The sequence below is a fragment of the Paenibacillus sp. AGC31 genome (assembly GCF_057334655.1).
On the sequence record NZ_JBHFJH010000005.1, the window covers coordinates 87,169 to 144,839 of the forward strand.

Below are 57,671 nucleotides of genomic sequence, written 5' to 3' on the forward strand. Positions count from 1 at the left end.
CCCTAGGCGTATTACGCCTTGGGCATGCTCCTTTTTCGTTATCTTCCAAAAGTATCTAAAACAGCACAGATCTAATGCTTATCCATTCGCAGATGTACTCACAAGGGAGTGTATAACCATGGACAACGTATGATCATAGAGGGTTTTGGCAGCTTCTTCACTCTCAATATGGCCTCCCAAATACAGATGAATAACACCGTGTAATGGAGCCCAGATCATCCGAACCGCAAGCAGGGGATCTTGCACCTGAAGCATTCCCTGTTCAATCGCTATCTCCACCAAAGCAGACACTTGCTTCAGTGCAGTCGCTGTTCCCTGTAAGGTCTCTCCATCTGGTTTGAATTCGGAAAAAGATCCTCCAAACATCAGCTGATAGAAGCTGGATTGAGAAATGCCGAAGTCCCAGTAGACGTAGGCCAGATCACGGAAATATTGTTCGAACGATTCCTGCCGGGGTATAGTTTCAAATCGCTGGGCCATAAGGGAACATCCCTCTAAATATAAATGCTTGGCCAACCCTTCTTTTTTGCCAAAAAGATTATATATGATTTTGGTGGAGCACTCCATGCGTTCAGCTACACGGCGTACCGTGACGGCTTCTGGTCCATGCTCTTGCAGTAAAGCAGCAGCAGCATGCACAATATTTTGCCGCAGATTATCCGAGTGCTGGAGTCTGGCTTCCTGAAAGGTTGTTACCGTATGTGCAGATTCTGTGGAACCCGAATTAAGATCCTTCATTGATTTCATCCTCGTAACCGTATTGTTGTTGAACAGAAACTACGTTTCCTTTTCTTAAGGTCATTCTACTGTTTTACGCCGGATGACGTCAATTTAATCCGAATTTAGTAAGTAAGCACCACGTTCTAGATTCAAATTTAACAAATGTATTTGACAGCGTCATGGATTTTGGTTACTATGGTTCTATAAAGAAACAGTGTTTCCTAGTGAAAACGAGTGTTTAAATTATGCATAGAGGATGGATGAGAGATGATAAAGGAACAGCATCAATGGGTACTTATTACAGGTGCATCTTCAGGTATTGGGGAAGTTTTTGCACTCGAAATGGCTTCCAAGGGTAAAAATATTGTGCTGGTGGCCAGAACAGAATCCAAACTGAATCAATTGGCAGAACGTATAGAACGTACATATCGAGTAAGGGCTGAGGTGATCGTATCGGATTTGTCTCAAGTCGATGCACCTCAGAGGGTATATGAGGAATGCCAGAATCGGGGAATACACATCGATATGCTGATCAACAATGCGGGATTTGCTACCCATGGATTATTTGAACAGGTGGATGGTTCCCGGCAACAGGAGGAAATTATGTTGAACGTGCTCGCCTTGACAAACATGACACATCTTTTCTTGCCAGGCATGTTACAGAAGAAAAATGGTGCTGTCATTAATGTGTCTTCGACGGCTGCCTTTCAACCTGATCCGTATATGGCTGTGTATGGAGCAACGAAGGCATTTGTACTTTCTTTTACAGAGGCATTATACGAAGAAAACAGGAAGCGTGGCGTTCAGTTTTTGGCACTATGCCCAGGCTCAACCGAGACTTCGTTCTTTGATGTAGTGGGTGCTGATGAAGCCTCGGTGGGTAAACGTGATACCCCTGAGCATGTCGTGGCGGTGGCCATGAGTGCACTCGAGTCAGGCAAACCTTATGCTGTGCCGGGGGCCGGCAATTACTGGACAGCGCAGTTCACCCGCCTCGTGCCACGCAAGTTGATGTTGCGAATTGTAGGAAGTATGCTCCGTCCACGTTCCAAGGATGGTAAAGCAGAAAAAGTACAAGCCTGATTAGTGGTATAGGGTAAAAGCTTTAGGCCAAAATGCCTTTGGCCCGAGCTTCCTTTATCCAGCCTGGAAATTCAGTGAGGAGACGATCGTACAATTCTTCATCGCTGATCTTGGAGATGTCGTCCAAAGCAAAAAAGTCAGCATTATCGATGAAACGTCCAGTCATGTCATCGAGTTTCTCCAGAATACCGTAATTGGCTTGTCCCAGGCCAACAAATTGCCAGAACAGGTTTTTGGTTGAGCTTTCGGTAATAAGCCGCATGATCTTCCCTTTTTGACTAACTCCGCCATCGCTAAAAAAGATAATATACGTTGGAATCTTCACATCGGGTTCCTCGATCGTATATTTGCGAATGACATCCTGCATCACAGGAGGTTCGTTATTGGTACCGCCTTTGCTCCCCAGTGTATATGTGCGTTCAATATAATTCTCGAAATCCCTGGCGGTGACGCTAGGTGCACGCAAGAAGTCTTTGGCGAAGAACCAGACGTCCAACTCTCCGTTATCATCAAAAGCGGATGCAATTGCCAGGATACGCTCGAAGGCTTCTTGCACGATGCCTTTGCGATACAGATGGTACATGGAGCCTGATGCATCAAATACGACAGCAACACGTGCCTGTATAGGTTCGATCTTTTTCTTTTGCAGAGAGAGGGTTACTTTACGCTTGAGGAGATCGATCTTGGTCAGGTTAAGCGGTGCATGATTCGTGTTTGGTGCAGCACCAGGTACCAAGACTTCTGGAGAGGCGGCTGCCACTTCAGCTTGTGCCGTGAGAAGAACCTGTTTGGCTTCAGAAGTGTCGTTACTCTCAATTTCAACACCGAATGACTCTGCCAGCGGCTGCAATCCACCAAAGAAACCTCGTCCAATCGCACGAACTTTGAACCCGTCACGATACTTATAGATTTCAATAAAAATAAGAGCTGTTTCCGCAGTGACCTGCGTGATCTCATAGGTGATCTGCTGGGAACCCGCTTGTACAATCGCCTGACATGCCTGAACATCGGCGAATGTGCCTCCCGCATCGAGAGTAGCCGTAAACACACACTTTTCCACAGGGGCCTGCCGTAATTGATTCGTATCCAGTACAAAAGAGGATTTCAGTTCCTCTGCCTGTTGCAGAAGTACACTTTGATGGGGATCGGCCTTCTGATTATAAAATACAAAATAGTCGTCAGATGGGACCTTTCCCTCTTCGTTCACCATAAAGCAGCTAACATCCAAGGGAGAAGGAGATGATGTACATTGAATGGTTACCTGAAGTTGAGCACATTCGTTGATACTGATATTCTGGCCTGTGTTTAAGTGAATGAACGAATCTGTCATAATCGGATGCCTCTCTTCTCCAATATAATGGTTGAAAATGTACAGTAACAAGATCGATTCTGAGACAAATGTTTCCATAAGTCAATCGTTTACCCGATGTTCTTACGTCTGCTCAGACTCGTACTTTTCCCGATGCTCCTTCTTCATCTTCACATAGTCTGGATCCGTCTTCGCAATCTCCCATTGTGCTTTGAATATAGCTGCGGCTTCTGCCTTCACCTTATCATTCTGATAGGAAGATAGAGCCATCCTCCTTCGAGTATTTGCGTCCTCCTTTGTGATTTGTATACCGTCTGGCCCGTGTATAACCCATCTGGAGAAATTTACGAGCCATATCCATACCCACGAAATCCCCCTTTTTCTTATACTCCAAAAATAGCTCATAGATTTTCTCCGATGACTCTGTCGCAATCTCTGGTGTTTTGAATCGCCAGTGTGGCAGAATCTCGCCCTTGTATGGCTCAACCATGAGAACACCCTGCTCACCCCGGCCTACGGTGTACAGCTCAGGATGTTTGCGCAGATCCAACTCATCATAATTGAGACTGTAATCAAATTTTTTCATGTTTACACCCTCCTTGATAGGGATTACCCCGATTCTGAACCAACAAGCACGGTTAATGGGGAACAATAGAAGGAATTACACAGGAGGGGTAGCGGTATGGGAATGTCCGGCAGATATCTTGTGGTAACAAAGGAGATAGTTGAATCCATTAAGTCAGGTGAGATCAGTGTGCATGATTGTGCAGTTGATCTGGATATTGATAAAACGTGGCAGATGCTTCAATTCACGCTGAACGGTAACTTGGTAGAAGGGGAGCCGCCCCTGGGATATGTGGTGCCTCTCGCAGGTGAGCAATACGTGGGAAACTATTCGGACATGGATCTGTTTTTGCTTAGTAACGAACAGGTGCTGGAAGCCTACATGGCATTGGAGCAGCTCACACCGGAAGAATTAAAGGAGCGGTATAGTCTGGACCAAATGATCGCTGAAGGCGTCTATCCTGTCATGGAAGATTGGGACGCGGAAGAGACATTTCAGGAGATCGTTCAGACTGTGGATGATGTCCAGGCCTTGTTTCAGGCCACGGCTGCAAGTGGGAATGTGATCATCTTTTATGTTTTCTAAGTGAGCATTGAAATTATGATGGAAAATGTCATGCCGATATTGAGGCAGGTTTGAACTACGCCTATTCGGGTTATTGATAGACACAAGGCTCAGGCCTTGATGACATGACAATCCGGTAGAAGAGAGGGAATGCGATATGACACAGGATCAGAACGAAGAGAACAAAGCGATTCAAGAGGACGAGCCGGATCAATTCGAGACTCCCGCAACTGCGGAAGATGAAGAAACGGATGAGAAGCTCGCAGAAGATCAGGAGCAAGAATAACTCCCAGTATTGCATAATGAAGCAGGATGTTTTATCGAATCTTACGATATGCTGAAATATAGATAGACCAGAGGTCGGACATGTTCCGGCCTTTTGGTTTATTTTTTTGCGTATCCGTTTACAAGAATTACCTATACCTTCATAATGGAAATGAACCATATTTTTCTAAGGAGGAGTTCATATTAAGAATCGGAAGTTAGTCCAATGGATGGCAGTGCCACTTGTATTATTAATGGTTGTTCTTACAGGATGTCAGGCTGTGGGTGGAGTAGACGTTGGCAAAGCAATGGCCAATGGCGCGAGTATCAAGTCCGGTGAATCCAGACAATCCATGAATATAAACATAGAACCGGCTAAGGAATTTGCTACAGAGAAAGACCTTGAAATGATCGAACTTATTAACTCCATATCCCTGGATATTGATCAAGCCAAAATGAAAGATGCGAAGACAGCATCGATCAAAGGTACACTGAGCATGGAGGGAGCGAAGTTACCTTTCCACCTGTCCATGAATGAGTCCCAATTGGTGATTGATCTGGACGGAGCCCAGAAACCGCTGTACATATCTCTGGATACGTTCCAGGATGCACAAGCGCTTCCAATGGTGGATACGAAGGCTCTGGAGAAACAACTCGAGGAACTTTCCCCGAAACTGTTCTCTTTTGTTCTGAAACATCTGTCCAATCCGAAGAACATCTCCGTAACACCGGTACAGGAATCCGTGAATGGCGAAGCGCTTAGCCTCTCCAAGCTGCATCTGGAAGTTAGTGGTGAAGAGATGCTTGCCATGGTTAAACCGTTCCTGACGAGTATTTCTAAAGATGAGCAAGGACTGAAAGACCTGATTGGCGATCTGTATGATGTGTTCTACCCTGTACTTGAAGCTGTGAATGAGGTTGAAGGCGGGGGAGATGAAACGCTGAATTCGATCGTTCCTGAATCGAAAGATGAAGCTGTTGCGTCACTATATGCCATCATCAAAGTAGGACTGGACAGTATGCTGGTCAATTACGATCAGGAGCTGAACAACCTGTTGAATGAGACCCCTGAATTTAAAACGGTCTTTGGCACAGATACCAAACTGAAATTGGATTTTTATCTCGACAGCAAGCTTGATGTTCGCAAGCAAAACTTTGAACTGAAAGTAGCGCTGCCTGCTTCTGAGGATCTGCCGGTGAACTCTGTAACCGTAAGTGGAGACAGTGAACAGTGGAATATCGGTGGCACAGTTGCAGTTGATGAAGTGGATGTATCGGGCGGCGTTATGGATCTGATGAAGGATGATATTACGCCTGGACAGATGCTGCGCAATTTTGATTCCAATTCACTGGCATACCAATTGCTGAAAGATGAAGCTGGAATCACGAGTAAAAGTGTAGTGCTCTTCCCGGATGATGAATACGCTGGAGCGATCACCGTTAAGAATACAACATTTGTTCCGCTTCGCTACGTGTCTGAGGAATTGGATGCGGAAGTGAAATGGACCAAAGGCTCAAACCAAATCGTTGTCATTGATGACATCACTGGTGATGAGATTGTCCTGACCGTAGGTTCCAAGAAGGCAACCGTTGCTGGTAAAGAAGTAACCATGGTGGAATCCGCCTATGTAGGCAAGGACGGCAAGACGTATGTGCCGCTGCGCTTTGTGGCTGAATCCCTTGGAGCTACTGTAGATAAGGAACAAGAAACAGGCTGGATTTACATTGACCGTCCTTAATTGCTTGAAGTAACAAGTAAAGTACAAAGACCCGACATAGATATATCAAAGAACGCCCTTTTCTGGCCATTTTGCCGGGGGCGTTCTTTTTCATGTAATCGAGATAACATATCATCCGCAGTTTAGGTGTGCTGTAGAATCTGCGGCTTTTTGCTGAATCCGGTACTCCCGGCTGTAAAGCCCATCTGACGATAGAATTCATGTGCAGCTTCACGTTCAGGGCGATTACCACTGTTCAGAGACAGGGAGTCCACGTCATGCGTGGCGGCCCATTGTTCGGCTTCCAGAATGAGCTGACGGCCGATGCCTGAGCCCCTGAACTGGTCGTGAACAACCAATGCCATGATACGGCAGTGTCTTCCGTTCTTTTCATACAGATAAGACGTCTGTAATCCGATCAGTCCAACTACACGTCCGCGTGCTTCAGCAACCAGTGTGGTGAAGTTAGCATCTGCAGCAATGTGGGTATAGCGCTCCTCCATCTCGGCGTACGTGGTGGGATAACCAAGTTGGTCCATCAGAATGACCATATCTTGCAGATCTGTAGTGGAGCTATGTCTAATCGTCACATCCAGGCTCATAATGTTATATCCTCCTTGGGTCTTTCCTTCAATGAAAGTTCAATAATGGTATCCAGCAACTCTGCAAAAGAAATGCCTGCAGCGGCTGCACTTTTGGGCAGCAGACTGTTACGGGTAAGACCCGGCAGCGTGTTTACTTCAAGCACATAAGGCAAACCTTCGCGAATCATCATATCCACGCGCGCGTAGACGCTGCATTTCAGCACCTGATAACAGGCAAGTGCCGCGGCTTCCACACGATGGTGAAGATCCGCAGGCAATTGCACAACCTGCTCATCTGCTCCGTGGTCATCGTATTTGGAAGAATAATCGAAAAACTCGGCGTTCGAACGAATGGAGATCACCGGCAGCATCTTACCATCCAGAATGGCACAGGTAATCTCCTCACCTTCGATATACTGTTCAATCATGACTGTATCATCCCAGGCGAGGGCAGCCTCCACAGCAGCGGGCAGGGCGGCAGCCTCTTTCACTACTTGGGTACCGATGCTGGAACCGCCTGAATTGGGTTTGACCACCACGGGGTACGTTAATTGTTGAACAGCAGTTGAGGACAGTTCCTCGATATGACTCACTCGTAGCCACTCTCCGGTAAGCACACCTGCATGCTGCATAAGTTGTTTGGACATGTCTTTATCCATGCATACACTGCTCGCCAGCACACCACAACCTGTGTAGGGAATACCCAGAGATTCCAATGTGCCTTGGACCGTACCGTCTTCGCCGTATTTGCCATGCAGGGCAAGCAGTGCCACATCGATCCCCGCTGACTTGTCGATTAGATCGCGCTTGGTATTCAGCTCAATGGGTACAACCTCGTATTTGTCTCTATTCAGGTTTGCAATCATCTCCTGTCCGGTCAGCAGGGAAATATCCCGCTCTGAAGATGTACCGCCCATAATCACTCCAACTTTCATGTGAAATCCTCCTTATCTCATTTGAGCTGCTGTCTCGCCAATGATGCGAATGCCTTTACGTATATTTTCATCGCTGACTCTGGAGAAACCCAGGCGCATCGTGTTTACACCCTGACCGGGTTCCAGATAAAAGGTATCCCCTGGTGTGAACGTCACACCTTTCACTTTACAGGCCGCCAGCAGTTCACGGGTTCTGTATTCGGACGGGAACTGCACGAACAGATGCAGACCACCCGCACCGGAGATCCGGCACATTGGCAGATGCTGCTTCAGGCAACGCACAACCAATTCATATTTTCGCTTATACTCCGTCCGAGCTCTCTTCAAATATTTCTCGAAATTACCGTTGCTCAGATATTGATACAATAACGATTGGTCCAGCGTGGAGGTATGGATGCTGCGTGCCCGTTTCATACTCTCCAGATAATCAATCAGCGCCGCATCCGCAATAATCCAACCTACCCGCAGGCCTGGGAACAGGACTTTGGAGAAGCTGCCCAGATACACCAGTCCATTGCCTTTGCCCATGCTGGCGATCAGGGGAGATACGTGGGAACCGGAATAGCGCAACTCTTCGTTGAATCCATCCTCAATGATGGGTACTTGATACTTGTTCATCAACCGGATGATCTCTACCCGTTTTGCAGGGGACGTCACAATCCCGGTTGGATTGTGATAGGATGGCACGAGATACGCCAGATCATATGGACTTGCCTCAAGTTCATGTTCCAGTTGCTTCAAGTCCAAGCCATCTGGCTCCATGTTCACACCGGTCAGGTGAAACTGGTGCAGCTTCAGATTTTTGATCGCCGTGTGGTGCGTTGGATTCTCGCAGAGCGCTTTTCCGCTTTTTTTGCGCAACGCTCCAAGCACCAGATCGAAACCTTCCGTGAATCCGTTGGTGATCAGAATGTCCTTGCCACGGAGGTCAACACCTTTGTTCTCCATATATCGTAGTAAATAGTTCATCAGCGGTCTGTATCCCTGCGCATATCCGTAATTCAGCAGTACTTCGCCTTCAAGTGACATGCGATCCAGAAAAGCCCGTTTCACGTTGTGCAGATCAAACAGCTTTTCATCCGGTGCTATGCTGGTAAACGATATCTCGCCGCGCTCTGCTCCGGAGCCATGCTTCATCAGATCGTACTGCTCTGCCTGAATTGCATATTCACTTACCTCTGTCTTCCAGTCCAGTTCCCAGCTCGCTGCTGCCTCAGGTGTTTCGATGGAGGCACTGACGTAATTGCCCTTGCCTTTGACTGCGTAGATCAAGCCTTCATCTTCAAGCTCGGCATAAGCGAGCAGGACTGTGCTGCGGCTAACCTTCATGAGTGTACTGAGTTCACGGGTCGAGGGCAGTTTTTGTTTGGCTTGCAGGCCGCCTTTGAGCATCAATCGCTTCATATAATCTTTGACTTGTATATATACAGGGCGGTCCTCCGTCAGTTGCAGATCGGAATACATCCCATCACTCCCTCTACTGGTATCTTGCCATATTATAAACCCAGCAGAAAGAACCACGATACCTCTGTTTCCCTGAGCGTGTGGTTGGTTGTTCGCACAAACGCAAAAAAGCCCTGGCAGTATGCCGGGCCTGGTGGTGAAACTTGATCCATTTTCTATAGTACTGCTGCTATAATTTCTACAGTTGTATTGCATGACTAGTCTCTCTAGGATCGATAGCTATCTGACCTTCTACGTGTGTCTATTAACTTCAGTACGACTATAATTGCAGGCTTTCTAGGTGATACTAAAAATCTACAGTGAATCATGAATCTAGGTCTTCCTAGGTTTGCTTGCTGCAAGGGGTCGATTAGATGATGAATCTACAATCTATAAACTAGGGTTCTTGCTAACTGTACTCTTGTCGTGATCACATAACAGAATTCAGCATGAAAAAGATATTCAATCATAGGGTACAATAGACGGAGGTAGATATAAAGACGTATGTCTCAGTGCCCAATTTCTTCCTCATACCCCTATAGTACCACTTTGAATCAGGGAAGTTAACCTTTTTTTTGAAATATTTGTCGTAATAGCGAAAATTGCGTGAATTGTACTTCATATAGAATGAAATGGTGTCCCTTTATAATATGTGATAAGATCTAAACCTATAGATAATGAGGAAGTGAGCCTATTGATTAATATTACTGTGCCAACACCGGATGTAACCATCACAAAGCAGGTTGATCCACAGCTTAGTCACATTTATGGATTTACTGATTTTCACCTGATTACCCGGGAACTAGGCGGGATTTTCATGTTTTACAATGCCGCTGGAGAGTTGTTATTTGTCGGTAAAGCACGAAAATTAAGACCCCGCATCAAAAAGCATTTTGAAGACACCGTATCACCAATCAAGAATCACCGCGAGGAAGTAACGAAGATTGAAGTATGCCTGGTTGAAGATCCGGTAGATCGTGAAATTTACGAGACGTATATCATCAACACGATGCGTGCGAAATACAATGTAGATAAAGTGTTGTACAAATAAGACGCTTAAAAAGCACATGAACATGCAATGTCTGGGACATATGTCCTAAGTGTTGCGCCAGGGGGTAAGGATGTAATCGAAGGATTGCATCCGATTCCTTCTGGTGCCATTCCGATCTTTTCGAGGGAGTAGCTTGTAGAATTTGAAACGTAGTAAGCCCAAGCCTAGTATCACAGATATACCAAATACATATGAAGAGGTGATTGTGTTGATCGGTCGTAGCGGTAACCCTACACTTAAAGACAGCACGTTTGAAAACAGAGGATATGGAGAAGATCGGTATCAGAATTACATGACGATCAACGGCACGGTGAACAAAGCGTTTATTACGCTGGTGATCCTGCTGGGCAGTGCATTTGCAACCTGGATGATGTTCTTTAACGGACAACAAGTGATGCCGCTTGCTTATGGCGGATTAATCGTTGGTTTTATCCTGGCGCTTGTGATTTCGTTCAAACCTGTAGCGGCACCTTATCTCGTACCTGTCTATGCCGTGGCAGAAGGCCTGTTCCTTGGAGCACTCTCCGCAACCTATGAGTCCCTGTATAACGGAATTACCTTGCAGGCGGCTCTGTTGACCATGGCTGTATTCATCGCTCTGCTGGTGGCATACAAAACCAGATTGATCAAAGCTACGGAGAACTTCAAGCTTGGGGTCGTGGCTGCAACTGGCGGTATCATGATCATGTATCTGCTGAGCTTTGTACTGGGTTTCTTCGGAATTACAATCCCTTATCTGCATGATAACAGCTTGATCGGCATCGGTATTTCGGTCGTTATCGTCATTGTGGCTGCCCTCAATCTGGTCCTTGATTTCGACTTCATTGAAGGTGGTGCTGAACGTGGTGCACCCAAGTACATGGAGTGGTACGGTGCATTTGGATTGATGGTTACACTGGTATGGCTGTACATTGAGATCATCCGATTGCTTGGCAAATTGCGGAGCCGGGACTAGTCCTATTCAATACGTCAGATAGAAGTTAAACTGAGTGTGGATTTAAAGCTAAAAAGCTAACGCGTGATACTCACGTCGTTAGCTTTTTTGATTAACCTTAACAGGATATTATTAATGGCGGCCTCTTACATAACTCAACTGATTCCAACTCGTTGAAGGCCCAACCAGCCACACACTAAACCAAATCCGTATATAGATCCTCCAAGGTTACGATTTCCGGCTTGCTCGGCAGCTCTTCCCCGGCTGAACAGGCTGCGAGCATATGCTGGTTATCGAGTCGCTGACTGAGAAAGAGATATGTCCCGGCCTGTTTGCAATGCCAATCTTCCCGCTCATCAGGTAGGATGGCGAAGGAGTCCAGTGGTATGGACAACCCCATACCCACTGCCTTGATATAACTTTCCTTCAGCGTCCATAGACGGTAGAAGGTTTCCAGCCGACGATCGTCAGGCTTGGCAGCCAAGAACTGGCTCTCCTTAGGAGAGAAGAAACGCTCTGCAATCTGCATGTCAATTGGAGCTATTTTTTCCACATCCACGCCCAGTTCATCTGTACCGCCGGAGATCAGAGCAATCCAATCACCAGAATGGGAGACGTTGAATGGTACATCCGAATGGTGACTGAGCGAAGGTTTGCCGTAGGAATTACGGGTAAAAGAAAGATCAGCAGGTCTCAGTCCAGTTAACTTGCTCAAAGTCACACGAGTCAATATCTCTCCCAGCACGGAGCGATACGCGTCAGCCTGACGCACAAAACGCGAAGCCTGAGCACGTCGCTCGGCAGAAACTTGCGACAAAAAGTGGTTCCAGCACGCCTCGGGCAATACTTCTGGAACTTGGAGCACACGAATAGTTATCATCATTTATCACCTGAATACGTATTCGGCGTGGATCAATAACTTTCCTTTATATGGAATGGACCCTCAACTCTTCCTCCTAATCATCATGCTTCTTGCGCTTGTTTCCATTCCATATGTGCAGCCTGCACTCGCTCCCACATATCCTGGCATTCCAGTTCGCTGTAATTCACCAAGGGTTCATGGAATATTTCAGTTAATACGTTACGCCACTCGGTATAATTCCGGATCTCCGTTTTCTGAATTCCTTTCATATCATGTGTTCGGAGCATACATCCACGTAGTTCATGACTGCGGTTCTCATCCCGCTGACGAAGTAAAAATACGTTATGCCAAGGTGATTCTGCCGCCTGACTGTAGAATTCATGTTTGGGAATGAACTCCCCCAGATCGTGGACTACCTCGGGAGCATAGTCAACTCCTTCACTCGGACCATTCGGCTCGTACTCAAGCCGCCATCCCTCAGCAGCAACAGATGATGGCATTAACTGATACGTAAACGGAGCTGAACCATAGGTTCCATAACGAAGTGGTAGAGGTTCAAAGGGCATTCCGCCCAGACCTACATCTACAATCCAGCGCTCAACTGTCGGGTCAGCATCCGGCAGAAGCACAGACAGACCGAGATGGAATGAGTTCACACGGGGTTGTTGCTCATGAGGCTGTACTCCCCCGCGATGCCAATTAACCGTATAACCCAGCGAGCGGAGAAGAACACTAAATGCACCATTTAGATGAAAGCAGTAGCCGCTGCGTCCCTGTAATATAAGTTGAATCGATTCTTGAAGACTGATTCCCGTAGGACGACCTGCAAAAATATCGACCGTTTGCCAGGATAAATATTGTACATGTGCTCGCTGGAGTTCAAATAAGAACTCCAGTGTAGGTTCCTTTATATCATCCATGCCAATCCGTTTCAGATAGGCTTGTATTTCAGCTGTATTCAATAGTTCAATCATCCAGATCACCTCACGTCATATAGTGGGCTGCAGGCGATGATTATAAAACGTCTGCTGCCCTGAGTTCATTGTAAAAGTCAACGGGTGAAAACAACATAATCAGTTGAGCAGATTGTAACGGTACAATTATTGAACAAAGCCTTGAAATTCATCTCAAGAGATGGACATGGTTCTGATGTCATTGAAATAAAATATATGGATGGGCTATTTCTTTTTCCGGGGTATGCTAACCCTTTGGAGTGGATATAGGTTAGAATATAGATAGATAGCAGGATTAGGAGATGGAAAAATGGCTAATGATGAAGTGATTTTGACACAGGAAGGCTTGGAAAAGCTGGAGGACGAACTGAAGGATTTGAAGACGGTGAAGCGTAAGGAACTGGCAGCTCGTCTTAAACTCGCGATCAGTTACGGTGACCTGAAGGAAAATAGTGAGTATCATTCAGCCAAAGATGATCAGGCCTTTATGGAGACACGGATTTTGATTCTGGAGAAGATGTTGACAAAAGCAAGAGTCATCTCTTCAGACAATATAGACTCCAACAAAGTGAGCATTGGATCAACGGTGTTACTTAATGACATTGAGTTCGCCGAGAAGATTGAATATAAAGTGGTTGGTCCTGCCGAGGCCGATGTTGCGGATAATAAAATTTCGTACGAGAGCCCACTGGGCAAGGAATTGATGGGCAAAGAAGTGGGCAGCGTCATTCATGTCAATGCTCCGATGGGCGTTATCAAGTACGAGTTACTTCAAATTAAAGTGTAATTCAAAAAGAGAGGTGTTCCGCAGTCATCCAATTGGCTGAAGGGACATCTCTTTTTGATTCTATTGGGCTTTGAACGGTTGGGAATACGGATTTGTTGAAATTTCATACGGTTGGACTTACGGACTTTATCACATACTGTGTTTAAGGAACTTATGAGCTGAAGATTTCCGTGTGTTTTATATGTAAAAAAATAACATTTCGACAAATTTCGAATTTCGAATGACCTGACAAGGTGAGTAGTATATAATTACGGGAAAACTTTAAAGTGATGGAGTAGATACGATGAATTTTAGTAAGCCTAATCTCGATCAAGACAACACTGGCAAAGGTGAGCGCTTCTCTCGCGCCGGATTCATTCTGGCAGCCATTGGTAGTTCGGTTGGTCTGGGTAACATGTGGAAATTCCCGTACATTACGGGGGAGAACGGAGGAGCTGCGTTTTTCCTGCTCTTCATCGTTTGTTTGCTGCTGATTGGTCTGCCGGTACTGCTCGCAGAACTTGCGATTGGTCGTAGCGGCAGAGGAAGTGCTGCAACTGCTTTTATCAAAGCAGGCGGACATAAAGGCTGGCTCGCAGCCGGTTTGCTGCAAGTACTGACACCTTTTATCATCCTTTCTTTTTATGTCATTATTGCAGGCTGGACCTTGCAATATGCGATTACGTCCTTCAGTGGAACATTGTTTAACAATCCGGATTATGCGGGACAATTCAATTCCTTTGTAGGCGGTTATATGCCAATCGTGTGGCAACTGGTCTCGGTACTTATCGTAGGCTGGATTGTAGCCAAAGGGGTATCCAACGGGATTGAGAAGTTTAACAAAGTGTTAATTCCCGCCATGCTGGTGTTGCTCATTGTTTTGATGATCCGGGCCGTAACGTTACCTGGTGCAGGAGCAGGGGTTTCCTTTTTCCTGAATCCTGATTTCTCACAACTTACAACGGAGTCAGCATTGGTGGCGCTCGGACATGCCTTCTTCTCGCTGTCACTCGGTATGGGTATTCTAATAACCTATGGTTCGTATGTGGACAAAAATCAATCACTCGGAGCGGCCACCATCGCTGTTGGGGCGGGGGACCTGCTCTATGCATTCATTGCCGGCCTGATCATCTTCCCAACGACATTCTCGTTTGGTATTGCACCGGACCAAGGACCGTCACTCATCTTTATAGCACTTCCGGCAGCCTTCTCGGCGATGCCGCTTGGCTTCCTGTTTGGCGGACTCTTCTTCATCCTGCTCGCTATTGCCGCATTAACTTCGGGAGTATCCTTGCTGGAAGTTCCGGTGAAATATTTCATGGAACGTCTGTCCTGGAGCCGCAGTCGTGCAGTATGGGTGATATCACTCGCAGTCTTCATCGTGGGACTTCCTTCAGTATTGTCGCTCGGCTTGCTGCCTGAATGGACCATTGGATCGAAGAGTGTGTTCGACTGGATGGACTTTGTAGCATCCAACATCCTGCTGCCTGTGGGTGGATTGCTTGTGACGATTTTTGCCGGATACTTCTGGAAAACGGCTGCGGAAGCTTCAGGACTGCGTTCCGGATGGTTCCGGGTATGGTTGTTCATGCTTCGTTACGTGGCACCGATCCTGGTTCTGCTGGTTCTACTGCACACTTCCGGTATCATTCACTTCTAAACTGAAGACCAGATAGGTATAAATGTTGTCTGTTGTGCAGATTTGCCATAGATAAAACCTCTTGGAAGAAATGCTAAAGCCCTTGTTTTCCCGCTTCAATTTTGGGACAATACGGAGTAGAGGTTTTTTGGGTAGGACCGATAAGCCATAGCTTTTTAGCGAAAAGAGGATTATACAATGAACAAGTCATCCATATATGGATTAACATTAGAGCAATTACGTTCCTGGCTGCCGGAGCATGGGCAGAAGAAATCCCGTGCATCCCGGATCTGGGAATGGTTATATCAAGAGCGTGTACATGATTTTCCTGCGATGTCTGATGTCCGTCAGGAATGTCTGGATGTACTCTCCGAGCATTTCACAATGAACTCTCTGAGCGAACATGTGAAGCAGGAATCAGCAGATGGTACCGTGAAATTTCTGCTTCGGATGCAGGATGGCAACCTGATTGAGACGGTATTGATGCGGCAAAAATACGGGCTTACCGTTTGTGTGACCACACAAGTGGGCTGTAATATTGGTTGTAGCTTCTGTGCGAGCGGTCTGATCAAGAAGAGCCGAGACCTGACCGCTGGAGAGATTGTGGAACAGATTATGCATGTGCAGCGACATCTGGATGCAGCGGGTCAAGACGAACGGGTAACCAACGTGGTTGTGATGGGTATTGGTGAACCATTTGATAACTTCCAGCACATGAGTGATTTCATCGAGGTCATTAAAGATCGCAAAGGACTGGCACTTGCCGCCAAACGGATTACTGTATCCACGAGTGGCCTTCCGGACAAAATCAAGGAATTTGCGGACAGCAGTCTGCAGGTTAATCTGGCGATCTCTCTGCATGCACCGAATAATGAACTGCGCACACACATCATGAAGATCAACCGGGCTTTCCCGATTGAGCAATTGATGGATGCGGTGGATTATTATTTGGCTACAACGAACAAACGTATCATGTTTGAGTACATCCTGCTGCGTGATGTTAACGATCAACGTGAGCATGCCGCGGAGTTGGCTGAACTGTTGTCCAGTCGCAGAAGTATGGTCAGTGTGAATCTGATCCCATACAACCCGGTGGATGAGCACAGTCAGTATCAACGGAGTACAGAAGAATCGATTCTGGGCTTCTATGATACACTCAAAAAGAACAACATCAACTCGACTGTACGTATGGAACACGGTACCGATATCGATGCCGCCTGCGGACAGTTGCGTAGTAAACAAATGAAGAACAACGCTGCCGAATCCGAGCCAGACCGTCTGGCAATGGGGTAAGGCACAGCACGGAGCTGGCAAGTAAGTAGAATGCATGGTTATTATAATCAGTGCCTATACTTTGTACGTGCCATTTACCGTTGTTGAGTCACTCATGAATGCGTTGCTTGAATGCAAAACGCCTCTGAATATCACTGAGAAGTGATAACGGAGGCGTTTTTTGGAATGTCATTATTTCAGTTTTTTGGTCATGAGCAGATGGGGAATGCCGTCTTCCATAAATACTTCCGACGCGGGTGCATATCCAAGACGTTCGTAGAACCCGGAAGCTTGTACCTGTGCGTGCAGCTTGGCTTTCTCAAGACCTTCAGCAACAGCCATCTGCTCCAGCTTGTCGATCAGCACACGGCCCAGGCCGTGTTTACGGTAATCGAGCATGACACAGATCCGTTCCAATTTGGCGACCTGTTCCACAATGCGCAGTCTGGAGGAAGCAGCAGGTACTCCGTCTACGTAGAGCAGAATGTGGCGCGCCTCCGCGTCTAATGTATCATAAGCATCGAATTCATCCGCTGCGGGTACGCCTTGTTCTTCAACAAAAATAGCGGTGCGAATGGCGAAGCAGGCATCGAGCAATTCCTGATTATTAACTTCAACAATCGTTGTATTCATGAATGTTTCTCCTTTGGGTGATCGTAATGTTATCCTGACGTGATAAACTGGTACATAACAGGAATGTGGAACGAATCTCGTTCTTTTCAACAGTAGTTATACCATCAATTATGTTGCGATTGCAACAATTTTATAGGGGCGTGAGTGTGTTGACTGAGAAAAAAGAAGTGCTGCGTGAAATTGGTATGATTGCCCGCTGTCTGGATTCAATCAGTAACGTCGAGTTTCAGCATCTGAACCTGTCCCGTGGACAATATCTATATCTGTATCGAATCTGTGAGAATCCGGGCATTATTCCGAATCAGCTTGCTGAACTGATCAAAGTGGATCGCACGACGGCGGCCAGAGCTATTAGCAAACTCGAATCCGATGGATTCATTATTAAACAGCCAGCAATGGGTAATAAGAAGAATAAAGTGTTATATCCCACTGAAGCTGGGCTTGAAGCATGGGAATTCATTCGTAAAGAGGGCTTGCATTCGGATCAGGTGACTCTGGATGGTCTGACGGAGGAAGAGATCGAGACAGCGGTCATGCTTCTCCGTCGAATGCGCCATAATATCGAGGTGGACTGGAAATTTGTCAAAAAGGGTGGACGACGATCCTACATGGATATTTTGGAATGAACAGAGGAACGATCCTTGACCCCTCCATCCCAGACTCTAGCCGAACCTATCTAAAGGAGAAGAGCCATTATGACAGAGCAGCATCAGTACAGGAGGGAGTCATGAAACGGCTATACCGGAAAAGGCTAACGTGGTGGATCATATTGGCAGTCAGTATCACGGCAGCATTAATTATTTTTGTGAAGGAGCGGTTCGTGATGAATGAATCATCCCCTACGGTATCCTTTGTTCAAGATCATATGACTAATCCCAATGGTACAATTGCGACTTATTTGCAAGATGCTACCTCAGAGAGAGCGGACATCGTAGCAGGCAGAGAGGCTTTATCTGAATCACTTGGTCTTTGGATGCAATATGCTGTAGCCAAGAATGATCAGGTGTTATTCGAGGAAAGCTATGACCTGCTGACCACCTATTTCCTCATGCCGCAAAAATATATAGCTTGGAAGCTGGATGCCGAAGGTGAATCTCAAGTGACTACCAACGCGCTTGGCGATGATTTTCGAATTGTCGGTGCTTTATTAAAGGCAGCAGATCAATGGAAACAAGGAAGAGAAGCCAAGCTGGAAACGGCTTCGGAAATATCCCGTACACTTTCGCAATCGGTTCGGAATAAAGGATATTATGTGGATTTTCACGATTTTGCGAGTGGTCACTCCACAGATACATTAAGCCTGGTTTATGTTGATCTCCCGTCTCTTCAATTGATGGAAAAACATCAGATGGTGGAACCGGGAACCTATGCCAAGTACGAAGCTTTGCTGAAGAAGATGCCTGACGATGGATTGTTCTATCCGAAGACCTTCGATGTGGTCCATAAAAAATATACGTATGATGATACGGTGAATCTGATCGACCAGTTGATTGTGGCGAATCATCTAACCGTGACCGACCGCAAACCGGACAAGCTCATTTCTTTTTTGAAAAAGGAGTTCAACACCCGGCATCAGCTACCCGGACAGTATAAGCGAGAATCACGCACACCTGCCGTCTCTTATGAATCTTCCTCGGTATATGGCCTCGCCATCTTACTCGCTGTTCGTTCAGGTGATCCAAAATGGGCCAAACAGTTGTATAACCATATGACTACGTTGCGTGGTAAGGACACTCGTTATCCAGGTGGATATGTATTTGACGGTAACACACATCTGTTTGATAATCTTTTTCCTTTATTGGGAGAAGTCAATTTACAGAAAAATATTAAAAAGTAAGGATTTTGTCATTTAATGAATTCTGCAATGTGTTAGCATATCTTTGTCTAAACATGTCATAAATTGTTGCAATATATAAAGAAATGAGTTTGAACAAGAGTTCTATAAATTCAACGGAGAGAAGGAACTATGAGAAATAAAGCACCTACCCGCCGTATTGCGTGGGGATATGCCCTTTTAATTGGACTAGCCCTCATGCAGCAACTGATGATTTATCTTAAAGTGTACATGGATCAGAGCTACACTACAGGGGATATGATTTTTAGTATCGTGTCGCTGGGTGCTTTGGTTTTCGGTCTTTTTCTGCCTGTTGGTGTATCCGTCGTGGCGGGGTTTGTATATCTGGTTTCTTATTTTGTGTGGCTTGTTACTTATGCTGATGCAAATGTGCTTGTATTCTCCTGGTGGTTGCTCATCCCTGCCAACGTTGCCGTGGCTGCGTTCATCAAGGTAAGTCTGCTGCGCAGTGCGCGTGTAGTGGAACGTCTTCAGGATATGCAGGATCGTAACCCGGAAATCGATCTGGATACCACGCTTGGTAATAAGGGAGCTCTGGCAGATACGTTAATTAAACACAGTAACCTTGCTCGTCGGTACTCCGAAAAGTATGGATTCAGCATTGCCATGTTCAAGATTGAATTCTTGCCACTGGTGATGGAATCCCTTGGTTCAGTCCGGTATGCACAATTCCTGCTTGAAATCTCGGGTACGATCCAGAAGCAGATTCGGTATGAGGATTATAAATTTTTCGTGGATCGTGGGCGTTTTGTCATCTTATGTCCAATGGTGAATGTGGAATACCTTCCACTTCTTACACAGCGGATCAAAAAAGCCATCATGGATCTTCATATTATTGATAAAAAGGGAAATGAACTGCAGACGGTGATACGCTCTGGTGCTCTGGTATTCCAAAAGGAGCAATTCAGCAAGTACGAGGACATTGACGCGGTTATTGCTGCCCTTGAACGAAACACAGAGACCGATCTCATCGGAGAATATATATAACGGGAAGGAGAGAGGCGCTGTGGACTATATGTCCTGGTTCATCCCGATCTGTATCGCCGTCAGTTCTTTATTTGCGGTATTCACGATTTGGTTAACAATTGCAACCCTTCGCTTTCGGTCGAAAGTTATTCGCAAGTATGATCGGAGGAAAGTAAGTGGCTGATTTTATATTAATATTATCCATATTTAGTATCTGGATTGCCGTATTCGAGTCGATTGTTATTATGGCAGGTGCGATTCGTTTTATTAATAAACAGGACAAAAAAGGGATTCAAATCCCTGAAGATATGGATCATTATCCAACAGTCACGGTCATGGTACCTGCGCATAACGAGGGTCTGGTCATTGTTGCGACGGTAGAGCACATCCTGCGCCTGAATTATCCGGAGGATAAAGTTCAGGTCATTGTGATCGCGGATAACTGTACAGATGATACCGCAGAGAAGTTGAGATCATTCCTCAGTCAGACCAGCTATATGCATCGTAATGTGACGGTAATGGAGCGAAAAGGAACCGGTGGCAAGTCCGGGGCATTAAATGACGGACTGGACATAGCCACGGGCGATTGGATCTGTATCTTCGATGCAGATGCCGCACCTGAACGTAATTCATTAATGTTTTTGACCCAAAAATCGCTTGAGAACCCTGAACAATATGGTGTGGTTTTTGGCAGAAACAAAGCACGCAACAGAGGACAGAATTTCCTCTCCAAATGCATCAACCTGGAGATTATTACTTCGCAACGTGTGTATCACACAGGGCTATGGGAATTGTTCCAGCTTGGTTCCATCCCGGGAACGAATTACATTATCAAAACGGAGTTGATCCGGGAGATTGGCGGCTGGGATGTGACAGCCATTACAGAAGATACGGCGCTATCATTCGAGATTTTGAATCGCGGACAGTTTGTGGCTCTTGCGCCGCAAGCGGAAGCCTATCAGCAGGAACCGGAACAGCTGAGTGTATACATGAAGCAGCGCGAACGCTGGGCCAAGGGGAACTACCAGGTGGTACTGGATAATATCCATAACCTGTTTAATCGTTCCAGTTGGCGTAATAAGTTGCTGGTTATCTATTATGCCGTCAGTTATTTCTGGTTTATGCTTGCGATCATTGTATCGGATATTATATTTCTCGTGAATCTGGTTTATCGGGTCATTGCCATATTTAAACCAGAGGTAAGTTCACCGTTCCAGTTTGCCGGCGATGCGTATGTGTTCCTGGTCATTGGTTGGGCACTTATGTACTTTATTTACGTGTTACAGATCAATCTGGCACTAGCCGCAGATATTGGACAGAGCAATACTCGTAATTTCATCTATGCCTGCGTATCCTATTTCACGTATGCACAGCTGTTCATCCTGATCTCGATCAAGGCTTTCTACTCCTTGATCATGGACAAGATTCGGAAACGCGAAAGCAAATGGTACAAAACAGAACGTTTTGGCTAGGCGGCGAAAATTGTAGAAGTGTAAGGCAGAAAGGCTGTTACTGGACAACTCCAGACAACAGCCTTTTTTTGTTATAGTCAGACACATCCATATTCTGTATACTCTTACAGGCTGTAAATAGGAAGCATGCTTATCCGAAATGGAGGGTCACAGAATGAAGGGCAGAGGATCGGATTTTTACGATAATGAGGCGAACTTCGAAAAGTACATGGAACGTCGCAAGTGGCAGGAGAACGCCAATGATACATTGGAGAAGCCGGTGATGCTGGAGTTGATCGGAGACGTTGCTGGCAAGAATATTCTGGACCTTGGTTGTGGAGATGCAAGGTTCGCGGCAGAATTGCTGAGTATGGAGAGTGAAGATACAATATATACGGGAATTGAAGGTTCTGTGAATATGATTCAGGCAGCTAATGCATCAGTAAAAGGATTGAATGCGCGGATTGAGCAAGCGTTCATGGAAGACTGGACCTATCCGGACGGAGTGTACGATCTGGTTATATCGAGACTGGCTGTTCACTATATTGAAGATGTGGAGAGCCTGTTCCGCAACATATACAATACGTTGAAAGAGAACGGGACATTTGTATTCTCGGTAGAACATCCTGTGATCACGTCTACACTGCAACCCTCCGGGACACGAACGGATTGGGTGGTTGATCAGTATTTTGTGGAAGGATATCGGGAGCAGCAGTGGCTGGGCGGTTCTGTGAAAAAGATGCATCGTTCCATTGAATCATACTATATGGCGTTGCAGCGGGCAGGATTCCGTGTAGAACATTTGCGCGAGTCAGCACCACAACGTGCCTATTTTGTAAACGAGGAAACCTATCTACGCAGGCAGCGTATTCCATTGTTTCTGTTTCTAGGTGCCCGGAAATAGGATAGTGGTAAAACGTATAGATAAATAGATGAACCGTAAAGTTATACTCATAAATTAGAAAGTTCTACACAGAAAACGGTGGATAACACTAGATATAGGAGTAAAAGGCCCAAAATCTATCCACATGTGGATAAGATATTGGGCTTTTTACTGTTATGTTTCTACACCTATGTTACGTTTGCTGTGTATAACCCCGTTATTATGAATCCGCCGCAGCTCTGACATAGACACGTTCACCATGTCGATCCACTTCCACAGGTGCCTCGAAGAAGTTGCTCAGCACTTCTGTGTTCATCAGATCGCCAGTTAATCCGCTACTGACAACTTCACCTCGGCGCAGCAAAAGGCTGTGACTAAAGACGGACAATATTTCCTCCGTGTGATGGGTGACATAGATGAGCGAAGGGGTATCGGGTCGCTGGGACAATTCACGAATACTCTCCAGCAGTCGTTCTCTTGAGAACAGATCCAGTCCATTGCAAGGCTCGTCCAGAATAAGTACGCGTGGATTGGCCATAAGTGCTCGGGCAATGAGAAGTTTCTGTTTCTCCCCTTGAGAACAGGTACGATATTCGCGATCCCACAGGTGCTGACAGCCCAGCGTTTGCATCAATTCCTGTGCCTGTTCCAGATCATCATCTGACAGCTTGTCATACAAGCCAATGGTGGCGTGTTTACCGCTGATCACCACATACTGCGTGCGGTCTGTACCGTGCAATTTCTCTTGCAGAGATGAACTGACCCAGCCGATGGATTTGCGAAGTTGTCGCAGATCCACATCACCATATTCATGGCCTAGCACGGATATCTTGCCTTCAGTCGGCCAGAGATATCCGGTGATCATGTTCAGGAGTGTTGTTTTGCCGGAGCCATTCAGGCCAAGCAATGCCCAGTGCTCACCGTCATTCACCTGCCAGCTCACATCGTTCAGCAGGGTAAGGGGTCCCCTTTTCCAAGTGACATGCTGTACATCAATAATCATGCGTTATTCCTTCCTTCTGTTATCCTCGAGTGTCCTAGGTGTATTGTAGTCACAAAATCAGTGAGGTTTCAACGGTTATCACACTGTTCTTGGTTGGTCCTTGCGCAGAAATACAGCACACACACCAAGCAGTGGCAAAAACGAACATAACTTGATAACAAACGAAATGCTGGTCACGTCAATTAAGGAACCTAACACAACCGAGCCAAGTCCAGCCATGCCAAACGACAGGCCAAAAAATAAACCGGATACCGTTCCAATATGACGAGGAAGCAATTCCTGTGCATAAACAATGATAACGCTGAAGCCGGACATCAGGATGAGTCCAATCATTCCGCACAAGACCATGGATAAGACGGGTCCTGCATAAGGTAGCAAGAGTGAGAACGGTGCAGTGCCTGCTATGGAGAACCAGATCATCGGTTTGCGTCCATAGCGATCAGCGAGCGGGCCACCGAGCAAGGTTCCGACCATGCCTGCAAATTGCAGAACAAATAGACAGATCTGTGCCTGGGAGAGCGGCAAGTCATATGCATCGGCATAATAGAAGGCGTAGTACCCGGTCATGCCTGCAATATATACGAATTTGGAGAACAGCAGCAGGATGAGAATTCCCATTGTAAAAGCGATGAATCCCCTGCTCACAGGTCGAGCTGCTGGCTCTACGCCACTTGATTTTAGAGGGCGTTGCTGACGAATGCGAGTCTCGGCAAGCTTGTCTCTGTACCAACGACTGACCATAGACTGAATGAAGATGCCGATCAGGGCAAAGCCCATCAGCCATAGAAAACTTCGCTGTCCATGTGGCAGCAGGATGAAGGCGACCAGTAATGGAGCAATAGCCTGTCCTGTGTTGCCTCCCACCTGGAAGATCGACTGCGCCATTCCGCGTCCTCGTCCGGCTGCCATATGGGCCACACGTGAGGATTCGGGATGGAGGATGGATGAGCCTATGCCAATCAATGCTGCCGAAACAAGCAGCATCCATAACTCGGAAGACAAGGCTAAGCCGAGAACACCGATCAGGGAGAATAACATGCCTCCGGGAAGCAGGATTGGCATGGGCTTGCGGTCTGACATATAACCGACCAGTGGCTGGAGGACGGATGCGGTAATATTCAGGGTGAAGGCAATCCAGCCCATCTGGGCGAAACTGAGCTGCATGGTCTGCTGGAATAGTGGGAAAGCAGACGGAACAACTGTCTGCATCGCATCATTCAGCAGATGGGCGAAGCTGACTCCGGCAAGTGCCCAATTGGCGGAGGAGTTGATTTGCATTTTGCTTAAAGTGGCCTGAGCCATGGGAGATCACCTCGAATTATTTTTTTCAATGATAAAAGATGGGGGCAGATCATGTCTTTGTGAAAAGTGCTTGGAAAGTGAGCACGATTTGCTATAATGTCAGCAGGTGAGCAAACGATGGAATTAAACATGACGCTAAATGGGTTGGAATTATGGAAAGCTACTGGAGGATTCGCGAATGAGCCGCATGTACATGACGACTGGTATCAGCTAACGCTACCGGTCAGAGGTCAATGTCATCTGGTACAGGAACGGCATGCATACCCGCTAAGAGCAGGCATAGGGATTATTGCTCATCCCCAGACTGAGCATTATTTTGAGATAGGGTCGGATTCGGCTGTCATTGTGATCAAGTTCCGTAAACCGCCATTAGGTAGTTTCGAAGGTGCGGAATTAAGTGGGGGACGAGCTGAGTTTCGACCTACCCAGACATTTGATCCTGCTGAGATCAGCAGTCTGTTTCGAGGCTGGAATTCCATTTTGTTAGATGATGTGCCCGAAATGCTGCAAGTGCAGGAAACAGAACTGGCGGTTGAAACGTATCTAAGGCGTATGTTGACGGGGCAGGAAAATGGAAAAAGGACTGTAAATCCCGGTACATTCATTGATCCTCATCTCCAACGAGTGCTGGATTACATTCACAGTGCCTACACAGGTCCAATGGATATTGATTCGATGGCGATGGTCGCGCATCAGAGCCGGTATCATTTTATGCGTTCTTTCAAGGCTATTACGGGAACAACACCGTATCAATATCTGCTGAATTTGCGCGTAGAAGAAGCGTCCAGGAGGCTCCGCCATACAACGGATTCAGTGACCACAATCAGTTATGAACTGGGATTTTCCAGCGTCAGTCAGTTTTACAGAGCCTTTCAGCGAGTGTATGTGATGACACCGATGGAATATCGGAATCACATTTAGATTTTAACGGGCAGTCTCGCGTATGCGAGACTGTATTTTAGTACGTTACAGCATGTCACTGATTTTTGTTGTTGCCAAACATTGAAGACTTTGCTAAGATGGGAAAAAGTTTATGTAAGCGTATACATTTAAATTAAAATTACAACGTTGTAATTATGGCTATGGCAAGTGTTTAAAAGAAAGAAATACGGTGTAAGGAGGACTATTTCAAATTAGTTATCTCGTTATTACGCAGATTAGTATAGGTTATTACAAAATGTGAATGAGATAAATAACAAATACGTCAGTGGAATGACAGTTCCTTTTTATTCAAAAATTCAAACGTTGTAATTATGTAGCGAAGGGGAGTGTTTCACGTTGAAAAAACGCATGTCCACACTGTTCAGCCTGATCAGACGGGATAAGTATTTGCTACTGATGTTTTCGCCTATCTTTCTGTATTACCTCATCTTCATGTACCTTCCGATGCCTGGCGTGTTATTGGCATTTCGTAATTTCTTGCCGGGGCAGGGCATGCTCAGCGGGGAGTGGGTGGGACTGCGCTGGTTCGAACAATTCGTGAATTCCATTTACTTCTGGCGACTGCTGCGTAACACATTTTTGCTTGCCTTCCTGCCACTCTTGTTCGGCTTCTCCATTCCGATTTTATTCGCTGTCTGCATCGTGGAGATCAAGAACCGGACATTCAAACGATTTGCCCAGACCGTTACGTACCTTCCTCACTTCATCTCCACTGTTGTTGTAGCCGGCATGATTATTAACTTCCTGTCACCAACAGACGGTATTGTGAACACCCTCATCGCGAGTCTTGGCATGGAAAAAGTGAACTTCATGATGGATGCGAGCTGGTTCCGTACCATCTTCACGAGTTCCGACATCTGGCAGAGCTTTGGCTTCAGCTCCATCATCTACATTGCAGCCATTATGGGGATCGACCCCGAGATGTATGATTCCGGCAAAATTGATGGCGTCAACAAATTCCAGGAGTTATGGCACCTGACCCTTCCCAGTATCAAACCAACCATTGTCATTCTTCTGCTTCTGTCGCTTGGCGGCATTATGAGTGTAGGTTTCGAGAAAGTATATCTGCTCTACAACGGAGCCACCTACGAAACGGCTGATGTCTTGTCCACCTATGTATACCGGATGGGGATTGAGGGACAGAATTACGGTTTTGCCACAGCAGTGGGTTTGTTCAACTCCATTATCACCTTTATCCTTGTTTTTGCAGCCAATTCCATGACCCGACGCCTGACCAAGATGTCACTCTGGTAAGACTATAACCCGGACCAAAGGAGACCTGTATGCAAAAATCGAGAAGTGACCGTTTGTTCTACGGATGTGTCTACCTGCTGACCATACTGGCGGTTGTTGTCACGTTGTATCCCTTTCTGTACGTCATTAGTATTTCATTCAGCTCAGTGGATGCCATCGACAAACAAAAAGTTGTATTGTGGCCCGTTGGATTTACCCTGTCAGGTTACCAAATGGTACTGCAATACAAGGAGTTGTGGGTTTCGTTCTATAACACCCTCTGGTACACCGTGGTAGGCACACTATTGAACATTGTGGCAACATGTCTTGCCGCGTTCCCATTATCCAGACAGCAGTTTTTCTTACGCCGCAAGCTGAATTTCTTCATCGCCTTTACCATGTATTTCTCGGGTGGACTCATTCCGGTCTACATGCTGATTACCTCGCTTGGGCTGTACAACACCCGCTGGGTTATGGTGCTGCCTGTGCTGGTGATTACGTTTAACGTCATGATCTGCCGCTCAGCGTTCGAAGGTATTCCGAATGAAATATTCGAAAGTGCCAGTATAGACGGGGCCAACGAGATGACGATGCTGTATCGTCTGGCGGTTCCCATCATCAAGCCAACACTGGCTGTGCTCACGCTGTACTATGCGGTATTCCACTGGAACAACTTTTTCACGGCCCTATTATATCTGGGCAAACAGGATATGCAACCCTTACAGATGTTCCTGCGAAGAGTGCTGATCATGGCTTCGCCGGAAGTGATGCAGAAGATGGGCGGTACGATGACATCCGGTGCGCTGGCGGTCTCTTCCCTTCAGGTTCGTTATGTATCCATTGTGGTCAGCATTCTGCCTATTGTTACGATCTACCCGTTTATCCAACGGTACTTCGTTAAGGGGATTACCCTCGGAGCCGTGAAAGGATAGCTTTACTTACTTAAGTGTCATGTCATTCAAGGGAGTTCAAAATGGTTCATACCAAGGAGGAATGATGGATGAGATTTAAAGGGGCAGGAAGAAAAAGTGTAATCGCAGCGATACTGGCAATCAGCCTGGTGGGATGTAGCGGTGGAACAGGGGCGGGAACCGATGCGGGGAGCACCCCGTCCAGTTCGGAGCCAGCCTTCAATTATACCGGAGCAGGGCCGGTGACGGATCAACCGGATGCCAAGTTGTCTATTCTCGGCACCAACGCTTGGACGACCAATGTGGACTTGTCCACCGCAGCCATCGTGAAGAAAATTGAGAGCAACGCTGGTGTGACGGTGGATTGGGATCTGATTCCGCCGCAGAACTATGCGGATGCCGTCAATCCGAGGCTGGCTGCTGGTACCGGCTTGCCCGATATCGTGTACCTGCCGGATCAGGATCAGCTGATGAAGTACATTAACAGCGGTCTATTCATTCCGATTAATGAACTGGTAGAGAAATACGGCGTGAATCTCAAAAAAATATATGAAAAGTCGCCTTCGGTCAAAGCCAGTTTAACAACGCCAGATGGTAAAATGTATTATATCCCGCAGCAGACGTTAACCCGCAACTACATGCCGGTATTTATGGTTAATGTGCGCTGGCTTGATAAGTTGGGATTAAGCGAGCCGACCACGCTGGATGAATTCACGGCGATGCTGCGCAAGTTCAAGACAGATGACCCGAACGGCAACGGAAAAGCCGATGAGATTCCACTGTCCATGGAAGCAAAATTTGTGTCCATGGCCTTTGGCCCGGCATTTGGACTTGATCTGTCCAATCAGTTTTATGCAGACGATCAGGGCAAGGTGCATTTCAGCTATTATGAGCCTGCCTACAAGGAGTACTTGACCTATCTGAACGGACTCTACAAGGAAGGTCTGCTTGGGGTGGATTATGCGAGTACAACGAGTGATCAGGTTACGTCGCGCATCTCTCAGGATGTGACGGGCGCAACGTTTAATTTTAGCTGGTATATGTCGATGGTCTACAGTCCGTTGTTCAAGGATTACAATCCGGAAGAGCCAATCATCAAAGGCATTTTACCACTGAAAGGACCGCATGGGGATCAGTTCTATGTAGGACGTACACCAGTGAGTGGCATCTTTGGCATTACACGCGATAGTAAAAATCCCGAACTTGCTTTCCGCTTCCTGGACTATGCCGTAAGTGAGGAAGCACAGACGTATTATACGTGGGGCATCAAGGATGACACGTATACGGAAGAGAATGGAGTGAAGACATTCACGGACAAAGGCAAGGACAATGAATACATTCAGAAGCTGGGCATTGGTCCGGTGAATCTGCCGAACATCCAATCCACCGATTCTGCTGATTCCGTCGTAGCCCCTTGGCATGCAAAAATGGATAAGGAACTGGAGCCGTATGTGCGCGAACCGTTCCCGTTTGTCTATGCCCTGCCGGATGAAGCGAGTGTGGAAAGCATGGCGATGCCTGACATCACCACATATGTGGAAGAGATGAACTTTAAGTTTATTAGCGGGGACGCCAGTCTGGGCCAGTTTGACAGTTATATTGAGACGTTGAAGAAGATGAATATAGAGCAGGTTATTGCGGGCAGACAGGCACAATATGATCGTTATAAGGCTGCACAGAAATAGAAAATTAGGGTTTCAGGCGTATGAGAGGTGTTGATTGATTTTGATAACCATTAAAGACATTGCCAAACTGGCGGGGGTGAGCTATAGCACGGTATCGAAGGCGCTGAATGATGATCCCGCGATCAAACCGGCAACAAAGCAGAAGGTGCTTGCGGTCGCGGAGAAACATCAATATCGGAAAAACATGCTGGCCCGGCAGCTCTCCACCGGCAGAAGCAACATCATCGGTTTTGTACTGGATGAGCTGAGCAATCCGTTATTCTCGAACATCTCCGGACGTCTGCACACCGAGCTGAAGAAGCGGGGATATCAGATGATCCTGGTTGTGGCGGATGATGGCGTGGATGTCTTCAGCCAGCTGCGCGTGGACGGATGTATTCTGTGGGACTATGCACTGGACAATCGGGAGATGTTCTGGAAAAAGTTCGCAACACTCAACATGCCATGTTTTGTGCTGGGTACAGATGAAGCGCCGAACTCTCCTTACATCAAGATTGACCGCAAAGAAGGGCTGTTCAAAGCAGTGGAGCATCTGAAATCGCTGGGCCACCGCCGAATCGGATTCATCGGAAACTCCCAGCATGTCAAGCTGGAGGGATACCGGGAAGCGTTGCAGCGTACGGGTCTGGCTTTTAACGAAGACCATGTGCTGCCAGCGTATTCCTCCTGGGAAGACGGGTATTTTGCCATACGTAATCATGCGTTTGGGCCGGATTCGCCGACAGCTTTTATTGGACTGAACAACCTGGTCACCCGAGGTGCGCTCCGGGCTTTACTTGAGGCAGGTTACAGCGTTCCACGCGATATCTCGTTAATCGGGTATGATGATCTACCGGATATGCAATATGCCGAAGTGGCTTTGACGACGATTGGCCCGTCTCTGGATGAACTGGCCGTGCAGGCAGCAGAGCTGATTGTATCGTTAATCCGTGATGAACAGGTCGACGTTCCGGTAGTTATTCAGCCCAAGCTGAACCTTCGCAATTCAACAGCAGTTAGTCATACATGTATTAGGTGAGTACAACATTCAAGGAGGAATTGCTTATGCAGGTACAGACACAGTTATCCTGGTCTGAGCGAATTGCAGCAACGATCATCCAGCAATGTGACGGGGACGGTTATCATGCGTTCCCTTCGGGACGATGGGCATACGTGGAAGGCATGACCTTGATGGCGATGGCACGAACCGGGCAGTATTATGGCAAGCAAGAGTATGTTGATTTTATGAAAAAACATATGGACCTGTATATCCAGCCCGACGGCTCTATCGGCACCTATACTTTGGAAGAATATAATCTGGATCAGATTAATCAGGGGAAAAACCTGTTTGCATTACTGGATGGTGCTGAAGATAAGCGTTACGCAGAAGCGGCGCATCTCTTGGCAGCACAACTTGCAGGGCAACCCCGAACATCAGAAGGCGGTTTCTGGCACAAAAAAATCTATCCATTCCAGATGTGGCTGGACGGCCTGTATATGTCCTCTCCCTTTCTGTCCGAGTATGCGAAGACATTTCATCATCCCGAGTTATGGGATGAAGTGGCGCATCAGATTTTGCTGGTCGAACGCCAGACCCGTGATCCGCGGACCGGACTGCTCTATCATGGCTGGGATGAATCGAAGGAGCAGGTCTGGGCAGATTCATCGACAGGTTGCTCCCCACATTTCTGGAGCCGGGCGATGGGCTGGTATGCCATGGCGATTGTAGACAGCGTGGAGCATTTCCCTGTGAATCATCCAAAGCGCGGAACCATCATCGGTATCTTCGAACGGATGTGCCATGCTTTGGTGCGCGTGCAGGAGCAGGAGAGCGGGTTATGGTTCCAGGTACTGGATCAGGGCTTCCGCAAAGGCAACTATCTGGAAGCATCCGGATCAAGCATGTTTGTATATGCACTTGCGAAGGGTGTGCGCTTAAGGTATCTGGAGCCACATTTCAGAGCTACGGCGGAGAAGGGATGGCAAGGACTGTCCTCCAGATTGGTGGAGGAGACGGCTGACGGCGTTCGGTTAAACGGGATCTGTCATGGCGCAGGACTAAGCCTGGATCGGGATGGCTCGTACAACTACTATGTAACCGAAGCGGTTGTAAGCGATTCCTTTATGGGTGTGGCTCCGCTTCTGCTGGCAGCACTGGAAATGGAGCGACTGCCATGACGCAGCAGAGATTGCCAAATACAGCATTGGAATCATCAGCTCCCTGTCTGACTGTTGCTTCAGATGGGACAGGGGATTATGTGACGATTCAGGCCGCAGTTGATGCGTTGCCGGAGAATGGCATCGGAATCGTTCCAATTCGAGTGAAGGCTGGTGTCTATCATGAGAAGCTGCATATGGAGAAGCCGGGCATCCACCTGATTGGTGAGGGGGCGGAGCAGACGATCATTACGTATGATGATCATGCACTCAAGAAGTTCCCGGATGGTTCGCCATATCATACGTTTCATTCCTATACGGCTTTCATTGGTGCCGATGATTTCACGGCAGAGGGGATTTCCTTCGTAAATGCTGCCGGGCCGGGCAAGCAGGTTGGTCAGGCCCTGGCCGTTTATGTGGATGGAGACCGGGCGGTCTTTCGCCGCTGTCGTTTGATCGGTCACCAGGATACGATCTTCACCGGCCCGCTGCCTGAGCAGCCCATGGATCGCAGTTATTTTGGTGGGCCACGCGACGGTGCCGAGCGGCGCAAACTGCGGCAGTATTTCGAGGACTGTTACATCGAAGGTGATATCGATTTTATTTTTGGTTCGGCTACGGTGGTGTTTAAGGGCTGCGAGATCTTTACGAAGAATCGCCTGACTGAAGCGGAGGCTGCGGATGGACAAGTGAACGGTTGGATTACCGCAGCCTCTACGCCGGAGGATGTGCGTTACGGCTATGTGTTTCTGGACTGTGATCTGACCAGCAATGCTCCGCCGCAGTCGGTGTATCTGGGCAGACCGTGGCGTCATCATGCCAAAGTCTGTTTTCTGAACTGCTGGATCGGCGCTCATGTGAAGCGGGAGGGATGGCACAACTGGAACAAGACAGATGCAGAGCAGACCGTTCAGTATGCGGAATATAACAGCGCCGGGCCTGGTGCCGGATGTGCTGCTGATCGTGTGCCTTGGGCCAAAATACTGACCGAACAGGAAGCGGCCGAGTACACTGTACCTCTGATTCTGTCCGGCGTGGATGGATGGCAGCCTTTGGAAGTGAGAGGGGAGCAGCGGCAGTAAGATATGCCCTCTTCTCTGCGCAATATCTAACATAGGTTTTCGTTCAAGTCTCCTAAGGACTTGAACGAAAACCTTTTTTGTGCGCTATATTACATTTTTCGCCCCCAATAGAACTATTTTATCCCTTATCTCTTTTGCAGTTTACTGATTAAATACAGGGTGAGGATCTGTAAATTCCCTGTAAAATTTGGATGGTGTCTGCAAAAAAAGAACACGAGAGGGAAGGTCCACTTTGGTAAGGGAAGGGAGTGAAGTGACACGCAACATCAGATGGCTGAATGAGGTTGGCTCTAATCGATCACAGATCAGATGCAGGTGGACAATTGAAGTTTTGTTTGCAAGGTGAACGTATCCTTAGTACAGGAGGGATTTTGCTTGAATCAAGCTGTTCGATTCCGCCCGGTCATTACATTTGCTTTGACATTTCTTCTACTTATTTCGTGGTTTGCACCGAGAGCCGATGCCGCCGCCCAGTGGCAGGCAGGCACCGCATACAAGAAAGGAGACCTCGTAACATATCAAAATAAAGATTATGAGTGTATTCAGGCCCACACGGCGTTGACCGGATGGGAGCCCTCTGTTGTGCCCGCGTTGTGGAAATACGTCGGGGAAGGTTCGGGAGGGGAAACGCCAACGCCAGATACGGCACCACCTTCTGTTCCTGCGGGTCTGACTTCATCCTCCATCACGAACACCTCCGTGAGTCTTTCCTGGAATGCATCCACGGATAATGTGGGCGTGGCGGGGTATGAGGTGTACCGGAACGGCGTTCTTGTGACAGGTACTTCAACTACAACAGCTGTAGTCACTGGACTGACAGCTAGCACGACTTATGCTTTTACGGTAAAAGCCAAAGATGCCGCAGGCAATATATCCGCTGCGAGCACCTCCCTCAGTGTGACAACTTCCAATGGATCTTCCAATCCTGGGCCAACCGGCGGCAAATGGCTGATCGGCTACTGGCATAACTTCGACAATGGTTCAACCAATATCAGACTTCGTAACGTATCAACAGCCTATGACGTCATTAATGTCTCCTTTGCCGAACCGATTTCACATGGCAGCGGAACGCTTGCTTTTACTCCATACAATGCATCGGTAGCCGAATTCAAATCCGATATTGCCTATCTGCAAAGCCAGGGGAAAAAAGTACTGCTATCCATGGGGGGAGCCAACGGTACCATTGAGCTCACCGATGCGACCAAGAGACAGCAGTTCGAAGATTCGTTAAAATCAATCATTTCCACGTATGGTTTCAATGGTCTAGATATCGATCTGGAAGGAAGCTCCCTGTCTCTGAATGCAGGGGATACCGATTTCCGTAGTCCAACTACACCGAAAATTGTTAACCTCATCCAAGGCGTGAAAGCGGTTAAGTCACACTTCGGCGCCAATTTCATCCTGACGGCTGCGCCGGAGACGGCCTATGTACAGGGTGGATATCTGAGCTACGGCGGTCCTTGGGGAGCATACTTGCCAGTCATCCATGCCTTGCGTAATGACCTGACCCTGCTTCATGTGCAGCACTATAACACGGGCTCCATGGTGGGGCTGGATGGGCGCTCTTACGCCCAGGGAACAGCTGATTTCCATGTGGCCATGGCGGAGATGTTGCTTCAAGGCTTTCATGTAGGCGGCAGCACAGGCCCATTCTTTAGTCCCTTACGACCGGATCAGATTGCCATCGGTGTACCGGCTTCCCAGCAGGCTGCTGGAGGTGGTTATACAACGCCAGCCGAGCTGCAAAAGGCACTGAATTACCTAATCAAAGGTGTGTCATACGGCGGTTCCTATACCTTGCTCCAGCCTGCGGGCTATGCGGGGATAAAAGGGATTATGACCTGGTCAATCAACTGGGATGCATATACGAATAACCAGTTTTCGAGCGCACATCGTTCATTCCTGAATGGTTTTAGCACGCAAACGACAAAGGAGGTTGTGTATTAGATGATACATTTAAATAAACACACTGCTTTCAAGAAAACCGCAAAGTTTCTCCTGGGTCTATCCCTGCTCTTATCCGTCATTATTCCTTCCTTTGTGCTCCAACCCGCTACGGCAGCAGCTGCAGATTCTTATAAAATTGTTGGTTACTACCCGTCCTGGGCTGCGTATGGGAGAAACTATAATGTAACGGACATCGACCCAACCAAAGTCACGCATATCAACTATGCGTTTGCCGATATTTGCTGGAATGGTGTTCATGGAAATCCGGACCCTTCGGGCCCTAACCCGGTGACCTGGACGTGTCAGAATGAGAAGAGCCAGACAATCAATGTACCGAATGGAACGATTGTGCTTGGCGATCCATGGATCGATACCGGAAAGACATTTGCAGGGGATACGTGGGATCAGCCCATTGCAGGCAATATCAATCAGCTTAACAAGCTGAAACAGATCAATCCTAATCTGAAGACAATCATCTCCGTGGGAGGATGGACATGGTCCAACCGCTTCTCTGATGTAGCTGCGACTGCTGCAACGCGAGAGGTATTTGCAAACTCTGCCGTCGACTTCCTGCGGAAATACAATTTTGACGGAGTAGATCTGGACTGGGAGTATCCGGTATCAGGCGGACTTGATGGTAATAGCAAACGTCCTGAGGATAAGCAAAATTACACACTGCTTCTGAGCAAAATCCGTGAGAAGCTGGATGCTGCCGGAGCTGTGGACGGCAAGAAGTATCTGCTTACGATTGCAAGCGGTGCATCGACGACCTATGCTGCGAATACTGAGCTTGCCAATATAGCTGCCATCGTCGACTGGATTAATATTATGACATACGATTTTAACGGGGCCTGGCAAAAAGTCAGCGCGCATAACGCGCCGTTGAACTATGACCCTGCGGCTTCGGCTGCTGGGGTGCCAGATGCCAATACATTTAATGTGGCTACCGGAGCACAAGGACATTTGAATGCAGGCGTACCAGCCGCTAAACTTGTGCTTGGTGTTCCGTTCTATGGACGTGGCTGGGATGGATGCGCACAGGCGAGTAATGGCCAGTATCAGACCTGCGCGGGAGGTTCTTCCGTTGGAACATGGGAAGCAGGCTCCTTTGATTTCTATGATCTGGAGACTAACTACATTAACAAAAACGGGTACACGCGTTACTGGAATGACATTGCCAAGGTGCCATATCTCTATAATGCGACCAACAAGCGATTTATTAGCTATGACGATGCGGAGTCTATTGGATATAAAACCGCTTATATCAAAAGCAAAGGACTCGGCGGAGCGATGTTCTGGGAGCTTAGCGGTGACCGGAACAAAACACTCCAAAATAAACTGAAAGCCGATCTGCCTACTGGAGGTACAGTGCCTCCAGCAGATACGACGGCGCCAAGTGTACCCGGTAATGCCCGCTCGACAGGTGTGACGGCCAATTCGGTGACGCTGGCCTGGAATGCTTCAACGGATAATGTGGGGGTTACTGGGTATAACGTCTACAATGGTGCCAATCTTGCTGCCTCCGTCAACGGAACGACCGCAACAATCAGCGGCCTGTCCGCGGGTACTTCCTATACTTTCACGATCAAAGCAAAAGATGCGGCAGGCAATCTGTCTGCAGCCAGTAATGTTGTAAACGTGAGCACTACGACTCAACCGGGAGGTGATACGCAAGCACCAACTGCACCGACGAATCTGGCATCAACCGCGCAAACAATATCCAGCATAACGCTGAGCTGGGCGGCATCTACGGATAACGTGGGTGTAACGAGTTATGATGTGTACAACGGAGCGGCTCTGGCGACATCCGTGACGGGAACGACAGCAACGATCAGTGGGCTTGCAGCGGATACCTCGTATACATTTACGGTAAAAGCAAAGGATGCGGCGGGGAATGGTTCTGCTGCGAGCAATGCGGTGACCGTGAAAACAACAGCAGGAACGACAAATCCGGGCGTTTCCGCCTGGCAGGCGAATACAGCCTATACTGTAGGACAGCTGGTCACCTATAGCGGTAAGACGTATAAATGTTTGCAGTCCCACACATCCTTGTCTGGGTGGGAACCATCCAATGTCCCTGCATTGTGGCAGGTTCAATAGTTAAAAAATGGATTACCACATTTTGAATTGAAACGTGCAGTAGACACGAAAAACCGCCGATCTTTGATCCGGTGGTTTTTCTCTCATGTGAATGAAACACTCGCCGTAGTTAGCATCCGGCAAAAGGTAGGCTGAGGCCAACAAGCCAACACTAGGGATCTTTAGTCCAGTGGTTGTAGTAGACATATAGGCTTTAACTTCTTGTTTGGCTTCATCCCGTTTGGCGCAGTTCTTTAACGAGATTTCATCCTTAAAATGATCAAAGAACGACTCCTGCGGTGCGGTATCCCAGCAGTTCCCTCGTCTGGACATCGATTGACCAAGCCCCATACGTTTCACTGTCTTCTGAAAATCTGGATGAGTGTAGTGAGTTCCTGTTCTCCTTGTTCCTGGTAACTTGCTCTCCGTTGGTCGGCTGCGGCGTTAATCCGGGTCATGTCGATGATCTGAACATCGAATCCACAAGACTCAAAAGTTTCTCTGGGCAGCTGTCCTTGTTGATTCGATGCAATAAAGATTTGTTTGAATTCGTCCGTATACGCTATTCCCTTGGTCGATACAGATTTCACATAGAGGTTTACAGAAAGTTGCTCTACTTCGCTAAATCCTTTGCTCATTCTGAGCAATCTCGTATTCAAAGAATTTTATGTGATTGATTTTAGTTTCTTTAGGATCAGTCCTTTAATTAGCTTCATGAGGTTAAAAAATTTGAAATGTATAACTACTAAATTTCGATATAAATGTATATGAATCTCCAAATAAACTTATTATATCTAAATATTTTTAAATATATCTATTAAATCTATTTACTTCCATAAATATATATGGTAATATTGCCCATATAAGTAATTGGTACTTAAGAACCAATTGGAACACTATTATCATATTGAACAATGAATACCCTGCTGAGCAGGATGAGTTATGAAAGGAGGTGAAAACTATGAAATTGAAAAATCAAATGGAAAATACTAATGCAGCTACATATAATCCAGTAGGAAGTGTGCTATCTGAATTGACAGACACTGAGATGGATACAGTGGCTGGTGGTGCTCAGGCACAAGGCTTTACAGATGGTAATTGTGTTAAGAGCATTACGGCTGATTGTACCCCAGGATGGACATGGGTATGTTAATAAACAGCTGAAATTTAAATGTTATTGCAATCATTGGGCTAGTTGATACACGGTAGTAACAGAATGATAATGCAGTTAGGTTTGACATGGATTTTATAAGGAGGGCATTCTGCTGATATTATCGGAGCATTATAAATGATGCTGCCGAGGATACAGCTAGAAATGCCCTCTTATCCATGTAGGTATATCAATTATCTGTTTCTTCTAAATTATCGAAAGGTTGTTATTATACATTGATAAATACTAGTGAAAAGATAAAATATTGGGCAAAATTTTTCTATGATAAAGAAGAATATTTGGAAAAAAGTCTCAAAGAAGTGTCAAATTTAGAAGTCGATACTATTTCAAATATAAAAAAAATTGACTCATCATGGGAATTGAAATGGGAAAATTTGTTGCTAATTGACTCAATGGATGAATATATTCCCGCTACTCCGCCTGAATTTTGGGGATTTACTGAACGTTTCCTCTTACTTGCTATCAATAAATTGGAAGAAAACATCAGTGATTCAGATTCTCGTATTTTACATACAAGTAGTTCTTTTTTTAAAAGGCTACTTTCTTCTTTATTCGAAAGAATCATGGATTGCAGTTACAAAACTTTAATATTGGAATTGAATGTATTAAGTAATCAGGGACTTTTGAGAGGAGAAACTCCAGAACAGAGGTACCAGTACTTTGAAAATTTGCTACATGATAAAGAGTATTTAAGACAATTGGCCAATGAATACCCAGTGTTAATACGTTCATTGCTTCGTATAACTGAAAAATGGACAGCCCATGTTAGTGAAGTGTTAGATAGGTTCAAGGCTGACTATCCAAAAATTGTTTCACATATGCCTGATGTCAACCAGTTCGGTAAGCTTGTCCAGTTACATATTGGGGCAGGTGATACTCATGATGGACGAAGTGTAACGATTCTAGAGTTTACAACAGGAGGCAAATTAGTATATAAACCTCGTTCATTAAGAGTTGATAAAGAATATTACAAAATTTTGTCTTGGATGCAGCATTTTGGCGTTCCTCACACAAAAATGATAAAAAATTTAGATTGTGGAAGTTATGGCTGGACAGAGTTTGTAGAGCATTCTGAGTGCAATTCCACTGAGGAAATTAGTGGATTTTACAAAAACATGGGCGTAAATTTGGCTATAATGTATATGTTTAACGCCACAGACTTCCATTATGAGAATATTATTGCGCATGGATCTAGCCCTGTTGTAATTGATCTAGAATCCTTATTTCATAGACATATAAGTACGAAGAAATTTGAACATAACGCCAGTGGCCATGCATATGAAATTATATCTCATTCTGTGATGTCTTCTGGCATGTTACCACAGTACATTTTTAAGTCAGATACGTACTCCGGTATAGACATCAGTGGTATTTTCGGACACGGTGGAAAAAAAGTACCAAATGTACTGAATCTCACTCACAGAGGGACAGACCGAATGAGGTTAGAAAAAGGGGAGGGAGAATCTAGTAAGACCTATAATCTTCCATATTATAATAATGAAGTTGTAGATAGTTATCGTTATATTGACGACATTGAACAAGGTTTTGCTCAAGCTTACAGGATTATGATGGAAAACAAGCACAGACTGAAAGAAATGATCCGAGAGTTTGATGATGTTAGAGTTAGAGTAATCGTGCGAGATACTAGAGCGTATGGTGAATTAATGCGTACCCTATACCATCCTGACTTATTACGAGATGAATTAGATCGTAAAGTTGTTTTGCATCGATTATGGTTACAATGCTTAGCCGATCCTAAACATTTAAAATTTGTTTCCCACGAGATGCGTGATATTGAAGACGGGGATATCCCTATCTTTTACACTTCTCCGTCCGAAAGAGATGCTTGGTCATCTAATAATGAACGAATCCCTCAGTTATTTGAACAATCAGGTATAGAGGTTGTAATAAACAAAATCGATAAAATGGGCGAGAAGGACCTAAAAGAACAGTTACAGTTATTAAATATGTCTGTTTTGTCATCTAAGCCTGATCTTTATACTTATTGTTTTCCTGAAATTCAATTTATAAAATCAAACGACGTGTTAGGGTCTAATTGGAAAGACGAGTATGTCCAATTAGCTATTTCAATTGGAGAAAGTTTAGTTCAATCAGCAGTTATATCTTCAAGTCCAGCAGCTGATGATATAACATGGATTGGCTTAGTAGCCAATAGTGAGGATGAAAGAAAACTGAGACTCGTTCCTGTAGGAAATGATCTTTATAATGGGAATGGCGGAATTGCTTTATTTTTGGGTTATTTATCTGAACTAACTACAAATAACAATTATAAAGATATGGCCCGAAAAGCTTTGCAGCCGTTGATTGAAATTATGAGAAATACGTATCAATCAAATGATGTATCGTTAAACGTTGGGGTATTTGAAGTTGGTAGCATTGGTGGTGGCGTATTTACTACCTATCAATTATCACGCTTATGGAATGATGAAGATTTACTACAAACTGTTAAAGAATTTCTTCCTTATTACTGTAACCTCATTGATAAAGATACCTCATTCGATTATATCGGTGGTGCAGCTGGAGCTATTGATGTGCTTTTACATGTATATCATGGAACCGGATGGAAACAGGCGCTACAAGGTGCAGAGAAATGCGCTGAACATTTGCTTCAGAATGCTCAAACCTTGCCAGATGGTAGTATGATTTGGTTGACAACACCAAATAGTAAGCCTTATGTAGGGTATTCCCATGGCGTATCTGGAATTATTGCTTCATTATCATCGTTATATAGGGTCACTCAACATAAAAAGTACATTGAATATATTGAAAAAGGTTTACAGTATGAGCGTGCAAACTATAGTGCTGAATTGAAAAATTGGATTACTCCTAATGATACCGCAAGGGTAACATGGTGTCATGGTGCACCGGGTATATTATTATCTCGACTACGATTGTTGGAAAATGGATATTGGGATGCACATATTGATCAAGAGATTAATATTGCGCTTGAAACAACTCTTAAATTAGGCTTTGGGACAGAACCTGTCTATTGTCATGGTGATTTTGGACAATTGGAAATATTACTTTATGCTAATTCAGTTTTGGAGCGTAATGAGGATACTATCAATATAGTCAGAGCGTATCTGCTCAGACTTCTAAATGATCAACCATGGAATAACACAGGTGTCCATCGTGCATTTGATATTAAAGGATTAATGGGTGGTCTTTCGGGTATTGGATTTGGGCTATTAAAACAGGCATTTCCGGAAAGAGTTCCTAATATTTTAAACCTGGAAAATGATAAATTCTTCCCTTCCATCTCAAGGCTAACTGTGTGATCTTAAATCAAAGTAGAAGGGAGAGAATGTAATGGCTCGTCGGCGTGTACCCTATGTCGAGCAGATGCATCAGTCAGAGTGTGGACTTTGTTGCCTTGCAATGATATCTGCATACCATAAGAAAGAGATTTCATTATCTCGCCTACGTGAACGGGCAGACGTTGGACGAGATGGTACAACGCTGTTGCAACTAAAGAAAATTGCTGTGAGCTTAGGCTATGATGTAAAAGCTTATCGCATTGAACATATTGATCAATTTCAATTACAGCAAGTTTCTTTACCAGCCATTCTGCATTGGAACCAAGGTCATTTTGTAGTTTTGGAAAAGATAGATAATAATTATGCCCGTATTGTTGACCCACGTTTTGGGAGAATTAAGCTGTCATTAAAGAATTTCAGCGAGCAATTTTCTGGATTTTTAATGACAGTGGGGTTAACCGAACAAATCGACATTGAGAAAAGCCCAAATATTTGGTTAGATGTTTTAGTCCATGTAAAAGCGCATAAAAATCTGTTTGTATATGTTTTTCTTATTACACTAGCTTTGCAATTCATAGTTATAGGTATGCCTTTATTCATGAAGCATGTTATTGATGAAGTTATGATCCCTAAAAAATCCAGTTTATCTATAATGATTTTTATATCTGTAGTCAGTTTTCTACTTGCTTACATGATAATTACATTCGTGCGCAGTCGTGTTTTGGTTCGATTACACAATGCTTTGGACTATGAGATGCAGACACGCTTTTTTTCACATTTATTGAAGTTACCTTTTCCGTTCTTCTTACTGCGCTCGTATGGGGACATGCTTTTTCGAATGAATAGCTTGGTCACAATTCGAAATCAGCTGTCAGGCGCTCTGATTACAGGTATATTGGATAGCTTCATGTTATTTGTATTGTCTGGTTATATGTTGTTCATATCTCCATTGCTTGCGATGATTGTATTTTTGCTTGTGAGTATAAATATTTTGTTAGTAATTTTCACTAAACAATATGTAGCCGAGATTAATCAGCAACAAGTGGTGGCTACGACAGAAGTACAAGCAGTGCAGACAGAGATGCTGTACGGTATTATGGGTGTGAAAATATCAGGGACAGAACAACAAGTATATTCCCAATGGCTTAATAAATTCAAACATTTATTGCAAGTATACCGCCGTAAGGAAAATCTGAATAGCTACATTACAACAATTAGCAATGGATTGCAATTTATGTCACCACTCGTTGTGCTAAGTATCGGCGTTATGTTAATTACAGGGGAATACAGTTCTATGACTGTTGGTATGGTTGTCTCATTTCAAGCGATTGCGACTCTTCTTTTTACTACATCATCAAGCCTCATGAATACGATAAATTCATATATTCTTACGACTACTATTTTGAAACGAATTCATGACGTGTTGGAAGCTCCACCTGAGCAGAATGAAGGTAAACTGCAATTAAAAGTACTAGGTGACATCAGACTATCACATGTTAGCTATTCCTATTCAAAGTATAGTCCGATCGTTATAAATGACATTTCATTACACATCAAATTAGGACAGAAGATAGCCATTATTGGACAATCTGGCTCTGGAAAATCAACTTTAGCTCATTTGATAATTGGGTTATTTGCCCCGATATCCGGTGAGGTATACTATGATGGTTATGGAACATCGGATTTGGACATGCAATACGTACGTAAACAGATGGGGATAGTGCCGCAGGATATATCATTATTCAATCGTAGTGTTTTTGATAATATTGTCATGCACCAGGATGGTGTAACTATGAATGAAGTAGTGCGGGCAGCAAAAGCAGCAAATATTCACGATGAAATTATGTCGATGCCGATGCAATATCAGACAGTTTTAGCTGAAATGGGTAGAAATATTTCAGGAGGACAACGACAAAGAATCGCCTTAGCCAAGGCAATTTTAAATAACCCATCAATACTTGTATTAGATGAAGCAACGAGTGCATTGGATCATATAACTGAGGCTCGAGTAGATGCATATTTATCAAGTATTAAATGCACACGAATTGTGATTGCCCATCGGTTATCGACCGTTATGAACAGTGACATGATTATTGTCTTGGAGAATGGAAGGGTTTGTGATGTAGGAAATCACAATCAGTTGTTACATACTTCAAGCTATTATCAATATTACTATCAAGAAATGAGTTCATAACTGTTTTTATATGGCGGGTTTTCAATCAAGTAGATGTGAGGATCTCATGGACTTATTCTCCTGTGTGAATGTAGTTGTTTGTGACTTTATTCTACACGGATTAGACCATGGGCTCTTTTTATTTTCTAGATAAGATGCTGTAAAGTATATTACAATCTGTAATATAAAGGATTTTCTTGTTGAATTAAACAAAATTGAGTTGCACAGATACATTGAGGAGGGAGACATTTGAAAACGATATTATCGGTAAAACACCTAACGAAAGAAATTAAGGGCAAGTTGATTGTACAAGACATATCGTTTGATGTGGCAGCAGGGGAGATTATCGGACTACTTGGTGCCAATGGAGCGGGCAAGACAACGACGATGAAGATGATGGTTGGTCTAAGCAAAGTAAGTGCCGGGGACATTCATATCGCAGGTTATAGCATTAAGACTAATTTCTCTAAAGCCCTCCCTAATGTGGGGGCCGTGATTGAAGCCCCTGCATTCTATCCATATTTAAGCGGATATGAAAATCTACGCCAATATCAGCGGTTGCACAGAAATGCAAGTAAAGAGTGGCTGTCAGAGGTGGCTAGCCTGGTCGGGATAGAATATGCGCTTAAGCAGCGAGTAGGCACATACTCCATGGGAATGAAGCAAAGACTGGGTATAGCACAAGCACTACTACGTAAGCCAAAGTTGCTAGTTTTGGATGAGCCAATGAATGCACTCGATCCTGCTGGTGTGCGGGAAACACGAAACTACTTAAATCGAATAGCTGCCGACTTGGGAGTAGCAATTGTAATCTCTAGCCATCAACTATCAGAGATCGAGCAGATGGCGCGCAGAGTGATCATTATACAGCATGGTCGTTTAGTGACAGAACAGCAAATTGGTAAGGGTATAAATGATGACATCTTCTGTATTACTCTTCATATTGATAACATTGAGCGAACAAGAGAAGTTATGGCCAACTTGTATAGGCATGATCAAAATGCATTGGAATATAAGCAATTGGATAAATTATCCAACCACCTGTATACTATTACAATAGCTATTGATGAAGGTCAAGTTCCAAAGCTCATCCGAACATTATGTGATGCTAATGTGAACGTTCATCGGGTGTTCCAGGCACATACCAGTTTAGAGGATAAGTTTTTAGAATGGACAACTGTGCAAGATGGGGGTGAGTTAAGTTGATATGGAATGAATGTTTGAAGATAGTGAATAAAAAAGTCTTTATTTTTTCACACCTTGGTTTTATTGTGATGACGTTACTGTTGTCTTCGTCGTACATCAGTGGTCTTGAGGCTGATGTTACAGTGGCTCAAATGGTAGGTTCTTTGCTTAGTTTATCGGGAATGCTTGTTATTTTACCTTGGGCGATAGTTATGTCCCCTCTTATTTGGACGGATGAGTATCATTATGGTACTCTGAAACAGCTATTTCTGCATACTTCTTCGCGCTTACGGTTGTATTTTGCCAAAATTGTTGCGATGATCTTGCTCATCAGTTCGGGTGTTTTTAGTATATTCCTGATTTCTTTGGTATTAAATCTCTTAGCAGTTCCACAAAACATTCAATGGGGGGACATGACAGTTGTTATATACATTATCGGAGCTCTCGTATTGCAATGCTGCCTATATGCAAGCTTAGCGTCATTTATAGGCGTATGGACGAGATCAGCTGCTTTCGGGGTAGGCGGAAGCTTAGTGTTATACTTTTTTCAGTTAATATTTGAAAATAGCCTTTTATCCATATCATGGACGCACATTCTATTCATTCATCACGATGATTTAAGTGTCTACTGGAGCACATCACAACATAAATCAGAATTAGTTGGCTTACCTATATCGTTAATGATAGACATCATCTATATTATATTTTTCTTTGCAATTGGATTATGGTTCTTCGTTAAGGAGAGAGGGGCAGAATAAATATCATTCGGAGCTTAAGGGCTGTAGGATGACTTGAAGCCTTGTGGCTATGATAGCCAACATAACTAGGCTTTTTTTTGTACTTTACGCTGAAAGGAACAATCATTCGGCAAAATAAAGGGATCAAAATCATAAATCCACTTATTAAAGACTCGTAAAAAAAGCAGTAGCCAATCTAGGAACCAAGAAGTTCTAGACCTGCTACCGCTTTTTATTGTGCGCTACAAACCACTAAAGATAATACCTGCTTATTTCTCCTTGGTTGGTTTGGCCTGAATAACAAGAAGAAATACCATATAATTGGCTTTGTGCTGCGTTCCTTAGTGTACGGAAATCGGTGAGTTTACTGGATTTAATTACACAGTGTACGTTTTGCGCATTTTTGTTTAAGACCAGATACATAGCAATTGTTTCGACATATCGTAACAAACCTGGTACTGGCGGGAATTTACATACTACCAGACTTACGTTGGACAGGTAATACGCGCTGTTCCATTTTTTCATATAAAGCCAGAAACCGCCTGATAATCCCAAGCTTTGGTGCCAACCAATAGATGAACAAAGCTGAAATGATGCCAATCAACGCTCCCACTGCGATATCTATTGGATAATGAACTCCAACCCAAACGCGGGAGACAGCACCACAACAAGCAAGCGCCAGCCAGAGCCACCCACCCTTTCTCCGGACAAGCCAGAAGGAGACAGAGATGGAAAAAAACAAAATCGTATGATCGCTCGGAAAAGAATTATCTATATCATGGTTTAGGAGTTTGTTGACATTTGGCAATACCGCGAACGGCTGATAATGCTCATAAAACTTGCCTACCAATTTACCGATGATCTCTGCCAAAACAAAAGCAAGCCCTGCCTGGATAACCATCATCCGATTCCGGCTGCTGCGGGTGAACCAATAAACAAGCATTGTTAACGCTAGTACATACAGCATATATTCCGCCACAAATACAGCAGCTGGATTCAGAAAAGTAAACTGTTTGCCCAGATCATTAATCGTCCGGAACATATCAATATCCCATTGAAACAAAATCCCACCTCCACCTGAATTTCCAACTTACAATGGAGAACACCAACCAGCCTACCTCAGTGATTATCCATTTTTTTGAAGTAGGCAATTGTTGCCACTAGTCCTAACGGCAGCAGCATAAAGAGACACATAAGAGTAGAACGAAGGGTATGCAGGAACTCCGCAATCAAATGCACGACTGACTATGGAAAAATCGCTTTATAGTCATAGTTTGCGATACTATATTCGCCATCTCAAACACAACTGTAAAAATAATGGTTTACACGCAGTTAGTTTTTTTGCGCATGTTGTAATAAACATCGTCGGGGCCGACAATAGAAACAGCTAACTTCACCCAACATAATACCGATTCTTAGCTGTTAGATGACGCCACATGACGTAATCCCGAAAAACAGGAATATCAACATTACGATAATACGTTTACAGGACGTCCTCTATCGGCAATCTGCTATACTCTTCTGTCTCTTTGCATGAACAGGTCGTACAAATCGTCCCCTTGTAACCGTTCTTTAATACGAGATTATCCGGTTCCACCGGACCGAAGCTGCCGCAAATAGCCGCTGCGGATAACTAGGAAGTACACGATTTGAATGATCGCGAATGCACTCAACACGATTATCGACTCTTTGATGAGCGAAAAATTGAACATGCCCTGCAGTGCCGTCAGTGCCACTGCACCGTGAATGAGCGCGATGGCAATCGGCAGGAAGAACAGAATAGCCATCTGGCGAGTGACGATCTTCGACAGCTCACGGCTGGTCAGCCCGAGCTTCATGATTGAAGCGTACTTCGCCTTGTCATCATCCAGATCCGTGTACAGTCGGAAATAGAGGAAGCTGCCGGACGCCACAAAGAATACCACGCCAACGAACAACCCAACGAACATCACTGCGCTATAGCTCTGAAGCAACTGCTTGATGTGGAACGCGAGTGAGAAGAAGCTATCATTCTTGGAGTGGCCAATCTCATTGTTCAGCTGCTGGCCGACTGCTTCTGTCGCCTTCCAGTCACTGACTGCGAACACATAGTAGCCCTCGGACGATTGCGGCTCTGGCAGCTGCTCGTAGCGGTCATCATTCATGACATAGTACTTGTTGTACTTCGACATGTACTCCGACATTAAGAAGGAGGCACTCTGTGTGATCAACAGTGGTTTTCCGCCGCCTTCCACGGCCAGCTCCTGCTCGTCGAAGGATTCGCCTCTTCCGTCTATTGAGTTGTACTGGACGATAGCCGCTTCGTTCGCTCCTAGTTTCAACTTCTGATCCCCGGCGACAACGGCAAATGTGTTGTACATTGACTCGCTGACGATCATCACCGTTTCGTTGCTCTCGGCTCGTTTGTAAGAGCGCAGCTCGGCCTGTAGCTTCGTGAAGGGAATTCCCTCCACGAAAAGTTTATGTTCGATCACATCCACCGCCGAGGCGGCCTGTTCCGGAGAGTTCCCCGCATACGAGATATATTCAAAGGCGAACGGTTTTTCAATCGACTCAGTAAGGATCGTCTTGAACCCGACTAGGGCACCGATTGCTGAGAAAGCGACAGTCGACAGGATCGTCACAAGGAAAAAAGTGCGGGCATTGTCCTTCATCCGATATGCAAGATCGTTGAAAAACAACAAGTTCGTTCGTCGCCAGTATAGCCTCCGGTTGTGCTTCAAGCCGCGGATCGTATATACGCTCAATTGAGTGAACAAAAAGTACGTCCCGACGACGACCGCCACTGTCACTGGCAGCAATGCATACACGACCATCAAGCCTTCGACGACCAGCGACACACCATATCCACAACCGATCAGTGCGAGCGACGCGAGTGACAGCCAGATCGAAGCGCGGGGCTCAGGCCGGGGCTTGGTGGATCCTTTGAGTAGGTCAATCAGCTTGTTGCCACGAAAGAACAGCACCGTGAATAGCGAGATGCCCAGAAAAAGCAGCATGAACGCGGCAAAGGTCAGAACGAGCGCTCGGTACGGCATGTAGAAGGGGAGCTCTTCCTCCATCCCAATCAGCGACTCCGCCGCAAGCAACAATATCTTGGATAGTACCAGCCCGGACGCGACGCCAGTCAGCGTGGCGCCGAAACCAATCACAATATTTTCGATAAATACGAGCCTCCGGAGCTGCATATTGGTGATGCCGAACATGACCAGCAATCCGAACTCTCGGCTGCGCGACTTGATAAAAGCGCTCATTGAATAAAGGACAAAGAAGAATGAGAATAGGTAGATGAGCATCTGCGCCACTAGTAATCCGATCGTTACCGGACTGCCGATTTCTCTCGTTGCCAGCCCCGGATGAAAGGCGAAAACGCCATAGACGAAAAACACCATCACCGCAAATGCGCTGCTGAGAAAATACGCTATGTACAGGCGTTTGTTGCGCATGACGTTATTAAACGCGAATTGTTGAAAGGTCATGCGCATTCCCTCCAAGCAGTGACAGTACATCGATGATTTTTTGGAAGAACGCCTGCTGGCTGTCCCCGCGGTGAATCTCGTTGTAGAGTTCACCGTCCTTGATGAACAGCACACGGTGACAGTAGCTGGCCGCTAGCGCGTCATGCGTGACAAGCAGCATTGTCGCCCCGTCCGCCCGGTTGATCGCCGTCAGCGTCTCCATAACGTCCCGAGATGATTTGGAGTCGAGGTTACCTGTCGGTTCATCAGCCAGCAGCAGCTTCGGCTCGTGAATGATCGCCCGGGCGATGGCCGTTCTCTGCGCCTGTCCGCCAGATACTTCATAGGGCCACTTGTCCAGAATGGAGGCGATCCCAAGCCTGTCAGCGATTCTCTGCGCCTTCTCCTCCATCGTGCGCACCTTCTCACCTTCCAGCGTCAGTGGCAGCACGATATTTTCTAAAATTGTCAGTGTGTTAAGCAGATTGTAGTCTTGAAAAATAAATCCAAGCTGTTGTCGGCGGAACCGGGCGAGCGCGTTGTGGCCCAATTGGTGTGGGTTCTGGCCGTCGATGAGCACTTCACCGGAAGTCGGATTGTCGATCGTCGCGATCAACTGTAGTAGCGTCGTCTTGCCGCTGCCCGATGGCCCCATAATGCCGACAAACTCGCCCTTCTCGACGCTGAACGATATATCGCCGAGTGCCCGGTGCATGACCTGGCCGCTGTAAATCTTGCCCAGATGAGTTGTTCGCAGAAGTTCCATATCCTCGCTCCTTCATGTAGCTGGTGATTTCTTGTTCTCCACCTCAAGTATACGGCGGGCTCGCCGAGCAAACCAATCGACGAAGATTACATTTAGCTTACATCGATGTAAGCTTGACCGCAGTCAAGAAATAAACCCGCACCCGGGTGCCAACGTCAACGGTAGAATCGATCTCCAGCTCGTGGCCCAGTCGGTTGCAAACTTCTTGTGCCAGATGCAGCCCCATTCCCGTCGACTCCCTGAACTTGCGGCCGCTCTCACCAGTGTAGAACGGCCGAGTCACCCGCTTTAAGTCGGCTAGCGGAATACCGATGCCTTCGTCTGCCACCTCCAGCACCGTCTTCGCGCCTTGCCGCCAGGCGCGAATGGCGACGGTCCGGCCGCAGCCAGCAGAGTATTTGATCGCGTTCGACAGCAATTGGGTCAATACGAACCCGATCCACTTCTCGTCGGTCGGCACCGTCAGTTCATCGTCCATCTGAACTTGAGGGTATAGATTATTGACAATGAACAGCCGCTTGTGTTCATTGACCGTTTTTCGCACAACACGTTTAAGTGGCACATGCGCCGCTTGGAAATCCTCCTCAAACGTCTCCAACCGGGTCGCGTGCAGTACTGTCTCTAGCCCCCACTGGATTCGGTCTGCTTCGTCGCGGATGTCGACCTGCCGCCGGTCGCTCTCGTTTTCGGTCAGCAGGTGGATAACCGAAAGCGGCGTTTTCATCTGGTGGACCCATTGGGTAATGAATGTCGAATGCTCACGGCGGCGCCGCTCCATCTCTGTGATACGAGTCATGTACAGTGCATACTGCGCCTGCAGCAGTTGGTCGACTGCCTGCGCGATGGGGGCACTGTTGCCGGAACCAGCCGCAGACTTATCCAGCTCATTTAGCGGCTCCGCAAGCCGATCGTACATCTTGCGATGGCTGATATAGCGCCAACCAGTATAAACTAGCAAGGTGACCATGCCAAGAAATATCGAATAGAGGGCGGTGTACACGTTGCGATAGCCGTCAAGCCAGTAGATCGCCACAACCAGCGTCAACTGAACAAGATGCATAACAAACATGGGCCAATGCTCACGGATTAGTAGCTTCATTTGGGTTCACCCAATTCGTCCGTTTCCAGCACTAGCTTGTATCCGGACCCGCGCACCGTCTCGATACTGCCCGCAACCGCGATCTCCTGAAGTTTCTTGCGGGCACGCGCGATGTTCACGTTCAGTGTGTTCTCGTCCACGAACTGCTGATCGTCCCACAGCCTATCCAGCAGTGCTTCGCGGGTAACGACCAGCGGGTAGCGTAGAAGCAGCAGGTCCAGCAGATCCGCCTCCTTGCGCGCCAATGCGACAGTCGCGCCCCGCCACTTCAGCTCCAGCCGCTCCGGATAGAGGGCGAGCCCGCCTTGCTCGACCATTTTCTCCCGCGCATCCCCCGCATATTCACCGTACACCCGCCGCAACTGGCTGCGCACCTTGGCAATGACCAACTCATGGTGAAACGGCTTGGTCATATAGTCATCGGCTCCGTACTCCAGCGCCATTACCTGATCCATATCGCCTGAGCGGGCGCTGATGAAGATGATCGGACAGGTAGACACTTTGCGGATCTGCCGGCACCAGTAATACCCGTCGTAACTCGGCAGATTGACATCCAGCAGTACAAGATGGGGCTCGTAATGCTGAAACTGCGCCATTATATCTTCAAAATCGTCCGCGTACTGCGCTGTTAAGTTGTACTTTTCCAGACAAGCCTGTAAAAGCGAAGCCAAATTCGGATCGTCCTCCACAATCCATATGCGATACATTGCAACTCTCCTCCTCTGCGTCATCGTGTCCATAAGAAGCACAGTTTGTTTGCTCCACTTGCCCCTAGCGCGGCATACCCGCTCGCAGCCGAGGTAGTGAATGGGGCGACTGTCTCTATATTAACATAAACATAATTGCTGATAATCGTTACAAGCCCATCGAATCTAAGGATAGGAGAACGAACAACATTCGCTATAATGGATATAATTTACTGACGTTAACCTTAAGGATTTGGAAGGCGAGGCAGCTAAAATTCAGCAGATCGTAATAAATGGTGAAACGAAAACCTTCAAATGGGGCAATGTAGCAAATCCCTCCTTTTATCCTCAAATATCGGTCGTTGATTTAGATGCAGATGGGGAAGATGAAGTTGTCATTGTTCTGATCCAAGGCACAGGGAGTGGAGTACATGATTCGAAAGTGCGTATGCTTAGAACAGACTTTATAGAAATATCGGCTTTGATGTGAATCCACGTCAAAAAACCTCCAACTCTCGTACATAATGAGAGTTGGAGGTTTTGCCCTACTTATTTTTGCTGTAAATCAACCCTGAATCATGTGGACAACTTCAATTTAGAAATCGAAGTTGTCCGGATCAGGTCCAACGCGTACATCTTCGTTCAGAGCACTGATCTGATCCATATCTTCATTTGAAAGTTCAAAGTCGAAGATGGAGGAGTTTTCAATAATACGGTTTTCCTTGGTGGACTTCGGAATAGTAATGACTCCATTTTGCAGATCCCAACGCAGGATGACTTGTGCAACCGATTTACCTTTGTCTGAAGCAATCGCCGTGAGCGCTGGGTTGTCCAACAGCTGACCTTGCATTAGAGGCGACCAAGCTTCAAGCTGGATACCATGCTTCTCACAGAACGCCTTAAGCTCAACCTGAGTCAGGCGAGGGTGGTATTCCACCTGGTTGACCATCGGTTTCACTTTGGCATCCTGCATCAGGTCTTCGAGATGATGAATTTGGAAGTTGCTTACACCAATAGCTTTAATGCGACCAGCCGCGTACAGTTCCTCGATTGCTTTCCAGGCTGCTTTGTATTTGCCTGCCTTAGGCCAGTGAATCAGATACAGGTCCAGGTATTCCAGTCCCAGTTTGTTCAAGGTTGTATCAAAAGCCGCAAGTGTCTCTTCATATCCGAGGTCTGCATTCCATACTTTAGATGTAACAAACAGTTCTTCGCGTTTCAGGTTGTTTTCTTGCAAAGCTTCTGCAATCGCTTGTCCAACACCGGCTTCATTGCCGTATATTGCAGCAGTATCAATGCTGCGGTATCCATGTTTAATCGCATTTTTCACGGCTTCAATCAGTTCAGATCCTTCTTCTACCTTAAATACACCAAGTCCGAACCAAGGCATAGAAACACCGTTATGCAGAGTTACTGTGGATTGTAAATGTTGTGCGGTTTGAGCTGTTGTCATGAGATTTCCTCCTTAAAGTGTGTAAAAATCAGTCATATTAAGCTGAATTTTTGTTGTTTTATCATACAAAATTAAATCATAGTAGATCAAATTGGGTTCAACGTATTATAGTATAATAAAATACCATATGAAACCGGTTCCCCTCGAAGGCTGGAACTGATATATATAAGAGTGAGACCCGTGGTCGGATGTAAATTAGAACGAAGCTTTCTCCATTTCGACTGATGCATGTTGATCCTTGCTTTCCAGCACTTTAGCCCAAGCGGTCAGGATTACAGCTACGAGAACCATCATGGCACCAACCCATGTCGTGTGAATCAAACCAATGGAGTCATTGATCACTCCACCCAAATAGGCACCTATAGCGATCCCTGCATTAAATGCGGCGATGTTAAAGGCTGAGGCTACATCCTTGGCCTGTGGTGCATATCGTTCAGCCAAGGTTACAACGTACATCTGAAGACCAGGCACATTCATGAAAGCGAGCAGGCCCATACCCATAATGGTGAGCAATGCGGCCAACTTAAACGGGACGGTGAAGTACATCACGCCGAGAATGATGGTCTGAATGATGAACATGTAGAAGAGCGCCTTGAGCGGGTTGCGATTGGCTGCTCTGCCACCGATGATGTTGCCAATAGCGATGGCTATTCCGTACAACAACAGAATGAACGCTACTGTTTTCTCGGAATAACCGCTAATATCATGCAACAACGGGGACAGATACGTAAAGACAACAAATGTTCCTCCGTACCCAACAGCAGTGATGGCAAAAGCAAGCAGCAAGCGTCCACCTGTAACGAGCTTCAGCTGATCCCGAAATGCCGTCCGTGTTCCTCGCTTCAACGTGGATGGCACGAGTATCAGGTTCCCGATCATCGCAATGATGCCAACCACAACAATCAGGATAAAGGCAGCGCGCCAGCCCCAATGTTGGCCAATGAGTGTACCGAGAGGTACACCGGTTACTGTGGCAATGGTTAGACCGGAGAACATGATGGCAATAGCACTCGCCCTACGGTTGGCAGGCACCAGATCGGCTGCAATCGTGGAGCCTATGGACATGAACACCCCGTGTGCCAGAGCGGACACTACTCGTGCAATGAGTAACATGGTGATGCCCGTCGATAGTGCAGCCAACGTGTTACCCGCAATGAAGACAATCATGATGGCAAGCAATAACGTTTTGCGTGATATGGTAGACGTCAGTGAGGTCAGAACAGGAGCCCCAAAGGTAACGCCTAATGCATATAAAGTAACGGTCAGTCCCGCTGTAGTTACGGAAATGCCCAGGTCATCTGCAATAAGGGGCAGTAGCCCAACGCTGATAAACTCTGTGGTACCGATCGCGAATGCACTAATGGCCAGTGCTAGCAGTGCCCACGTGCTGCGTTTTGAATCCTGTAACATTTCTTGCTCAACTCCCCAGAATGTAGATTTACGTACCGGCAAATGCTATTATGAGTTATTCGGTATAGATTGAATAGTACGTACTTTTTAGTACCCTACGTACTTTTTGGTGCCTATACAGCATGCGACGGATGTAATCCAATTCATCAGGGAGGAAGCAAGTTATGGTAAGAAAAAAATATAACATCTCGGTTGAAGCGACCTTAGAAGTGATCGGTGGCAAGTGGAAATGCGTCATTCTCTGTCATCTGACACATGGGAAGAGACGAACCAGTGATCTCAAACGTATTATGCCCGCAATCACACAGAAAATGTTAACACAGCAGCTGAGAGAACTTGAAAACGACGGAATCGTAAACCGAATCGTATATAATCAGGTCCCTCCCAAAGTAGAATACGAATTGAGTGATTACGGGAGAAGTCTTGAACCGATTCTCAATGCACTCTGTAATTGGGGAGATCAACATATTGTGAAGGAATACGGAGACAAATCAGCAGTTCTGGAAGATAATGGACTCAATGATTTTAACTCTGACAATAGGGAGCTGGTGCAACCGTGAACTATGAGATTTTATATGATGGTGCTTTTGCGATGCTCAAGGTACATTTGCAGCGGGGAGAGCGGTTCAAGGCTGAGAGTGGTGCGATGGTATCCATGACGCCTACGGTTGAACTGAAGGGTTCAGCAGAAGGTGGAATGTTTGCCGGGTTCGGTCGGATGCTGAGCGGGGAGAAGTTTTTCTTTCAGGAACTGACGGCTGCGGGCGGGTCGGCAGAGATTCTGCTCTCACCTTCAAGCATGGGCGATGTAGAAGCTGTTGAATTGGACGGTTCCTATTCACTCTATGTGCAGAAAGACGGATTTCTGGCGGGAACCGAGGGCATTCAGGTGAATACCAAAATGCAAAACCTGAAGAAAGGTCTCTTTTCGGGAGAAGGTTTCTTCATTATTGAGATCAGCGGACGTGGAACCGTATTTCTGTCTTCCTATGGTGCCATCCATGCGATTAATCTGGCAGCAGGTGAAGAAATGATCGTGGATAACGCCCATTTGGTGGCATGGCCTCATTATGTAGATTACCGTATTGAGAAAGCTTCACAGGGCTGGTTATCCAGTGTTACAAGTGGAGAAGGACTGGTATGTCGGTTCCGGGGAGAAGGAACCATTCTTATACAGAGCCGCAATCCGCAAGGATTCGGACAATGGGTGAAGCAGTTTATTCCTGCCCGCTAATTATTTTTTTGAGAAAGAACACACAGAATTGCAACGGATATGTTTCCATCATCGTTATATGAATAATGGATTTACTTCATTGACTGACGGGTATATATTCTGTTGCATAAGGTCGCACATCATGGAGGTATGAGATGACAAGCTCACGGTATAAAAACGCACAAGAAAGTCCGGGATATCTGTTATGGCAGGTTACAGCCATGTGGCAAAAGGAAGTACGCAGGGTGCTGGAGCCCCTCGAACTGACACAACCTCAATTTGTATTATTGCACGCCTGTTTGTGGCTCAATGAACACGATGAGGAAGGCAAAGGAGTTACTCAGGTCCAAATTGCTCATTTTGCCAAGGTGGATGTTAACGTAACTTCTCAGGTTCTACGTGCGCTTGAAAAAAGGGGATTAATTACCCGCGCCCGTCATCAGACAGATACGCGTGCCAACATTATCACAACAACGGAAGAAGGAACCCGATTGGCTGTGGAGGGAATCCATCTGGTCGAGGAATCGGACAAGGCATTTTTCGAAACTTTGGATGAACGTAAGGGAGAGTATTTGGAGATCATGCAGGAGTTTCTTCGCCAAAAAACAGAGAGTTGATCCGTAATATATCTTTTTTTAATGTATTAAACTACAGAATGTAGTGGAACTGGGAAATTTTCTAATTATTAATAATTATAGCACCTCTGCAAAATACAAACAGACCTCCTGACTTCATCTTGTCGGGAGGTCTGTTTCGGTTGCTCAATCGATTCGATAGGACGCAAACGGCTCGCGGCGACGGAAAGAGTCACTGATCTGGTCCAGATCGGCCAACAGCTCATCGGGCAGTGACATGTCCAGACTAGCCAGATTATGTTCCAACTGATCGGTGTGTGTAGCGCCAACAATCACTGTGGATACAGCCGGACGTGTCAGCAGCCATGCAAGCGACAGCACACTCGGGGAGCATCCATATGCAGCCGCTTTTGCGCTTACTTGTTCGCTCAGTTGAATATTATGTTCCAGCAAGAAACGGTTGAAAGACGGATCGGTGTCTGCTCTGGAACCAGAAGGCACACGGGTCTGTCCGTTATATTTACCTGTCAGAATACCACCTGCCAACGGGAAGTACGGAATAATACCTACACCCTGATCCAGACACATCGGTACCAGTTCCAACTCGGGCGTACGGTCTGCCAGGGAGTAGCTGGTTTGGGTGGAGATGTAGCGCACATAACCTTTCTGTTCACTGATGCCCAGAGCTTTCATCAGCTCCCAAGCTGCGTAGTTGGAGGCTCCGATGTAACGGACTTTGCCGGAAGTGACCATATCATCCAGTGTGCGCAGTGTCTCATCCAGCGGTGTATGCGGATCAAAAGTATGGATCTGGTACAGATCGACATAATCCGTTTGCAGACGCCGCAGGCTATGTTCCAGCTCTTGTTGCAGATGGTAGCGGGAGGAACCCCGCCCATGAGGACCATCATGCCGGGGTAATCCGGCCTTGGTAGCAAGCACCGCGTTTTCCCGTCGACCTGTGAGAGCCTGTCCAATAATGCGTTCCGATTCCGTGCCTGCGTAGATATTGGCAGTATCGATAAAGTTGATGCCCTGATCCATCGCTGCATGAATAATGCGGGTAGAAGCTGCTTCATCCGCGCGTTTGCCAAATGCATTGGTGCCAAGCCCCAGTGCCGATACACGCAAACCACTATTGCCCAAACGTCGATACTCCATCATTCATCGCTCCCTTTATGTACATTTATGTAATGCAGATTATAACGTAATCTATTGAAAACGTGTTATTAATATAGTTAAATGATTCTAAGAACCCGTTATCAAAGGAGATATGATGGAAAACAGTGCTGCACATTTAACAAGACGGAAGCCGAAGAAACCGAAGAAGAAATGGAAGAAGCCATTGATCATCACCCTAAGTGTGCTGCTTGTGTTGGGAGGACTCGGATTTATCTATCAAAAGCAACTCGTCGTGTTTGCCTTTAATTTGTTCGCTTCAGCTACAGTGAAGGAAGCCTTGGATGACTCCTTTGTACCAGCGGGCGATAAGGATGCCCCTGTCGTGGAACATACCGACCCATTCTCGCTGTTGCTGCTAGGGATTGACCAACGGGATAACGAACCAAGCCGTTCGGATACCATCATCTATTCCGTCGTGCGTCCAGAAGACAATAAAGTGCTGCTGCTGTCCATTCCGCGTGACTCCTATACCGAGATTGTCGGCCGGGATGTGAAGTCGAAGATCAACTCAGCGT

General features: G+C 46.2%; 51 protein-coding genes and 2 pseudogenes (1 of these 53 running past the window's edge). 32 read left to right on the forward strand and 21 right to left on the reverse strand.

Annotated features, from left to right (window positions below):
• Positions 1–78 precede the first annotated feature (78 nt).
• Positions 79–738: a TetR/AcrR family transcriptional regulator gene (locus ACE04G_RS04155; protein WP_339180612.1), complete on the reverse strand. Its 660-nt coding sequence runs from the start codon at positions 736–738 to the stop codon at positions 79–81.
• A gap of 249 nt (positions 739–987) precedes the next feature.
• Between ACE04G_RS04155 and ACE04G_RS04160 the strand changes: the two genes are divergently transcribed.
• On the forward strand, positions 988–1,803 hold the full coding sequence (locus ACE04G_RS04160; protein WP_449003648.1) for an SDR family NAD(P)-dependent oxidoreductase: 816 nt from the start codon (positions 988–990) through the stop codon (positions 1,801–1,803).
• A gap of 22 nt (positions 1,804–1,825) precedes the next feature.
• On the opposite strand, the gene ACE04G_RS04165 is transcribed toward ACE04G_RS04160, so the two are convergent.
• Complete coding sequence (locus ACE04G_RS04165; protein ID WP_449003649.1) at positions 1,826–3,133, reverse strand: VWA domain-containing protein; 1,308 nt, start codon at positions 3,131–3,133, stop codon at positions 1,826–1,828.
• A 102-nt stretch (positions 3,134–3,235) separates the two neighbouring features.
• Positions 3,236–3,698, reverse strand: a pseudogene (locus ACE04G_RS04170) (DUF4385 domain-containing protein).
• A 96-nt stretch (positions 3,699–3,794) separates the two neighbouring features.
• Between ACE04G_RS04170 and ACE04G_RS04175 the strand changes: the two are divergent.
• From ACE04G_RS04175 to ACE04G_RS04185, 3 genes are all read left to right on the forward strand, one after another.
• The gene (locus ACE04G_RS04175) at positions 3,795–4,262 is read left to right on the forward strand and encodes a YfbM family protein (RefSeq protein ID WP_339306204.1); all 468 of its coding nucleotides are present in this window, start codon (positions 3,795–3,797) and stop codon (positions 4,260–4,262) included.
• A 136-nt stretch (positions 4,263–4,398) separates the two neighbouring features.
• Positions 4,399–4,527, forward strand: a complete 129-nt coding sequence (locus tag ACE04G_RS04180) for a hypothetical protein (RefSeq protein WP_017691584.1) — start codon at positions 4,399–4,401, stop codon at positions 4,525–4,527.
• 208 nt (positions 4,528–4,735) lie between these two features.
• On the forward strand, positions 4,736–6,244 hold the full coding sequence (locus tag ACE04G_RS04185; RefSeq protein ID WP_339306202.1) for a copper amine oxidase N-terminal domain-containing protein: 1,509 nt from the start codon (positions 4,736–4,738) through the stop codon (positions 6,242–6,244).
• 122 nt (positions 6,245–6,366) lie between these two features.
• On the opposite strand, the gene ACE04G_RS04190 is transcribed toward ACE04G_RS04185, so the two are convergent.
• The 3 genes from ACE04G_RS04190 to pdxR are packed head-to-tail and all read right to left on the reverse strand — an operon-like array spanning position 6,367 to position 9,206.
• Positions 6,367–6,825 carry a GNAT family N-acetyltransferase gene (locus tag ACE04G_RS04190; protein WP_260632665.1) on the reverse strand — a complete coding sequence of 153 codons (459 nt, stop codon included), beginning with the start codon at positions 6,823–6,825 and terminating at the stop codon, positions 6,367–6,369.
• Positions 6,822–7,742, reverse strand: coding sequence for a D-alanine--D-alanine ligase (locus ACE04G_RS04195; protein WP_221820048.1), 921 nt, complete (start codon positions 7,740–7,742; stop codon positions 6,822–6,824). Before ACE04G_RS04195 ends, ACE04G_RS04190 begins: the two co-directional genes overlap by 4 nt.
• A gap of 12 nt (positions 7,743–7,754) precedes the next feature.
• Positions 7,755–9,206, reverse strand: a complete 1,452-nt coding sequence (gene pdxR, locus ACE04G_RS04200) for a MocR-like pyridoxine biosynthesis transcription factor PdxR (RefSeq protein ID WP_221820047.1) — start codon at positions 9,204–9,206, stop codon at positions 7,755–7,757.
• A 673-nt stretch (positions 9,207–9,879) separates the two neighbouring features.
• Between pdxR and ACE04G_RS04205 the strand changes: the two genes are divergently transcribed.
• Both ACE04G_RS04205 and ACE04G_RS04210 read left to right on the forward strand, forming a co-directional pair.
• Positions 9,880–10,236, forward strand: coding sequence for a nucleotide excision repair endonuclease (locus ACE04G_RS04205; RefSeq protein ID WP_076213814.1), 357 nt, complete (start codon positions 9,880–9,882; stop codon positions 10,234–10,236).
• 208 nt (positions 10,237–10,444) lie between these two features.
• Positions 10,445–11,191, forward strand: a complete 747-nt coding sequence (locus ACE04G_RS04210; protein ID WP_221820284.1) for a Bax inhibitor-1/YccA family protein — start codon at positions 10,445–10,447, stop codon at positions 11,189–11,191.
• A 175-nt stretch (positions 11,192–11,366) separates the two neighbouring features.
• Here the strand turns inward: ACE04G_RS04210 and ACE04G_RS04215 are convergent, their stop codons facing one another.
• Positions 11,367–12,053 (reverse strand): 4'-phosphopantetheinyl transferase family protein, encoded by a 687-nt coding sequence (locus tag ACE04G_RS04215; RefSeq protein ID WP_221820046.1) that lies wholly within the window; start codon positions 12,051–12,053, stop codon positions 11,367–11,369.
• Between the two features lie 80 nt (positions 12,054–12,133).
• Entirely contained in the window at positions 12,134–13,006 is an 873-nt protein-coding gene (locus tag ACE04G_RS04220; RefSeq protein ID WP_221820045.1) for an arylamine N-acetyltransferase family protein, read from the reverse strand.
• A gap of 289 nt (positions 13,007–13,295) precedes the next feature.
• Between ACE04G_RS04220 and greA the strand changes: the two genes are divergently transcribed.
• The 3 genes from greA to rlmN all read left to right on the forward strand — a co-directional run bounded on the left by greA (position 13,296) and on the right by rlmN (position 16,683).
• On the forward strand, positions 13,296–13,772 hold the full coding sequence (greA, locus tag ACE04G_RS04225; protein WP_221820044.1) for a transcription elongation factor GreA: 477 nt from the start codon (positions 13,296–13,298) through the stop codon (positions 13,770–13,772).
• A gap of 283 nt (positions 13,773–14,055) precedes the next feature.
• Positions 14,056–15,411 (forward strand): sodium-dependent transporter, encoded by a 1,356-nt coding sequence (locus ACE04G_RS04230; protein WP_221820043.1) that lies wholly within the window; start codon positions 14,056–14,058, stop codon positions 15,409–15,411.
• Positions 15,412–15,588: 177 nt separating this feature from the next.
• On the forward strand, positions 15,589–16,683 hold the full coding sequence (rlmN, locus tag ACE04G_RS04235; protein ID WP_221820042.1) for a dual-specificity RNA methyltransferase RlmN: 1,095 nt from the start codon (positions 15,589–15,591) through the stop codon (positions 16,681–16,683).
• Positions 16,684–16,854: 171 nt separating this feature from the next.
• Here the strand turns inward: rlmN and ACE04G_RS04240 are convergent, their stop codons facing one another.
• Complete coding sequence (locus ACE04G_RS04240) at positions 16,855–17,295, reverse strand: GNAT family N-acetyltransferase (protein WP_221820041.1); 441 nt, start codon at positions 17,293–17,295, stop codon at positions 16,855–16,857.
• A 110-nt stretch (positions 17,296–17,405) separates the two neighbouring features.
• Here ACE04G_RS04240 and ACE04G_RS04245 point away from each other — a divergent pair, with 110 nt between their 5' ends.
• The 5 genes from ACE04G_RS04245 (at position 17,406) to ACE04G_RS04265 (ending at position 22,471) form a co-directional block, all read left to right on the forward strand.
• A complete protein-coding gene (locus ACE04G_RS04245; RefSeq protein WP_449003650.1) occupies positions 17,406–17,921 on the forward strand; it encodes a MarR family winged helix-turn-helix transcriptional regulator in 516 nt (171 codons plus the stop codon).
• Between the two features lie 101 nt (positions 17,922–18,022).
• A complete protein-coding gene (locus ACE04G_RS04250; RefSeq protein ID WP_449003651.1) occupies positions 18,023–19,132 on the forward strand; it encodes a glycosyl hydrolase family 8 in 1,110 nt (369 codons plus the stop codon).
• Between the two features lie 129 nt (positions 19,133–19,261).
• The gene (locus ACE04G_RS04255; protein ID WP_449003652.1) at positions 19,262–20,137 is read left to right on the forward strand and encodes a diguanylate cyclase domain-containing protein; all 876 of its coding nucleotides are present in this window, start codon (positions 19,262–19,264) and stop codon (positions 20,135–20,137) included.
• 155 nt (positions 20,138–20,292) lie between these two features.
• Positions 20,293–21,588 carry a glycosyltransferase family 2 protein gene (locus tag ACE04G_RS04260; protein WP_449003653.1) on the forward strand — a complete coding sequence of 432 codons (1,296 nt, stop codon included), beginning with the start codon at positions 20,293–20,295 and terminating at the stop codon, positions 21,586–21,588.
• A gap of 154 nt (positions 21,589–21,742) precedes the next feature.
• The gene (locus ACE04G_RS04265; protein ID WP_449003654.1) at positions 21,743–22,471 is read left to right on the forward strand and encodes a class I SAM-dependent methyltransferase; all 729 of its coding nucleotides are present in this window, start codon (positions 21,743–21,745) and stop codon (positions 22,469–22,471) included.
• Between the two features lie 199 nt (positions 22,472–22,670).
• On the opposite strand, the gene ACE04G_RS04270 is transcribed toward ACE04G_RS04265, so the two are convergent.
• Complete coding sequence (locus tag ACE04G_RS04270) at positions 22,671–23,453, reverse strand: ABC transporter ATP-binding protein (RefSeq protein ID WP_237177967.1); 783 nt, start codon at positions 23,451–23,453, stop codon at positions 22,671–22,673.
• Positions 23,454–23,531: 78 nt separating this feature from the next.
• Positions 23,532–24,755, reverse strand: coding sequence for an MFS transporter (locus tag ACE04G_RS04275; RefSeq protein ID WP_449003655.1), 1,224 nt, complete (start codon positions 24,753–24,755; stop codon positions 23,532–23,534).
• Between the two features lie 117 nt (positions 24,756–24,872).
• On the opposite strand from ACE04G_RS04275, the gene ACE04G_RS04280 reads away from it, so the two are divergent.
• The 9 genes from ACE04G_RS04280 (at position 24,873) to ACE04G_RS04320 (ending at position 36,791) form a co-directional block, all read left to right on the forward strand.
• A complete protein-coding gene (locus tag ACE04G_RS04280; protein WP_449003656.1) occupies positions 24,873–25,676 on the forward strand; it encodes a helix-turn-helix domain-containing protein in 804 nt (267 codons plus the stop codon).
• Between the two features lie 369 nt (positions 25,677–26,045).
• Positions 26,046–26,951, forward strand: coding sequence for an ABC transporter permease (locus ACE04G_RS04285; protein WP_047841090.1), 906 nt, complete (start codon positions 26,046–26,048; stop codon positions 26,949–26,951).
• 29 nt (positions 26,952–26,980) lie between these two features.
• Positions 26,981–27,862 (forward strand): carbohydrate ABC transporter permease, encoded by an 882-nt coding sequence (locus tag ACE04G_RS04290; protein WP_036612222.1) that lies wholly within the window; start codon positions 26,981–26,983, stop codon positions 27,860–27,862.
• 68 nt (positions 27,863–27,930) lie between these two features.
• A complete protein-coding gene (locus ACE04G_RS04295) occupies positions 27,931–29,526 on the forward strand; it encodes an extracellular solute-binding protein (RefSeq protein ID WP_449003657.1) in 1,596 nt (531 codons plus the stop codon).
• A 40-nt stretch (positions 29,527–29,566) separates the two neighbouring features.
• Positions 29,567–30,544, forward strand: coding sequence for a LacI family DNA-binding transcriptional regulator (locus ACE04G_RS04300; RefSeq protein ID WP_449003658.1), 978 nt, complete (start codon positions 29,567–29,569; stop codon positions 30,542–30,544).
• 26 nt (positions 30,545–30,570) lie between these two features.
• Positions 30,571–31,683: a glycoside hydrolase family 88/105 protein gene (locus tag ACE04G_RS04305; RefSeq protein ID WP_449003659.1), complete on the forward strand. Its 1,113-nt coding sequence runs from the start codon at positions 30,571–30,573 to the stop codon at positions 31,681–31,683.
• The gene (locus ACE04G_RS04310) at positions 31,680–32,744 is read left to right on the forward strand and encodes a pectinesterase family protein (RefSeq protein ID WP_152682962.1); all 1,065 of its coding nucleotides are present in this window, start codon (positions 31,680–31,682) and stop codon (positions 32,742–32,744) included. The genes ACE04G_RS04305 and ACE04G_RS04310 overlap by 4 nt, the downstream gene beginning before the upstream one ends.
• Before the next feature lie 375 nt (positions 32,745–33,119).
• A complete protein-coding gene (locus tag ACE04G_RS04315; RefSeq protein WP_253504235.1) occupies positions 33,120–34,691 on the forward strand; it encodes a chitinase in 1,572 nt (523 codons plus the stop codon).
• The gene (locus tag ACE04G_RS04320) at positions 34,692–36,791 is read left to right on the forward strand and encodes a glycosyl hydrolase family 18 protein (protein WP_047840901.1); all 2,100 of its coding nucleotides are present in this window, start codon (positions 34,692–34,694) and stop codon (positions 36,789–36,791) included.
• A 169-nt stretch (positions 36,792–36,960) separates the two neighbouring features.
• Here ACE04G_RS04320 and ACE04G_RS04325 read toward each other — a convergent pair.
• Both ACE04G_RS04325 and ACE04G_RS04330 read right to left on the reverse strand, forming a co-directional pair.
• Positions 36,961–37,166, reverse strand: a pseudogene (locus ACE04G_RS04325) (IS3 family transposase); the annotation flags it as partial.
• Positions 37,127–37,408: an HTH domain-containing protein gene (locus tag ACE04G_RS04330; RefSeq protein ID WP_221820007.1), complete on the reverse strand. Its 282-nt coding sequence runs from the start codon at positions 37,406–37,408 to the stop codon at positions 37,127–37,129. The gene ACE04G_RS04330 and the pseudogene ACE04G_RS04325, both read right to left, overlap by 40 nt.
• A 323-nt stretch (positions 37,409–37,731) precedes the next feature.
• Between ACE04G_RS04330 and ACE04G_RS04335 the strand changes: the two genes are divergently transcribed.
• The 5 genes from ACE04G_RS04335 (at position 37,732) to ACE04G_RS04355 (ending at position 45,335) form a co-directional block, all read left to right on the forward strand.
• Complete coding sequence (locus ACE04G_RS04335) at positions 37,732–37,923, forward strand: hypothetical protein (protein ID WP_221820006.1); 192 nt, start codon at positions 37,732–37,734, stop codon at positions 37,921–37,923.
• Between the two features lie 233 nt (positions 37,924–38,156).
• On the forward strand, positions 38,157–41,240 hold the full coding sequence (locus ACE04G_RS04340; protein WP_221820005.1) for a type 2 lanthipeptide synthetase LanM family protein: 3,084 nt from the start codon (positions 38,157–38,159) through the stop codon (positions 41,238–41,240).
• Between the two features lie 31 nt (positions 41,241–41,271).
• A complete protein-coding gene (locus ACE04G_RS04345; RefSeq protein WP_221820004.1) occupies positions 41,272–43,413 on the forward strand; it encodes a peptidase domain-containing ABC transporter in 2,142 nt (713 codons plus the stop codon).
• A gap of 228 nt (positions 43,414–43,641) precedes the next feature.
• The gene (locus tag ACE04G_RS04350) at positions 43,642–44,598 is read left to right on the forward strand and encodes an ABC transporter ATP-binding protein (RefSeq protein WP_221820003.1); all 957 of its coding nucleotides are present in this window, start codon (positions 43,642–43,644) and stop codon (positions 44,596–44,598) included.
• Entirely contained in the window at positions 44,595–45,335 is a 741-nt protein-coding gene (locus ACE04G_RS04355) for an ABC transporter permease (RefSeq protein WP_221820002.1), read from the forward strand. Before ACE04G_RS04350 ends, ACE04G_RS04355 begins: the two co-directional genes overlap by 4 nt.
• Before the next feature lie 448 nt (positions 45,336–45,783).
• On the opposite strand, the gene ACE04G_RS04360 is transcribed toward ACE04G_RS04355, so the two are convergent.
• The 7 genes from ACE04G_RS04360 to ACE04G_RS04390 all read right to left on the reverse strand — a co-directional run bounded on the left by ACE04G_RS04360 (position 45,784) and on the right by ACE04G_RS04390 (position 54,186).
• Positions 45,784–46,356 (reverse strand): undecaprenyl-diphosphatase, encoded by a 573-nt coding sequence (locus tag ACE04G_RS04360; protein ID WP_260632680.1) that lies wholly within the window; start codon positions 46,354–46,356, stop codon positions 45,784–45,786.
• A gap of 541 nt (positions 46,357–46,897) precedes the next feature.
• Positions 46,898–48,793 carry an FtsX-like permease family protein gene (locus ACE04G_RS04365; protein WP_221820001.1) on the reverse strand — a complete coding sequence of 632 codons (1,896 nt, stop codon included), beginning with the start codon at positions 48,791–48,793 and terminating at the stop codon, positions 46,898–46,900.
• Positions 48,768–49,538 carry an ABC transporter ATP-binding protein gene (locus tag ACE04G_RS04370; RefSeq protein WP_221820000.1) on the reverse strand — a complete coding sequence of 257 codons (771 nt, stop codon included), beginning with the start codon at positions 49,536–49,538 and terminating at the stop codon, positions 48,768–48,770. The genes ACE04G_RS04365 and ACE04G_RS04370 overlap by 26 nt, the downstream gene beginning before the upstream one ends.
• 97 nt (positions 49,539–49,635) lie before the next feature.
• Positions 49,636–50,637 (reverse strand): sensor histidine kinase, encoded by a 1,002-nt coding sequence (locus ACE04G_RS04375; RefSeq protein ID WP_221819999.1) that lies wholly within the window; start codon positions 50,635–50,637, stop codon positions 49,636–49,638.
• Positions 50,634–51,344, reverse strand: coding sequence for a response regulator transcription factor (locus ACE04G_RS04380; RefSeq protein WP_221819997.1), 711 nt, complete (start codon positions 51,342–51,344; stop codon positions 50,634–50,636). Before ACE04G_RS04380 ends, ACE04G_RS04375 begins: the two co-directional genes overlap by 4 nt.
• Positions 51,345–51,918: 574 nt before the next feature.
• Positions 51,919–52,776 (reverse strand): aldo/keto reductase, encoded by an 858-nt coding sequence (locus tag ACE04G_RS04385; protein ID WP_449003660.1) that lies wholly within the window; start codon positions 52,774–52,776, stop codon positions 51,919–51,921.
• 195 nt (positions 52,777–52,971) lie between these two features.
• Positions 52,972–54,186, reverse strand: a complete 1,215-nt coding sequence (locus ACE04G_RS04390) for an MFS transporter (RefSeq protein ID WP_449003661.1) — start codon at positions 54,184–54,186, stop codon at positions 52,972–52,974.
• Positions 54,187–54,350: 164 nt separating this feature from the next.
• On the opposite strand from ACE04G_RS04390, the gene ACE04G_RS04395 reads away from it, so the two are divergent.
• The 3 genes from ACE04G_RS04395 to ACE04G_RS04405 all read left to right on the forward strand — a co-directional run bounded on the left by ACE04G_RS04395 (position 54,351) and on the right by ACE04G_RS04405 (position 56,016).
• Positions 54,351–54,746 carry a winged helix-turn-helix transcriptional regulator gene (locus tag ACE04G_RS04395; RefSeq protein ID WP_017691613.1) on the forward strand — a complete coding sequence of 132 codons (396 nt, stop codon included), beginning with the start codon at positions 54,351–54,353 and terminating at the stop codon, positions 54,744–54,746.
• Complete coding sequence (locus ACE04G_RS04400) at positions 54,743–55,420, forward strand: TIGR00266 family protein (protein ID WP_017691614.1); 678 nt, start codon at positions 54,743–54,745, stop codon at positions 55,418–55,420. Before ACE04G_RS04395 ends, ACE04G_RS04400 begins: the two co-directional genes overlap by 4 nt.
• A 134-nt stretch (positions 55,421–55,554) precedes the next feature.
• The gene (locus ACE04G_RS04405; protein WP_221819987.1) at positions 55,555–56,016 is read left to right on the forward strand and encodes a MarR family winged helix-turn-helix transcriptional regulator; all 462 of its coding nucleotides are present in this window, start codon (positions 55,555–55,557) and stop codon (positions 56,014–56,016) included.
• 144 nt (positions 56,017–56,160) lie between these two features.
• Here the strand turns inward: ACE04G_RS04405 and ACE04G_RS04410 are convergent, their stop codons facing one another.
• Positions 56,161–57,135, reverse strand: coding sequence for an aldo/keto reductase (locus ACE04G_RS04410; protein WP_221820280.1), 975 nt, complete (start codon positions 57,133–57,135; stop codon positions 56,161–56,163).
• Between the two features lie 112 nt (positions 57,136–57,247).
• Between ACE04G_RS04410 and ACE04G_RS04415 the strand changes: the two genes are divergently transcribed.
• Positions 57,248–57,671, forward strand: the start of a protein-coding gene (locus tag ACE04G_RS04415; protein WP_306299259.1) for an LCP family protein. 620 nt of this gene lie beyond the right edge of the window; 424 of the gene's 1,044 nt are visible here — the first part of the coding sequence; the start codon lies at positions 57,248–57,250; its stop codon lies beyond the right edge, outside the window.

Bases quoted from the DNA above. Each gene is read 5' to 3' on its own strand.
- ACE04G_RS04250 (WP_449003651.1), top strand. From the start codon at position 18,023: ATGAAACGGCTATACCGGAAAAGGCTAACGTGGTGGATCATATTGGCA.
- pdxR (WP_221820047.1), bottom strand. From the start codon at position 9,206: ATGTATTCCGATCTGCAACTGACGGAGGACCGCCCTGTATATATACAA.
- ACE04G_RS04405 (WP_221819987.1), top strand. From the start codon at position 55,555: ATGACAAGCTCACGGTATAAAAACGCACAAGAAAGTCCGGGATATCTG.
- ACE04G_RS04265 (WP_449003654.1), top strand. From the start codon at position 21,743: ATGAAGGGCAGAGGATCGGATTTTTACGATAATGAGGCGAACTTCGAA.
- ACE04G_RS04165 (WP_449003649.1), bottom strand. From the start codon at position 3,133: ATGACAGATTCGTTCATTCACTTAAACACAGGCCAGAATATCAGTATC.
- ACE04G_RS04395 (WP_017691613.1), top strand. From the start codon at position 54,351: ATGGTAAGAAAAAAATATAACATCTCGGTTGAAGCGACCTTAGAAGTG.
- ACE04G_RS04410 (WP_221820280.1), bottom strand. From the start codon at position 57,135: ATGGAGTATCGACGTTTGGGCAATAGTGGTTTGCGTGTATCGGCACTG.
- ACE04G_RS04385 (WP_449003660.1), bottom strand. From the start codon at position 52,776: ATGACAACAGCTCAAACCGCACAACATTTACAATCCACAGTAACTCTG.
- ACE04G_RS04330 (WP_221820007.1), bottom strand. From the start codon at position 37,408: ATGAGCAAAGGATTTAGCGAAGTAGAGCAACTTTCTGTAAACCTCTAT.
- ACE04G_RS04155 (WP_339180612.1), bottom strand. From the start codon at position 738: ATGAAGGATCTTAATTCGGGTTCCACAGAATCTGCACATACGGTAACA.
- ACE04G_RS04160 (WP_449003648.1), top strand. From the start codon at position 988: ATGATAAAGGAACAGCATCAATGGGTACTTATTACAGGTGCATCTTCA.
- ACE04G_RS04255 (WP_449003652.1), top strand. From the start codon at position 19,262: ATGAGAAATAAAGCACCTACCCGCCGTATTGCGTGGGGATATGCCCTT.
- ACE04G_RS04335 (WP_221820006.1), top strand. From the start codon at position 37,732: ATGAAATTGAAAAATCAAATGGAAAATACTAATGCAGCTACATATAAT.
- ACE04G_RS04185 (WP_339306202.1), top strand. From the start codon at position 4,736: ATGGCAGTGCCACTTGTATTATTAATGGTTGTTCTTACAGGATGTCAG.
- ACE04G_RS04305 (WP_449003659.1), top strand. From the start codon at position 30,571: ATGCAGGTACAGACACAGTTATCCTGGTCTGAGCGAATTGCAGCAACG.
- greA (WP_221820044.1), top strand. From the start codon at position 13,296: ATGGCTAATGATGAAGTGATTTTGACACAGGAAGGCTTGGAAAAGCTG.
- ACE04G_RS04310 (WP_152682962.1), top strand. From the start codon at position 31,680: ATGACGCAGCAGAGATTGCCAAATACAGCATTGGAATCATCAGCTCCC.
- ACE04G_RS04180 (WP_017691584.1), top strand. From the start codon at position 4,399: ATGACACAGGATCAGAACGAAGAGAACAAAGCGATTCAAGAGGACGAG.
- ACE04G_RS04245 (WP_449003650.1), top strand. From the start codon at position 17,406: ATGTTGCGATTGCAACAATTTTATAGGGGCGTGAGTGTGTTGACTGAG.
- ACE04G_RS04390 (WP_449003661.1), bottom strand. From the start codon at position 54,186: ATGTTACAGGATTCAAAACGCAGCACGTGGGCACTGCTAGCACTGGCC.
- ACE04G_RS04370 (WP_221820000.1), bottom strand. From the start codon at position 49,538: ATGGAACTTCTGCGAACAACTCATCTGGGCAAGATTTACAGCGGCCAG.
- ACE04G_RS04280 (WP_449003656.1), top strand. From the start codon at position 24,873: ATGGAATTAAACATGACGCTAAATGGGTTGGAATTATGGAAAGCTACT.
- ACE04G_RS04240 (WP_221820041.1), bottom strand. From the start codon at position 17,295: ATGAATACAACGATTGTTGAAGTTAATAATCAGGAATTGCTCGATGCC.
- ACE04G_RS04375 (WP_221819999.1), bottom strand. From the start codon at position 50,637: ATGAAGCTACTAATCCGTGAGCATTGGCCCATGTTTGTTATGCATCTT.
- ACE04G_RS04275 (WP_449003655.1), bottom strand. From the start codon at position 24,755: ATGGCTCAGGCCACTTTAAGCAAAATGCAAATCAACTCCTCCGCCAAT.
- ACE04G_RS04195 (WP_221820048.1), bottom strand. From the start codon at position 7,742: ATGAAAGTTGGAGTGATTATGGGCGGTACATCTTCAGAGCGGGATATT.
- ACE04G_RS04320 (WP_047840901.1), top strand. From the start codon at position 34,692: ATGATACATTTAAATAAACACACTGCTTTCAAGAAAACCGCAAAGTTT.
- ACE04G_RS04230 (WP_221820043.1), top strand. From the start codon at position 14,056: ATGAATTTTAGTAAGCCTAATCTCGATCAAGACAACACTGGCAAAGGT.
- ACE04G_RS04360 (WP_260632680.1), bottom strand. From the start codon at position 46,356: ATGTTCCGGACGATTAATGATCTGGGCAAACAGTTTACTTTTCTGAAT.
- ACE04G_RS04190 (WP_260632665.1), bottom strand. From the start codon at position 6,825: ATGAGCCTGGATGTGACGATTAGACATAGCTCCACTACAGATCTGCAA.
- ACE04G_RS04270 (WP_237177967.1), bottom strand. From the start codon at position 23,453: ATGATTATTGATGTACAGCATGTCACTTGGAAAAGGGGACCCCTTACC.
- ACE04G_RS04365 (WP_221820001.1), bottom strand. From the start codon at position 48,793: ATGACCTTTCAACAATTCGCGTTTAATAACGTCATGCGCAACAAACGC.
- ACE04G_RS04220 (WP_221820045.1), bottom strand. From the start codon at position 13,006: ATGATTGAACTATTGAATACAGCTGAAATACAAGCCTATCTGAAACGG.
- ACE04G_RS04290 (WP_036612222.1), top strand. From the start codon at position 26,981: ATGCAAAAATCGAGAAGTGACCGTTTGTTCTACGGATGTGTCTACCTG.
- ACE04G_RS04295 (WP_449003657.1), top strand. From the start codon at position 27,931: ATGAGATTTAAAGGGGCAGGAAGAAAAAGTGTAATCGCAGCGATACTG.
- ACE04G_RS04345 (WP_221820004.1), top strand. From the start codon at position 41,272: ATGGCTCGTCGGCGTGTACCCTATGTCGAGCAGATGCATCAGTCAGAG.
- ACE04G_RS04380 (WP_221819997.1), bottom strand. From the start codon at position 51,344: ATGTATCGCATATGGATTGTGGAGGACGATCCGAATTTGGCTTCGCTT.
- ACE04G_RS04215 (WP_221820046.1), bottom strand. From the start codon at position 12,053: ATGATGATAACTATTCGTGTGCTCCAAGTTCCAGAAGTATTGCCCGAG.
- ACE04G_RS04285 (WP_047841090.1), top strand. From the start codon at position 26,046: ATGTCCACACTGTTCAGCCTGATCAGACGGGATAAGTATTTGCTACTG.
- ACE04G_RS04175 (WP_339306204.1), top strand. From the start codon at position 3,795: ATGGGAATGTCCGGCAGATATCTTGTGGTAACAAAGGAGATAGTTGAA.
- rlmN (WP_221820042.1), top strand. From the start codon at position 15,589: ATGAACAAGTCATCCATATATGGATTAACATTAGAGCAATTACGTTCC.